Source organism: Slackia isoflavoniconvertens (genome assembly GCF_003725955.1).
Lineage (GTDB): Bacteria > Actinomycetota > Coriobacteriia > Coriobacteriales > Eggerthellaceae > Slackia > Slackia isoflavoniconvertens.
Genome location: NZ_QIBZ01000016.1, coordinates 1 through 57,222 on the forward strand (window position 1 = coordinate 1; position 57,222 = coordinate 57,222).

48 protein-coding genes are annotated in these 57,222 nt (G+C 58.0%); 32 read left to right on the forward strand and 16 right to left on the reverse strand.

Annotation, left to right across the window (positions count from 1 at the left end; all coding sequences use genetic code 11):
* Nucleotides 1-265 precede the first annotated feature (265 nt).
* Both DMP05_RS08105 and DMP05_RS08115 read right to left on the reverse strand, forming a co-directional pair.
* Nucleotides 266-1,453: a hypothetical protein gene (locus DMP05_RS08105; RefSeq protein WP_123219972.1), complete on the reverse strand. Its 1,188-nt coding sequence runs from the start codon at nucleotides 1,451-1,453 to the stop codon at nucleotides 266-268.
* A gap of 640 nt (nucleotides 1,454-2,093) precedes the next feature.
* Nucleotides 2,094-2,636: a GtrA family protein gene (locus DMP05_RS08115; protein WP_211326872.1), complete on the reverse strand. Its 543-nt coding sequence runs from the start codon at nucleotides 2,634-2,636 to the stop codon at nucleotides 2,094-2,096.
* A 364-nt stretch (nucleotides 2,637-3,000) separates the two neighbouring features.
* Here DMP05_RS08115 and DMP05_RS08120 point away from each other — a divergent pair, with 364 nt between their 5' ends.
* The 5 genes from DMP05_RS08120 to DMP05_RS08140 all read left to right on the forward strand — a co-directional run bounded on the left by DMP05_RS08120 (nucleotide 3,001) and on the right by DMP05_RS08140 (nucleotide 7,708).
* Complete coding sequence (locus DMP05_RS08120) at nucleotides 3,001-3,762, forward strand: MerR family transcriptional regulator (RefSeq protein ID WP_123219974.1); 762 nt, start codon at nucleotides 3,001-3,003, stop codon at nucleotides 3,760-3,762.
* Between the two features lie 91 nt (nucleotides 3,763-3,853).
* Nucleotides 3,854-4,873 carry a putative heme d1 biosynthesis radical SAM protein NirJ2 gene (gene nirJ2, locus DMP05_RS08125; protein WP_123219975.1) on the forward strand — a complete coding sequence of 340 codons (1,020 nt, stop codon included), beginning with the start codon at nucleotides 3,854-3,856 and terminating at the stop codon, nucleotides 4,871-4,873.
* A gap of 30 nt (nucleotides 4,874-4,903) precedes the next feature.
* A complete protein-coding gene (locus tag DMP05_RS08130) occupies nucleotides 4,904-5,896 on the forward strand; it encodes an ABC transporter substrate-binding protein (protein WP_244595103.1) in 993 nt (330 codons plus the stop codon).
* 8 nt (nucleotides 5,897-5,904) lie between these two features.
* The gene (locus DMP05_RS08135) at nucleotides 5,905-6,945 is read left to right on the forward strand and encodes a FecCD family ABC transporter permease (protein ID WP_244595104.1); all 1,041 of its coding nucleotides are present in this window, start codon (nucleotides 5,905-5,907) and stop codon (nucleotides 6,943-6,945) included.
* Nucleotides 6,932-7,708, forward strand: a complete 777-nt coding sequence (locus DMP05_RS08140) for an ABC transporter ATP-binding protein (RefSeq protein ID WP_123219976.1) — start codon at nucleotides 6,932-6,934, stop codon at nucleotides 7,706-7,708. The genes DMP05_RS08135 and DMP05_RS08140 overlap by 14 nt, the downstream gene beginning before the upstream one ends.
* 66 nt (nucleotides 7,709-7,774) lie before the next feature.
* On the opposite strand, the gene DMP05_RS10205 is transcribed toward DMP05_RS08140, so the two are convergent.
* The gene (locus DMP05_RS10205; protein WP_244595105.1) at nucleotides 7,775-7,993 is read right to left on the reverse strand and encodes a VOC family protein; all 219 of its coding nucleotides are present in this window, start codon (nucleotides 7,991-7,993) and stop codon (nucleotides 7,775-7,777) included.
* 7 nt (nucleotides 7,994-8,000) lie between these two features.
* On the opposite strand from DMP05_RS10205, the gene DMP05_RS10210 reads away from it, so the two are divergent.
* The 4 genes from DMP05_RS10210 to DMP05_RS08160 all read left to right on the forward strand — a co-directional run bounded on the left by DMP05_RS10210 (nucleotide 8,001) and on the right by DMP05_RS08160 (nucleotide 10,540).
* Nucleotides 8,001-8,189, forward strand: a complete 189-nt coding sequence (locus DMP05_RS10210) for a hypothetical protein (protein ID WP_244595106.1) — start codon at nucleotides 8,001-8,003, stop codon at nucleotides 8,187-8,189.
* Between the two features lie 85 nt (nucleotides 8,190-8,274).
* Nucleotides 8,275-8,715 (forward strand): hypothetical protein, encoded by a 441-nt coding sequence (locus DMP05_RS08150; RefSeq protein ID WP_123219977.1) that lies wholly within the window; start codon nucleotides 8,275-8,277, stop codon nucleotides 8,713-8,715.
* 159 nt (nucleotides 8,716-8,874) lie between these two features.
* Complete coding sequence (locus DMP05_RS08155; RefSeq protein ID WP_161957507.1) at nucleotides 8,875-9,645, forward strand: metallophosphoesterase; 771 nt, start codon at nucleotides 8,875-8,877, stop codon at nucleotides 9,643-9,645.
* 52 nt (nucleotides 9,646-9,697) lie between these two features.
* Nucleotides 9,698-10,540 (forward strand): DUF6994 family protein, encoded by an 843-nt coding sequence (locus DMP05_RS08160; RefSeq protein ID WP_123219979.1) that lies wholly within the window; start codon nucleotides 9,698-9,700, stop codon nucleotides 10,538-10,540.
* Between the two features lie 174 nt (nucleotides 10,541-10,714).
* On the opposite strand, the gene DMP05_RS09760 is transcribed toward DMP05_RS08160, so the two are convergent.
* A complete protein-coding gene (locus tag DMP05_RS09760) occupies nucleotides 10,715-11,458 on the reverse strand; it encodes a DUF3800 domain-containing protein (protein ID WP_148039714.1) in 744 nt (247 codons plus the stop codon).
* A 162-nt stretch (nucleotides 11,459-11,620) separates the two neighbouring features.
* Nucleotides 11,621-12,790 (reverse strand): serpin family protein, encoded by a 1,170-nt coding sequence (locus tag DMP05_RS08170; RefSeq protein WP_123219981.1) that lies wholly within the window; start codon nucleotides 12,788-12,790, stop codon nucleotides 11,621-11,623.
* Nucleotides 12,791-13,073: 283 nt separating this feature from the next.
* Here DMP05_RS08170 and DMP05_RS08175 point away from each other — a divergent pair, with 283 nt between their 5' ends.
* A complete protein-coding gene (locus DMP05_RS08175) occupies nucleotides 13,074-13,568 on the forward strand; it encodes a nucleotidyltransferase domain-containing protein (RefSeq protein WP_117635919.1) in 495 nt (164 codons plus the stop codon).
* A 71-nt stretch (nucleotides 13,569-13,639) separates the two neighbouring features.
* Here DMP05_RS08175 and DMP05_RS08180 read toward each other — a convergent pair whose 3' ends face one another.
* Nucleotides 13,640-14,722 (reverse strand): IS1595 family transposase, encoded by a 1,083-nt coding sequence (locus DMP05_RS08180; protein ID WP_158553197.1) that lies wholly within the window; start codon nucleotides 14,720-14,722, stop codon nucleotides 13,640-13,642.
* 247 nt (nucleotides 14,723-14,969) lie between these two features.
* Here DMP05_RS08180 and DMP05_RS08185 point away from each other — a divergent pair, with 247 nt between their 5' ends.
* The 5 genes from DMP05_RS08185 (at nucleotide 14,970) to DMP05_RS08205 (ending at nucleotide 22,939) form a co-directional block, all read left to right on the forward strand.
* Nucleotides 14,970-15,620 (forward strand): hypothetical protein, encoded by a 651-nt coding sequence (locus DMP05_RS08185; RefSeq protein WP_123219982.1) that lies wholly within the window; start codon nucleotides 14,970-14,972, stop codon nucleotides 15,618-15,620.
* A gap of 3 nt (nucleotides 15,621-15,623) precedes the next feature.
* Nucleotides 15,624-16,808: a hypothetical protein gene (locus tag DMP05_RS08190; RefSeq protein WP_123219983.1), complete on the forward strand. Its 1,185-nt coding sequence runs from the start codon at nucleotides 15,624-15,626 to the stop codon at nucleotides 16,806-16,808.
* Nucleotides 16,805-17,050 carry a DUF4268 domain-containing protein gene (locus DMP05_RS10280; protein WP_123219984.1) on the forward strand — a complete coding sequence of 82 codons (246 nt, stop codon included), beginning with the start codon at nucleotides 16,805-16,807 and terminating at the stop codon, nucleotides 17,048-17,050. Before DMP05_RS08190 ends, DMP05_RS10280 begins: the two co-directional genes overlap by 4 nt.
* A gap of 339 nt (nucleotides 17,051-17,389) precedes the next feature.
* Nucleotides 17,390-18,199, forward strand: coding sequence for a TetR/AcrR family transcriptional regulator (locus DMP05_RS08200; RefSeq protein ID WP_311719349.1), 810 nt, complete (start codon nucleotides 17,390-17,392; stop codon nucleotides 18,197-18,199).
* A 12-nt stretch (nucleotides 18,200-18,211) separates the two neighbouring features.
* Nucleotides 18,212-22,939 (forward strand): 2-hydroxyacyl-CoA dehydratase, encoded by a 4,728-nt coding sequence (locus DMP05_RS08205; RefSeq protein ID WP_123219985.1) that lies wholly within the window; start codon nucleotides 18,212-18,214, stop codon nucleotides 22,937-22,939.
* A 232-nt stretch (nucleotides 22,940-23,171) separates the two neighbouring features.
* On the opposite strand, the gene DMP05_RS08210 is transcribed toward DMP05_RS08205, so the two are convergent.
* Both DMP05_RS08210 and DMP05_RS08215 read right to left on the reverse strand, forming a co-directional pair.
* The gene (locus DMP05_RS08210; RefSeq protein WP_123219986.1) at nucleotides 23,172-23,870 is read right to left on the reverse strand and encodes a response regulator transcription factor; all 699 of its coding nucleotides are present in this window, start codon (nucleotides 23,868-23,870) and stop codon (nucleotides 23,172-23,174) included.
* Complete coding sequence (locus DMP05_RS08215) at nucleotides 23,851-25,686, reverse strand: ATP-binding protein (protein ID WP_161957508.1); 1,836 nt, start codon at nucleotides 25,684-25,686, stop codon at nucleotides 23,851-23,853. The genes DMP05_RS08210 and DMP05_RS08215 overlap by 20 nt, the downstream gene beginning before the upstream one ends.
* Nucleotides 25,687-26,034: 348 nt before the next feature.
* On the opposite strand from DMP05_RS08215, the gene DMP05_RS08220 reads away from it, so the two are divergent.
* The 11 genes from DMP05_RS08220 to DMP05_RS08270 all read left to right on the forward strand — a co-directional run bounded on the left by DMP05_RS08220 (nucleotide 26,035) and on the right by DMP05_RS08270 (nucleotide 47,520).
* A complete protein-coding gene (locus DMP05_RS08220; RefSeq protein ID WP_123219988.1) occupies nucleotides 26,035-28,392 on the forward strand; it encodes a molybdopterin-containing oxidoreductase family protein in 2,358 nt (785 codons plus the stop codon).
* Between the two features lie 2 nt (nucleotides 28,393-28,394).
* Complete coding sequence (locus DMP05_RS08225; RefSeq protein ID WP_123219989.1) at nucleotides 28,395-29,003, forward strand: 4Fe-4S dicluster domain-containing protein; 609 nt, start codon at nucleotides 28,395-28,397, stop codon at nucleotides 29,001-29,003.
* Between the two features lie 274 nt (nucleotides 29,004-29,277).
* Nucleotides 29,278-29,817 carry a hypothetical protein gene (locus DMP05_RS08230; protein WP_148039715.1) on the forward strand — a complete coding sequence of 180 codons (540 nt, stop codon included), beginning with the start codon at nucleotides 29,278-29,280 and terminating at the stop codon, nucleotides 29,815-29,817.
* A gap of 34 nt (nucleotides 29,818-29,851) precedes the next feature.
* A complete protein-coding gene (locus tag DMP05_RS08235; RefSeq protein WP_123219991.1) occupies nucleotides 29,852-30,346 on the forward strand; it encodes an RNA polymerase sigma factor in 495 nt (164 codons plus the stop codon).
* Entirely contained in the window at nucleotides 30,346-31,386 is a 1,041-nt protein-coding gene (locus DMP05_RS08240) for an anti-sigma-I factor RsgI family protein (RefSeq protein ID WP_123219992.1), read from the forward strand. Before DMP05_RS08235 ends, DMP05_RS08240 begins: the two co-directional genes overlap by 1 nt.
* Before the next feature lie 75 nt (nucleotides 31,387-31,461).
* Nucleotides 31,462-31,602 carry a hypothetical protein gene (locus DMP05_RS09840; protein WP_161957509.1) on the forward strand — a complete coding sequence of 47 codons (141 nt, stop codon included), beginning with the start codon at nucleotides 31,462-31,464 and terminating at the stop codon, nucleotides 31,600-31,602.
* A 237-nt stretch (nucleotides 31,603-31,839) separates the two neighbouring features.
* The gene (locus tag DMP05_RS08245; protein WP_114616118.1) at nucleotides 31,840-33,834 is read left to right on the forward strand and encodes a DNA gyrase/topoisomerase IV subunit B; all 1,995 of its coding nucleotides are present in this window, start codon (nucleotides 31,840-31,842) and stop codon (nucleotides 33,832-33,834) included.
* A gap of 69 nt (nucleotides 33,835-33,903) precedes the next feature.
* On the forward strand, nucleotides 33,904-36,156 hold the full coding sequence (locus DMP05_RS08250) for a DNA gyrase subunit A (protein ID WP_123219993.1): 2,253 nt from the start codon (nucleotides 33,904-33,906) through the stop codon (nucleotides 36,154-36,156).
* A 304-nt stretch (nucleotides 36,157-36,460) separates the two neighbouring features.
* Nucleotides 36,461-45,622: an InlB B-repeat-containing protein gene (locus DMP05_RS08260; protein ID WP_148039716.1), complete on the forward strand. Its 9,162-nt coding sequence runs from the start codon at nucleotides 36,461-36,463 to the stop codon at nucleotides 45,620-45,622.
* Between the two features lie 662 nt (nucleotides 45,623-46,284).
* On the forward strand, nucleotides 46,285-46,983 hold the full coding sequence (locus DMP05_RS08265) for a DUF554 domain-containing protein (RefSeq protein WP_123219996.1): 699 nt from the start codon (nucleotides 46,285-46,287) through the stop codon (nucleotides 46,981-46,983).
* Nucleotides 46,984-47,208: 225 nt separating this feature from the next.
* Nucleotides 47,209-47,520 (forward strand): YbjQ family protein, encoded by a 312-nt coding sequence (locus DMP05_RS08270; RefSeq protein WP_123219997.1) that lies wholly within the window; start codon nucleotides 47,209-47,211, stop codon nucleotides 47,518-47,520.
* A 246-nt stretch (nucleotides 47,521-47,766) separates the two neighbouring features.
* Here DMP05_RS08270 and DMP05_RS08275 read toward each other — a convergent pair whose 3' ends face one another.
* Genes DMP05_RS08275 through DMP05_RS08285 form a run of 3 tightly spaced genes read right to left on the reverse strand, consistent with a single transcriptional unit; the run spans nucleotide 47,767 to nucleotide 49,400 of the window.
* The gene (locus DMP05_RS08275; RefSeq protein ID WP_123219998.1) at nucleotides 47,767-48,861 is read right to left on the reverse strand and encodes a peptidoglycan recognition protein family protein; all 1,095 of its coding nucleotides are present in this window, start codon (nucleotides 48,859-48,861) and stop codon (nucleotides 47,767-47,769) included.
* Nucleotides 48,854-49,081, reverse strand: a complete 228-nt coding sequence (locus tag DMP05_RS08280; protein ID WP_123219999.1) for a phage holin — start codon at nucleotides 49,079-49,081, stop codon at nucleotides 48,854-48,856. The genes DMP05_RS08275 and DMP05_RS08280 overlap by 8 nt, the downstream gene beginning before the upstream one ends.
* Before the next feature lie 13 nt (nucleotides 49,082-49,094).
* Nucleotides 49,095-49,400: a hypothetical protein gene (locus DMP05_RS08285; RefSeq protein ID WP_148039717.1), complete on the reverse strand. Its 306-nt coding sequence runs from the start codon at nucleotides 49,398-49,400 to the stop codon at nucleotides 49,095-49,097.
* Between the two features lie 152 nt (nucleotides 49,401-49,552).
* On the opposite strand from DMP05_RS08285, the gene DMP05_RS08290 reads away from it, so the two are divergent.
* From DMP05_RS08290 to DMP05_RS08315, 6 genes are all read left to right on the forward strand, one after another.
* A complete protein-coding gene (locus DMP05_RS08290) occupies nucleotides 49,553-50,419 on the forward strand; it encodes a tyrosine-type recombinase/integrase (protein WP_161957510.1) in 867 nt (288 codons plus the stop codon).
* A gap of 75 nt (nucleotides 50,420-50,494) precedes the next feature.
* Nucleotides 50,495-50,689 (forward strand): hypothetical protein, encoded by a 195-nt coding sequence (locus tag DMP05_RS08295; RefSeq protein ID WP_123220002.1) that lies wholly within the window; start codon nucleotides 50,495-50,497, stop codon nucleotides 50,687-50,689.
* Nucleotides 50,690-50,824: 135 nt separating this feature from the next.
* Entirely contained in the window at nucleotides 50,825-50,974 is a 150-nt protein-coding gene (locus DMP05_RS09845; protein WP_161957511.1) for a hypothetical protein, read from the forward strand.
* Between the two features lie 33 nt (nucleotides 50,975-51,007).
* A complete protein-coding gene (locus tag DMP05_RS08305; RefSeq protein ID WP_148039718.1) occupies nucleotides 51,008-51,304 on the forward strand; it encodes a hypothetical protein in 297 nt (98 codons plus the stop codon).
* Nucleotides 51,305-51,358: 54 nt separating this feature from the next.
* Nucleotides 51,359-51,664 carry a hypothetical protein gene (locus DMP05_RS08310; protein WP_148039719.1) on the forward strand — a complete coding sequence of 102 codons (306 nt, stop codon included), beginning with the start codon at nucleotides 51,359-51,361 and terminating at the stop codon, nucleotides 51,662-51,664.
* A gap of 54 nt (nucleotides 51,665-51,718) precedes the next feature.
* On the forward strand, nucleotides 51,719-51,904 hold the full coding sequence (locus DMP05_RS08315; protein WP_148039720.1) for a hypothetical protein: 186 nt from the start codon (nucleotides 51,719-51,721) through the stop codon (nucleotides 51,902-51,904).
* Here the strand turns inward: DMP05_RS08315 and DMP05_RS08320 are convergent.
* The 5 genes from DMP05_RS08320 to DMP05_RS09850 all read right to left on the reverse strand — a co-directional run.
* Nucleotides 51,901-52,698, reverse strand: a complete 798-nt coding sequence (locus DMP05_RS08320) for a hypothetical protein (protein ID WP_123220007.1) — start codon at nucleotides 52,696-52,698, stop codon at nucleotides 51,901-51,903. The two genes, DMP05_RS08315 and DMP05_RS08320, sit on opposite strands and share 4 nt — an antisense overlap.
* Nucleotides 52,699-52,929, reverse strand: coding sequence for a hypothetical protein (locus DMP05_RS08325; protein ID WP_123220008.1), 231 nt, complete (start codon nucleotides 52,927-52,929; stop codon nucleotides 52,699-52,701).
* Nucleotides 52,930-52,938: 9 nt separating this feature from the next.
* Nucleotides 52,939-55,230, reverse strand: a complete 2,292-nt coding sequence (locus DMP05_RS08330; protein WP_123220009.1) for a hypothetical protein — start codon at nucleotides 55,228-55,230, stop codon at nucleotides 52,939-52,941.
* Nucleotides 55,218-56,051, reverse strand: coding sequence for a hypothetical protein (locus DMP05_RS08335; protein ID WP_123220010.1), 834 nt, complete (start codon nucleotides 56,049-56,051; stop codon nucleotides 55,218-55,220). Before DMP05_RS08335 ends, DMP05_RS08330 begins: the two co-directional genes overlap by 13 nt.
* Nucleotides 56,044-57,222 (reverse strand): hypothetical protein (locus DMP05_RS09850; protein ID WP_425303944.1); only part of this gene is annotated, 1,179 nt, incomplete at its 5' end. The genes DMP05_RS08335 and DMP05_RS09850, both read right to left, overlap by 8 nt.

A 57,222-nucleotide genomic window follows, 5' to 3' on the forward strand; every position in this document is an offset into this window, starting at 1 on the left:
ATACGGCGAGGGCCGCGCCCCCGGTCCCCGGGGCGCGGCCCTCTTGCTTAAACTGCTCAATTTTTCGTGCTCACGGTGCTCATTTCCCAGTGATCACTCGGACCACTTCTTAGTGAACATCAACATCTAAACCGCACTTGCCCTTCTCACCCAAACCGGACCGACCACTTCGACCGCCCTGGCCAGAATCAGCCTTGCGCGCCGGACCGTATCGGCCTGCACTGGTTCGCAGCAGCCAATAATCGCCCGCGCCAATGAAGCACTTCTAACCCGACACCGGCGAAACCCTTTCATTCAACTCCGATGAATCGCTCGCTCCCATGGTCGGCAAAAGGCCCATATCCGAAGACACGATTCCAAGCTCTCGCCAAAGCCTCTCTTGTTTGAGGCGGAAATCGCCTGGCAGGCGCACCCTTTTCCCGATGATTCGCGCAAAGCCTTGCGCCGCCTCGTCAAACAACGAAGCCCGACGCAGATGCTCGGCGGTCAAATTGACGCTCGTAACATCCATGGATTCAAGCGCTATGCGTCGCATCGAGTCGTTCGCAAGCAGGCGCTCCGCGGAGTGGAACTCCGCGCTGTCGTATTCAACATCGAGTCGCGCGGCAGGCCAATACAAATCACAGCGCAGCGACGAGCGCCCCGTCGCGGCCACATTTTTCGAAAGCGGCATTTCCGCATTCATTGTGGGGTGCGGCAAACCATAGCCGCCGAGCGAATAGGGAAGGCACAATAGCATGGCAAGCTCGCTTTCGCGCGGCGAAGCAGAGCCGGCAAGAATGCAGGGAAGTGCTCGACGAGCTTTCTTCACGCCTTTGAACTGGGGGGACTTCTCGACGAATGACGCAAGGGCACTGGGAGAAGTGAGCGGGGTCGCATCGTATCGAGCTAATCCGAAGGTTGAAGCGCGGCGGTACGTTCCGCAAAGTTCAAAGCCGAGCGCTATGAGCCGTTCAAGGGAGAGCACGCTTGCCATTTCGCAAAACGCCATTTCCGGCGTACTCACGTACAGGCCGTCTTCGATTCGCATAAACGACCGCGGATGAAACGGCCCTTTGCGAACCGAGGTTTCGATTCCGCCTCCCGCGCGTCGAAGGCGTGCGTGCGCTACGGTCGTGTGAATCAGCGACTCATCCGAAAAGAAGCGATCCCTTACGGCTGGCGCGAGCTCAGGCGCGACAGCCGATTCGAGGAATTTGACGGCAGCTTTTGTATCGCGCTCCAGCGTGCGACGATAATCCCGCGCACCCTGGAACGCGAAAGACACGCTTTGGCTGGCAGCAGTTACGCCCTGGCTGGCGGCCGGCATGTTCGGCGTGACATGAATGCGTTGGTCGGGAGACATGCCTCGGTTAACGGGCGCGTTCCAATCAACGCGCGCGCAACAGTTACCGCCGGCGACAACGCTGTCCCAGACGCGCAGAGCACTTTGCTTTCCGAGCACAACAGCCATGGCGGCCTCTTCCTCCGGCGATTTCGTAATGCACCAGATGCAGCTTCGGCGACAACGACGTTTCTGCGATGGCGACGTCTTCCGAAATAGTGGCGTCGTCTTCCATAATGGCGACGTCTTCCGTGATGGCGACATCTTCCGCGATGACGGCATCTTCCGTAATGCCGGCGTCTTCCGCATCTAGGGATTATGCGATGCACTCTATCATGAACGTGTCCGTTTCTTTCCCGTTTTGGCACAAATTTGCGGTTGTGAACGATGGATTTTTCGGAATGCAAAAAAGAGCTCTACAAAAGACCAGGTCAGAAGCATGGCGATTCTCAAAGCGTTCAGAAAAGCCCTTCAGCGTGACGAAAAATCGTTCACAACCGCAAATTTGTGCCAGAATCACCAAAATCGGGACACGTTTTCGGCGAGACCGAGACGCGATCTTCGAAAACCCGCTCGCCGCCCGCTCCTAATGCACGCTTAGAGCGACGCCGCGAAATCTGCGCGATCCAAGCGAAAATGGCGCACCCCCAAAATAATTGGAAGCCCCGACTAAAAGAGGAGTACCTAATCGTCCGCTTGAAAGCTCGCATGGATGGGCAGAGCAGCATCAGCGCCAAAAACACTGCAAACCTACGGCTTCGTTGCGCCTTCATCGGAAAATGACCCATTTGCACAGGCAGAAGCCCCAGATACCCTGCATCGCCATGGTGATGAATTTGCCGACCATCTCAGGACAACCGAACGACACAGCCGCCCAGCCTATGAACCAGGTGCCGAACAGGAAGTTCCAAACGTACAGGGCGACAAACAGCGCCACGCTGCGCCAGAAGTTGTTCGACGCTTTGAACGTGATGTTGCGGTTCATAAGGAAATTGAACGAGCCGGAACACGCGACGGCGATGCCGTTCGCGACGCCCGTCGGCAGCGCGAGCTGGGCCAGGGCAAACACGCCGAACTCGACGAATGTCTGCACAATAGACACGCCGTAATACATGAACGCCTGACGAATGCCCCGAGCGAGAGGCGACTGGTCTGCCAGCCTTTCGGCGGTTTTAGTCTTGTCCTCGAAAGCCGCATCCTCGGATATCTCGACCCGTTCCTCGGCGAAAGGACCTCGCCCCTCGACAGCGCCGAGCTGCCCCTCTGAAATATATGTTCTCACGTTTTCCATGAGCGCGATTCTAAAACCCACGCACGCCCCGCACCAGAACGTTACCCTTTCGTTGCGGTCGAGGCAAAAGCGTCGCGAACACGCAAGATCAGTAAGATCTACGACTTGCGCAAATGCGGACGCCACTTCATGCTGAATCCTGTGGCGAAAACCCCAACGTTAACCCACGCTCGACGTATTCAAGTAATGCAAACAACGCAGTCCACGGGCATGCGACCGTTGATTGTCTGAACCCCAGGGGGCCTGGCGCCCAAAACGCCGAAGATGACGTAACGTCATATCTCGGAGCTTGAAATGGGCAAAAACCGCGGCGGCATCACATTACTTTGGCCGCAAAGCCGCGCCGCACGCAAACCGATTGCCGCACACAAAAACAGGGGGAAACATGGGCGAACAAGGCACTCGAGGCCTCATGACGGTAGGCGAGTTGGCATCGCGCGTGGGCGTGACCGTGCGCACCATTCAATACTACGACCAGCGCGGATTGCTTCATCCCACATGCAAAGGCGAGCAAAACCTGCGCCTGTACTCGCCAGCCGACGAGGAACGCCTCAACCGAATAATCACCTTGAAGTACCTGGGCTTTTCGCTCTCGCAAATTCAGGAAGGCGAGGGAAGCGACTCGCTGGCAGAATTGACGGACGCACTCGCGCACCGCGAGGCCGAACTTGAGCGCGAAAGCGCGAAAATCCTACGAGACATGAACGTCGTGCAGGGGCTGCGCGCCCACCTTGCAAACCGCGACCAGGCGAACTGGAGCGAGCTCGCCGCCACCGTGGGCGTCGCGCAAGACCGCGAAGACATGCTCTGGTCGGCCATCACCGGCGAGGCGCTTGAGGAATGCCCCATTCCCGAGCTTTCACGCGAAGAAGTAATCTGCTGGCACCAACTCATGGGCGACACCATCGAGGCCATGCACGACGGCGTTTTAGTCACCGACGACCGCGCGAAGGCGTTGGCCATTCGCTTCTCCAGCTTAGGCGGCATGCCCCATGCTCTTGCCGGATTGAAGCGCCTCGCGTGCCAGCGCAGCTCGGGGCCCAAGCAATACGGCCGCGACTTTTACGCCGGCATTCAACGCCGTACGCTCAGCTTCCTGCAAGACGCGCTCGATTGCTCCCACGCCAACGCCAATACGCAGGCGTAACGACACGTTTACGTCAAACGCAGTATTGGCCACGACGTAGCGTCGCCGCCTATCGTCATTCCCCGTCACAATTTCAATCAAAGGGGGAACAATGATCGTATCGTGGATGACCACGAACCGATGCAACCTGAAGTGCGCCCATTGCTACCAAGACGCAGACGAATGCGATAGCAGGGAGCTTTCAACCGAAGAAGCGCGCACGATGATCTCGCAAATCGCACGCGCTGGCTTCAAAATCATGATTTTCAGCGGCGGCGAGCCGCTTATGCGCGACGACATTTTCGACCTGGTCGCGCACGCGGCGTCGTGCGGCCTGCGCCCGGTGTTCGGCAGCAACGGCACGCTCATCACGCCCGAAATCGCGCGCAAGCTCAAAGAGGCGGGCGCCTGCGCCATGGGCATTAGCATCGACAGCCTCGACGCCGAAAAGCACGACATCTTCCGCGGAGTGCCCGGCGCCCACGCGGCCACGCTTGCGGGCATCGAAGCATGCAAAAGCGTCGGCCTGCCGTTCCAGATCCACACCACCGTGGTCGACAGAAACCGCAACGAGATTTGCGACATCACGCGATTCGCGAAAGAACTCGGCGCGATGAACCATTCGGTCTTCTTCCTGGTGCCCGTCGGCCGCGGCAAAGACATCTCCGATGAAAGCATCGACGTCGAGCAAAACGAGCAGTTGCTCGCCGACATCCTGCGCGCCGGCCGCGACGCAGGCATCGAGGTGAAGCCCACGTGCGCGCCGCAGTTCATGCGCATTGCAGAACAAATCGGCGTGCAAACGCGTTACACGCGCGGCTGCCTGGCGGGCCTGACCTATTGCGTCGTGGGCAGCGAAGGCATTGTGCGCGCATGCGCATACATGACTGAAGACGCCGGCGACGTGCGCAAACAGCCCTTCGACGAAATCTGGCGCGAAAGCCCCGTATTCCAGAAACTGCGCACGCAGGCATACAAGGGCGCATGCGGAACCTGCGACTACAAAGGCGTATGCGGCGGCTGTCGCGCCCGCGCCGCGTACTACCACGACGGCGACATCTTGGGCCAAGACAACTACTGCGCCTGGAGCCGAAAGAACGCGCAGCAAGCCGCGGCCAGCGAACGCCAATAGCGCCACCGAACATAACAAAAGGAGCATACGATGAAGAAAATCGCGCAAGGCACGATTGCGATTTCCTGCGCGCTCGCCATGGGCGTGGGCGCGTTTTCCCTGGCAGGCTGCTCGTCGCAGACCGATTCGAACGCGTCTGACAACGCGCAAGCGACCGCTTCCGCCTCGCAGGAATCCTATACGTTCACCGACGATCTGGGCCGCGAGGTAACCGTCGCCTCGCACAACCGCGTGGTTGCCGGCATGGGCAGCTTCGCGAACATCTGGGAGCTGGCCGGCGGCACGCTGGTAGGCGCTTCCGACGACGCGTTTTCCGATTACGGCATCACCTCCGACGCGCAGAAAATCGGCGATTTCTCTTCGCTTAACGCCGAATCGATCATCGCGCTGAACCCCGACTTCGTGATTCTCACGGGATCGAACTCGGGTCGCGGCGGCGGCGTTGCGCAAACCGAGCTCGCCGACACGCTCACCGCGGCGAACATCCCCGTTGCCTACTTCAAGGTGTCCACGTTCGACGACTACCTGCGCATGCTGCGCACGTGCTGCGACATCACGGGCAACGAGCAGGCATTTGCGGAAAACGGCCAGGCGCCGGCAGATAAAATCGAAGAGATTCGCGCGAAGACCGAAGGCAAACAAGCCGGCAGCGCGGTAGTGCTCACCACGTACTCGGGCGGCACGCGCGTGCAGTCGTCCTCCACGCAAACGGGCGTCATGCTTTCCGAACTGGGTGCGGAAAATATCGCTGACTCCAACAAGGGCCTGCTTTCCGACTACAGTCTTGAAGCCCTGATCGAGGCCAACCCGACGACAATCTTCCTGCTTCCGATGGGCGACACCGACGAGGCGGCGCAGCAGGCACTCGAAGATCAAACGACAGCCAACCCCGCATGGGCGCAGCTTGATGCCGTGAAGAACAACCGCGTGATCACGCTCGACCCGAAGCTGTTCCAGTACAAGCCCAACAACAATTGGGACCAGGCGTATCAGTTCCTCTACGACGCGCTGTATAGCGAATAGGCCGACCGGTGCGCAATAACCAAACAACCAACGCGGCGGCCCCGAAGCACGAGGGCCGCCGTTTTCGGGCGATGTTCCTGCTGTCACTGGTGGCGTTGGCCGCCGTGATGTTCGCTAGCCTGTCGTTGGGCTCTTCCACCATCGGCGCGACCGACGTGGCGGCATTCGTGGCGGGCAACGCATCCGACATGGCAAACAACGTGCTGGCGAACGTGCGCGTGCCGCGCGTGCTGGGCGGCGTGCTGGCCGGTGCCGCGCTGGCCGAAGCGGGCGCGCTCATCCAGGCGACACTCAACAACCCCCTGGCCAGCCCAAACATCATCGGCGTGAATGCCGGGTCGGGCCTGTTCGTGCTGTTGTTCGCCTGCGTCGCTCCTCATGCGCTAGGCATATCGGCGGCAGCGGCGTTTTTAGGCGCACTCGCCTCGGCGCTGCTCGTGTTCTTCGTGTCGGCGTACGCAGGCGCCTCGCGCTTGACTATCGTGCTCGCAGGCATGGCGCTCACAGCGATTTTCACGGCAGGCATGAACACCGTTCTTATTTTCAACCCCGATGCGTACGTGAATTCGTCGGGCTTTTTGGTGGGAAGCCTCTCGGGCGTCATGGTGTCAGAACTTGCCATACCTGGAATCATGATCTGCGCAGGGCTGATTCTAGCCATGGGACAGGGAACGCGCCTGAACATTCTGTCACTCGGCGATGAGGGGGCACACGCGCTGGGTCTGAACGTGAATTGCACGCGGCTTGCGTTGCTTTCGCTCGCAGCGTTGCTGGCGGGCGCGGCGGTGTGCTTCTCGGGGCTCATCGGCTTCGTGGGTCTCATCGTTCCGCACGTGGTGCGCTATGTCGCAGGACACGACAACCGACGCGTGCTGGCGCTCTCGCCAATCATGGGCGCCACTCTGGTATGCGCGTGCGACACCATCGCGCGCACGCTGTTCGCGCCGTTCGAGATTCCCGTGGGCATTTGCATGGCGCTCGTTGGAGGCCCGTTCTTCATCTATTTGATTCTTCGTTCGCGGAAAGGGGAGGTCGATGGGCGAGCTTGATTTCGAGAACGTCGTATTTGGATACGGCGGAAATACCCTGTTCAACGACTTTTCCGCATCTTTCGCGAAAGAGCAGATCAGCTGCATCGTTGGACCGAACGGGTGCGGAAAATCAACGCTCGCGAAACTCGCCATGGGGCTTATAAAGCCCGCTTCGGGTCGCGTGCTTATTCAAGGGCGCGACGTCGCGTCGTTGAATCCGCGCGAGAGGGCGCGGCGATTGGGCGTGCTCGTGCAGCAGCAAGAAGTGCCCATGATGACGGTGCGCGAGCTAGCGGCGTGCGGAAGGTTTCCGCATCACGGGCCGCTATCTCGGCTTGACGAGACCGATGCGCAATGCATTGACGAGACGCTTTCTCTTGCAGGCGTCTACGATTTACGCGACCGACCGTTGCGAAGCCTATCGGGCGGGCAGCGGCAACGGGCGCGCATGGCGATGGTGCTGGCGCAGGACACACCCGTCGTGTTGCTCGACGAGCCCACATCGTTCATGGATGCGGCGGCGTGTTTCGACATGATGCGCCTCGTTCGCCGAGTGCGCGAGCGAGGCAAAACGGTTATCGCGGTAATCCATGATTTGAACTTGGCGCTTTCGGTGGCCGATGCCGTATTCGTGATGGAACGCGGGCGTTTGGCAGCGCAAGGCGCACCCGGCGAAGCGGCCGTGCAGAGTGCAATCGAGCAATCATTCGGCGTGCGCCTCGAGCACGTCGAAACGCCGAGCGGCGTTGCATGGGTACCGTTCGAGCGAGAAGATGCCTAACAGCGCTTCGCTCGGCGAAAATTCATGCAGCGCCGCGTGCCGCGCTATTCCGTCGTTAATTTCGCCTTAGCGGGCAGGCAGAATCTCAATCCACTGACCCTCGGGGTCGGCAATGAAATAAAGGCCCATGCGAGGGTTCTCGCGAATAATGCAGCCCATCTTTTCATGAAGCTCGTGGGCGGCGTCAAAGTCGTCCACGACGAAGGCGATATGGGTGTCTATGCCACCATTCTCGTAGGACTCAACGCGTCCACGATTCCAGGTGAGCTCGATTTCGAAAGGCACGCCGTCGTTGCCCATGAACGTATTGGTCCACGAGCCATCTTCGGGGCCCGCCGCGCAGCACCTTCATGCCAAGGGCTTCCTCGTAGAACTTGATGGTTGCTTCCTTATCGAGCACGTGGGTGCAGCGGTGAACGAACTTCGCTTTCATGCATTGTCTCCTTACAAGTCGAATGGTTGCCTTTCGCACTTCATGTAGCGCCAGCCGTTTGCAAAAGCGGGCGAACACCCGCATAATTAGGACGCTATTCCGCATCGAACCCGTATCACTTAAGGGAAAACGCATGGCCTTGCAAAAGAAGAACGTGAAATGCGCCCGAGAGGTTGCCATCCTTGCTCCCTATGCCGCGAAATGCTGCGTAAGGGACGACATCTCCAACATGCCTTCTTTTACCGCCTGCATCGAATATGCGCTCGAGCGCGTCGAATCGTACGAAGAACAATACGGCAAGATCGATTTTTACGCACTTATGGGCATGCCGCTCGCCGTATTCGACGTTCCCGCTTCTTTCGACGGGACCGCACGCTACGAAGCCTCCTTGTTTGGATCCGAAGCGTTCTTCTTGAAGCTCGAAGCTTTTCGCGCAGCGCTCGCAAAGCTCGATTTCCCGGGCGTGCGCATGGTGTATAACAATTTCGCATTGCGAGCCGTGCTGCGCGCACTGTATGCCATCGAACATCGTGAACGCGACTGCTTCAACGGCGTCTTCAACCGCCTGTCATAACTAAAAAGAAAGGCCTATGGGCAAAAGCCCCTATTCCCTTTTTCTTATTGACAGGGCGGGTGTACTCCCGTATTATATATGGCGGGAGTAATCCCGCGTTCTTATTGGGGAAAGAAATCGTCCCATCGCAAACGGCCACAACTCAGGAAGAGCCCGCCTATGATTTACGCAATGAGCGACATCCATGGCTGCATCGACGCCTTCGAAAAATCGCTTTCCTTCGTCGACCTATCAGATGGGCATTCAATGCTCATCCTATGCGGCGACTACTGCGACCGGGGTCCGGCGAGCCTCGAGGTCTATCAAAAGATCATGGGGCTCCAGCACGACTATCCCAACCAGGTGATAGCCTTGAGAGGCAACCATGAGGAAATGCTGCTGGAATACTGTGCCATGGTCGGCGACCCGGCGTTTACTCAAGGATGGATTCTTGCCGATTCCAACCTCGCCACTGCAAAAAGCTTTCTTGAGAAAGATGAGTTCAGTCAGGTAAAACGCCTGCTCGCGCGCAGAAGGTTCGAAGAAGCCTACCGATTCGTCGTCGATTGCATGAAGGCGAACCACGCCGATGTTCTCGCTTGGATACGAAAGCTTCCGTATTATCACGAAACACCACACAAGCAAGTCTTCGTGCATGCCGGCATCGACGAAGACGCAGGCGATTTATGGCGTATAGGCACATTCGAGGAAGCCTTCACAACCATGCAGCCGGAATTCGTGGGGCAGAAATTCGAGCTCGACGTCATAAGCGGACACATCGCCACCGAAACGGTTTCAGGTACCGCAGGCTACGAAGGCGTGTGGTACGACGGCGCATCGCATTTCTATATTGACGGCGCTGTCATGAAAACGGGGCAGATCCCCGTGCTTGCCTACGACGAAAGCACGGGGAAGTACTGGGAGCAGTGGCCGCACAAGAGGAGCCTTTAGCGACGTGGACAAACTGCGCGCGGATCACCGCGTTTAAACAGAAAGCGAAACCATGGACGCATTAACGGATGGAGGGTCGATGCATTCTCTCGAGTTCAATTACCTGCACGATTTGGCAACGACAAACTACAATCTCGGCAATCGTCCCGACCCCGATTCCGAATCAATAGTTCTCAAAGAAGATTTGTTAGAGGCTTTTTGGGGAGCCCAGACGAATGAAGCGCGAGTTTCCGCCGAGAAGAATTATGGGTGCGGCCCCTTCCGGGACATCGAGGTGTCATCGGGCGGCCAAACGATTCTGCTCTCCGTAGACTACCTTGGCCCAAGCGTGTATTGGCTTAAAGATTACTATTCAGAACACGGGGTTGACGCCCCGGAAGCGGACTCCCGCATTCGCGCGTTCCTTAAAGAAAGTCGAAAGCTTGGGGGCCATATCCTGTTCCCACGAGGAAGCAACGGCGGGCCGCACGAGACGTTAAATCAAGCCCGCAGCGGGGAGCGGGGCGTTTACGACAGAATCGATGCAACATTGCTGTGCCTGAAAGTATTCTTCGACTGCCCTGAGGCCTCATCGACCAATTCCCAACGCGATGCATCGGCGTTTATGGAGGAGGTGTCGAAACTCTTTCCCAGCGAAGAACAGTTCAAGAAAGCGAAGGCGAATTTGATGCGCATCTTCGATTCTCTTCAATACTATGCTGAAGACTTCGCATACTTCAGTGACTTCCGAGGCTTCTGCGAAAGGCAAAAACTTACCGGTTCATTCGTAACGAAAGAGGGGGAAGTTGAAATGCTCGCACCCCTGTGCCCCCTAAAGCCAGAAAACTACGAAGTATATGCCAAAAACGTCAACGGGGCGATAAAAAAGAGGAATAAGATGATGCATTCTGCCTAAGCGTATCTTCAGGTCGACGTTGCGCAGCAAATCGGGATTCTCGAAAAGGGGCGCGCATTAAGGTTTTCGCGAGACAGGTTGTTTTCCGCGAATCCCAGGATGTTTTCATAGAACGTGACCAAGAAGCTATCGTCGGGCATTGCACACGCCGGGACACGATTCCAAGCATGCCATTCAGTTGAACAGCTTCCGGTCAAGCTGTTTTTTGAACGACTGCATAAAGCTTCGACGATTTCCAAAGAAACGCTCGTGAGTCTTCGTCTGCTTACCGGCGTCGTAATCATCCGAGACGCGAACAACAGTGCAAATATAATCTGCCACTTGGAGAAGCCCGCGTGCGCTAGGATCGGCGTCTCGATAGTCAGCTACATTTTTAGCGAGAGCAAAGTCAAGGGCATCGCGCAACGCTATACTAACTGCCCCTTGTCCATTATCGTAGTAAACGGCAATTACATCGAACAACTGAAAATAAGGCAAGCGATCAAAAACGAACAGGGCAAGATCACGCCTAATCCGCGCCTCGAGTTCCTCTCTATTGCGGGCGTCAGAAACGCCATACCGCAAAACAAAGAAAGAAAATGGAAGCTCACGAACGAACCGAGCGAATTGAGCAAGCAATCGCTTCCTATCCCCAGGCGACACCGCCGCATAATCTTGGTTGCCATGCAGCAAATCTTTTCCATGGAAAGGTATATTGGGAAGTCCCGCAATAGAAAGCCGACATTCATAGCGGTCGATTGGATCAGCGATATTGGCAGAATGGTCGTGGAGAACGACAGCAACAATATAGCGCCCCTCCGAGAAATCCTGGCTACCTGATTCGTCGATATGGAGATTCAAACGGTTTACCATATAACGCTCCCCAAGCGAATCAATAGAAAAGGCGAGGTACGTACCTCGCCAATCTGACGCCTGCAAGGCTCACGCCTATTCGGCAAGTTAAGTATCGCATTTTGCAGTCCAGGAATTCAACCGCCTTATGAAAAAACTTGAAATGCTTCGGCCCGAAAGGAAGGCCGATAGCACAACCATCGACGTCGCAACATTTGGTCAAAGCTCGACTCGCGGCCAGCCTATTCATCAGGCGCCTCTATATACCCCAACAAACAATGGCGCGCCGGAATGCGAGAAAATGGCGAACGCAAACGGGCGGTCGAAGACAACCCTCACGGGTTCCGGCATAGGTTCGGGCGCGCAACCCGCCGGCACAACAAAGATGGTATATGCCGCGCCTTCCGCCCCGTTGGGGTCGAGCTTGAGCACGGCGTTCTGAACGACTCTGCTCACCATAGCATCCGCTTCGGTTATGTTCCCGAAATCGGCTCCTGGAGAAAATGTTTTCTCGATTCCCAGAGAGCGAAGCATGCCCCCAAGGTCGCGATCGTCGGAACGCAGCTCGAACTGCGGCACGAAGAGTTCAATGCCGCCCTTGGGGCGGGTGGTTCCCATGCGCATGTGACAACGCAAAATGGCATCCCAAGCCGCCCCACTCTGCACGAAATCGTCGAGCGTCGCGCCATTGTTGGACATAGCGAACACAGCGACAGCGCCAGATTGCATGGGCCAAGAAACCGCGATTGCCTCGCGCGTGCTAAGCAAGTGCCCATACGAACCAAATCCGCCCATCATTGCGACGTCGGACTGGGGCTCGGGCGCACGGAAAACCACTTCGATATCTTCATCGTCCAAGGGGTCGACCCAGCTGTCTTTGAAGTAGAGCGCGCTTATGATGGCGAAAACGGTATCAGCATCCATCTCGGGCGCAGAGGTGAATTTACCGCTCGTGTTCTTGCTCAACCACGATGACATGAGGGCTTTGGCTTCGGACGATTCAAAATCAACCTCTGCCGCCTTGCCGTGTAAATCCGCTATTGTGCGGCCGAAGTTTCGCCGCAGGGGAGAGGTGAACTTGTTCGCCCATAGCGATGTCGCAATGGCAAGGCGGTAATCGCTCGCAGTTTGTTCGGGGTCTTTCGCGAACAGAAGGGAACAGGCATCACGACGTGCCTCCGCACCGCCGAGGACCGATTCGAGCTCGTTAAGCGTTTCGCCTTTGGCGCCCCTCGCCAACGTTTCAACTGCAATATAGAGGCATGCGGGCGACACAACAAAGCTTCCCATGTCGGTGCAGCCATTTTTGAGCAGGCGCGCAGCGATGGACATAAGCCCCAGCTCACACGAATAGCTCGCGACGGAATCGAGGTTGATATCCAGCGCCTGCCTGTCTTCCTGGCCCATATCGCCTTTCATTGGAAGCTCCTTTCGATGCGCCAACGCGGCAGCCGAGCTTGCACCGTAGCCGTCGTTGCCAATACTGGATGCCCGAACCGCAGCAGCAATAATTCACGGCAACGTCGAAAACGCCCGAACCGCTCGTTGAGTGCTCACAGCCACACAAACCCTGATGCGCCATTGTACGCGCTGCCCAGGTGGCATGTGTCCCTTGGAATCGTTGTGTTAGACCGCTTTGGATACTGGGACTTTTCCTATAATCTTTCTTGCTTAGATAGCAGGCGAAAGCGAAGGAGCTCCTATGGTCACCAAGGATGATGCGTGTTGGATAATCGGCCTTTCCGCAGGTGCGGGCATTGGCGTATACCTTGATGGCGGCTGGGGCGTCGATGCGCTTGTCGGGCGTGAGACCAGGGCTCATAACGACATCGACCTGTTCGTTCAGCGCGGGGATTACCAAAGGTTCGTGGATCTAATTGCTGATGAGGGGTTTTCCGAGGTGGCTGCATCTTTCACCACCGAAGATCACACGGTGTGGCAAGACGAGGCGGGGCGCATCGTCGACCTGCATTGCTTCGATTTCGCCGAGAATGGCGATATTCTGTATCAGGGAGATCGTTTTCCCGGGGAGGTCTTTTCGGGGAGGGGGCGCATCGGCGAGGTGGAGGTGTCGTGCATCGACCCCGAAAGCCAGCTGTTGTTTCACTTGGGCTATCAGCATGACGAGCACGACGCCCACGATGTCATGCTCCTATGCCGTGAGTACGGTTTCGACGTTCCCGAAGAATATCGCTAGCTGTTGCTATTTGCATCGGGGCACGACTTCAGCGCTTGCCGCAGATGCGCTGCGCCAGACCGCCCTGGACATCACGCCACGCCGTATATGGCCCTCCGCGCACGCGAGTCCCATTTCGCCTGCTTGATCCAGTACTCGTAGAACGGATAGGGGGTCACCTTGTACTGGCGCCAGGTCTTCTCGTACGTGCCGCGGGCTGCCTGCCTCACTATGAGCTCGGCGAGCTCGTCCGCGCTCCTGCGGACCTTGAAGCACCATGTCCACTTGAACCAGGCGAGGTAGTTCTCGAGGCGTCTCGTGGAGACACCCCGGAACCTGCCGATGAAGTGCCTCATCTGGGAGTGGAGGCTGTTCACCCTGTTGATGGCGTGCTCCTCCCTCTTGCTGGCGATGTGCGCGCCGACGCCGAGGGCGGGCAGGACGCGGCGGTACACGTGCGCACGGTCCGTCGAGATTATCGCGCCGACCGCGAGCTTGTCGGCGAGCAGCTCCCTGGCTGCCGCCTCATCGAGGCCGCCCCTCCCCGCGATCTCGTAGAAGATGTCGCCGGCGTCGTTGATGCCGGTGAGCACGCATATCTTCTCGTGCCCGTCGGTTCCCTGCGACCTTGTGCGGGGCTTCCTGGGCATGCCGGACTCCGACCTGGAGCGGTTTCCCTTGAAGCTCTCCCTGAAGAAGCACTCGTCGAGCTCGGCCCCGCCGCCGGCCTCCACGCGGAAGGCGGGCATGCGCTTGGCCATGGCCTCGAGCAGCCTGTGGCGCATGAAGAACGCCGTCTTGAGGCACACGCCGCACTTTTCCGCCGACTCGCGCAGCGGGAGCATGTCCACGTGGCACTCCGCGAACCTCATCCAGGCCGACCTGTCGAGCTTGGTGGTGGAGAAGATGCGCATGGTGGCGTCGGTGAAGGTCCTGGCGCACCCTCGGCAGAGGAACCGCTGACGGCCGCGCCCGTCTCGCCCCCTCTTCACGTAATGCGGGGAGCCGCACCAGGGGCAGGCTCTGTCGGGATCGTCTTCCGCCCCCTCGCTTGCCGCGAGTTCGAAAAGCTCCGCGTCTATCAGCGCCTTGAGCGATCTCAGGACCCTGCTCTTCTCGGCAGCCGTCATCTGCGGGAGGAACTGCCTCGTCAGCTGGGTGAGCACGTCTTCCATTGCAACCTCCATCTCTCCTGATGATGGAATTGTCGCAACCGGGGCCCCGTCGCGTGTACTGCGTGCAGGACACTTATCCAAAGTGGTCTAACACAACGCTTGGAATGGACAACTATCGCCTTGGAACAAGAACGCCTTAATGCACCACGCAAGCATCCCACATATTGACGGGTGTAAAATATGCGGAGTCTTACTCACGCACAACCGTCCGCTCCCATCAAGCGACCACGCGACGCAAGGATTTCAAATGCCCCAAACCCCGAAAATCAAACTCAAAAACATCCAAGAGCTCGCCAAGATAGCAAAGGAAGTCATTTCCGTAGTCCAACCCTATATCGTGAAGTACGCTCCGAAGATTGCCGAAGAAGCCCAAAAAAGAGCCTCTAACGCTGCAGACAATGGCAAAAGAATGAAGCTTGAGTTCCTTAACGGCATGGAAGAGAAAAAGAAATCAAGGGAGCGAAGCAAAGCAGCCGAAGAAGCCCGCAAGAAAACGGTCATCAGTTCTTTGCCGCCAATCACCGCTAAAGAATTTTTCAAAAACTTCGAGAACAACGTTTCTGACGACGGCAAGCTCGACTCGGGTTATATGGGATTCACGGGCTGTTATGCAATTATCACAATGAAAACCTCGCGTGAGAAGGATTTATCCGCCTATGAGAACGTCTTCGTAGGCTGTGGGAAATCCGTCGGCGTTGCCGTCTACTCGCAACTGCGCGGCCTTGGCAATATCGACGTTTATGCCGACTTTAAGTTCGGGCAGCCCATGTGGGTCCTCTCTTATCCGTGCGACGAAGAGGAGCTCGGTCCGCAGTTCGCAAATTTACTTCAAGCCCTGCAATCGGCAGATTCGTATAACAAATGGGACCTGCAAGGCCTTTTCGATAAAGAGGTCTAAAAAATGACGGAAACAGGTAACGAGCCAACCGCTGTCGATGTCGAATTGGTTTCGGTCGAAGACCTTGAAAGCATGGAAGTCATTGCCAAAGTTGGCGACAAAACCAGCGAGATCAACTTCCTTGCCAAGGCCAACTCAGCCCTCCAGATAATCTCCGATGCCTTGGAGACAATCCCCGAAAAGGGCCTTTTCAAAGTCGAGGTCCCTGAAGGATTTACGCTTCAAGATCTTGCCCCCGTAAAAGGCGAAGAGGGAGCATTCAGGGGTATCGTGAGGAGTTCGGAAAAGAAGATCGCAGGACAGGCAAAACTCACGGAAGCAGGCAGAATCAACCCTACGCAAATAGCCGGAGTGGGCCTCGCTGCTGCGGCTATGGTGGTCGGCCAAGCTTATATGACCGAAATCAGCGACAGCTTGCATGACATCAACGAAAAGCTCGATAGAGTTGCATCTATGATTGCCGATGAGCAGAGGGCGAGGCTCATGAACGCGTTGGATATTGCCAAAACGTATTCGAAGCTTTATGACGATTATCGCCAGAAACCTGACGCAATGCGCGCTGCGCGCAACGAAATTGAGCGATGTTACAACGACGTCGGAACAGTCGTCGACTGGACAACCTTGCAATTGAGTCCACTCGACGAAAGGGCCAGGGAGGCAAAGGCGAGTAAAAAGGAACTCCAGTCGCTCATCGAAGAGCTTCATTCCTATGAAGATCAGTTCAACATGAGCCTCAAGGCGTTGTCCGCGCTCGCAATGACCCGCATGTACTACGATGGGTCGACTGACGAACGAAGCTCTCTAATTGAACAAAAACGCATAATGGAAAAGGCCCAAGGTTTCCTCAAGAGACGCGCCTCAGTAGCCGGGGTATTGGAGATTAGGATTGGCTCAATGAAGGGTGCGCCGGTCGCTCTTCCGAGAGGGGTTGGCAAAAACCCTTTGAGAAACCTGACGTCCATGACACCTCGCGCCGCCGCCAAGCAAAACCTACTCGATGCAAAAATCGAAATGCAGTCGAACCTACGCGCATCGCAATCGAGAAGCAAAAACGAGGCCCAAACCTGCGCCGACGGAATAAAGCAGATAGCCGCGGTTTCACGTGCCTCACGAACAATTCTTACCGACGGGAACAATTGCTGGATAGCGAAGAATGCCGATAGGATGCAAGGCAACGAAGCCCAATAACGGCGAAACGGCAAGCAAAAGTCTACCGCGCGCTTTACGAAAACAGAGACCAAATTGAAGCTTTGATTTCCCTCGACTCCGGCCGACTCGTTTGGGATGAATTAGATGCAGACAAAAAGACGCGCTCTTTCGCCGCGAGGATGGATGTCAACTTCGCAGATAACGACTGGCAAACCATATACGCATGGATGATCAAGCAGATGTGGCAGCTGCGCGACATCATGCGGAAATTCGGCGAATAAGAGTGCCGAACATGATCGGCGCCTCTTCTATCGGAGACGCCGATTGACCAAAGCTTTCATTCTGGTTAGCATCAGTTAGCTTTTTTAGCTTGCGTTAGTTTTTTCAGCTTCAGTTAGCTTTTTCAGTATCTGTTAGGTTTATTGGAAATTCAAGCATCAGCATTCCAGGCACTCTGCCGCTAGACCATCGTTCCAAAACCCCAATTGTCAAATCGATAACAAGCCCTCCATAGTTTGTTGCCGAGCATGTTTTCGAGCCGTATAATGCACTATTGAACAAGGTGTTGAATAATAATCAACCTGTTTAATAGACCAGATGATTGAACCCAAGGGGGACATTTGACGGCATCGAATACCGCCACCAAAGCGCATGAGGCGCACGCGGCACCAGCCGCTCCGGAGTGCGACCAAGTCGCAACCCCGGGCGCAGCCGCGACACCCGCACCCGCTGCGATGCCCGCCGCCTCCACGGCCGCGTCGCCCACGTCTGCCGCTTTAGCACCAGCTTCCGCACCCGCGCCCGCTGCCGCGCCCGCTACAACCGCCGCAGCCGAGCGCGACCCACGCATCGCCCGCTCTCGCGCCGCGCTGCGCGAAGCCTTCATCACGCTCGTCGAAGAACGCGGCATCGACGGCTTCTCGGTGGGCGACCTGTGCACGAGCGCCGGCCTGAACCGCGGCACGTTCTACAACCACTTCCGCGACAAAGAAAGCCTGCTCGCCTCCTTCGAAGACGAAGTCATCGAAGGTCTCGGCGGGGTGCTCGCGAAATTCCAGAACATCAAGCTGCGCGAACTCGCCGCATGCAGCCTTACGCACCGCCCGCTTCCCATGCTCGTGGAACTCTACGACTACCTGCGCGAAGAGGGCCCCTTCCTGCACGCGATGCTCGGCCCGGGCGGCGACGCCCGTTTCGGCATGCGCCTTCGCGAAGCCGTGTGCGGGCGCTTCGTGCGATCGCTTCTGCACGAGCGCTATCAGAACGACCCTTCAGCGTTCACGCGCTACTACATCTCGTTTTATTCCGGCGCCTACCTGGGCGTGATCAGCGAATGGATCGATTCAGGAATGACCGAGACCTCCGAAGAAATGGCACTTATCTCGATGCGCCTGCTGTTTATCAAGCCGGGCGAATCCATCAAAATGTAAAAGGGGACCAACATGGCTGAAATCAACGACAAGCAGGCAATCGCCGCCGAAGCGCAGACCGCCGCAGGCGCCGCGAGCCAGGCGCCGCTCCACATTGGCATCGACGTAGGCTCCACCACCGTAAAAGTGGCCGTGCTCGACGACAACAACGAGATTCTGTACTCGTGCTATCGCCGCCACCACGCCGACATTCGCGCGACCATCGTGGAAGTGGTGGGCGAGGCGGCCGAGCAATACCCGGCAACGCCCATGACCATCGCCATCACCGGCTCGGGCGGCCTTCTGCTCGCGCAGTGGCTCGGCATCGACTTCGTTCAAGAGGTCATCGCGAGCAAAACCGCCGTTGAGACCTTCATTCCGCAAACCGACGTCGTCATCGAGCTCGGCGGCGAAGACGCGAAGATCATCTACTTCGACAACGGCATCGAACAGCGCATGAACGGCACCTGCGCCGGCGGCACGGGCGCGTTCATCGACCAAATGGCGGCCCTGCTCGACACCGACGCTGGCGGCCTGAACGAGCTCGCAAAAAGCCACACCACCATTTACCCCATCGCGAGCCGCTGCGGCGTGTTCGCCAAAACCGACGTGCAGCCGCTTTTGAACGAAGGCGCCCGCAAAGAAGACATCGCGGCCTCCATTTTCCAGGCCGTCGTAACGCAGACCATTTCGGGCCTCGCGTGCGGCCGTCCCATTCGCGGCAACGTCGCCTTGCTTGGCGGCCCTTTGCAGTACCTCTCTGAACTGGACAAACGCTTCTGCGAAACGCTGAATCTCGACGACGAGCACGCCATTCGCCCGAAGAATGCCCACCTGTTCGTCGCGAGCGGCGCCGCTTTGTGCGGCAAGAAAACCGCCACGCCCGAGCTGCTTGCCGACGTGCTCGAACGCCTGCGCGGCCTGGGCGACATTCAGGGCAGCGAAGTCGTGCGCCTGCCTCCGCTGTTCGCCAACGAAGCCGAATTCGACGAATTCGAAGCGCGTCACGCGACCGAAAAGGTGAAGCGCGCCGACCTTTCCTCCTACGAAGGCGTGGCCTACCTGGGCATCGACGCCGGCTCCACCACGTTCAAATCGGCCCTCATCGGCGAAGACGGCAGCCTTTTGTGGACCTTCTACGCCAACAACAAGGGCGACGTTTTGGGCACCGCCAAGCGCGCGATCGCCGAAATGTACGCCGCGCTGCCCACCGCAGCCGACGGCCAGCCGAAAGTCACCATTGGGCATGCAACCGTGACCGGCTACGGCGAGGGCCTGCTGCTCGAGGCGCTGCGCGTCGACTCCGGCGAAATCGAGACCGTCGCGCACCTTCGCGGCGCGCAGGAAATGTTGCCGGGCGTCGAGTTCATTCTCGACATCGGCGGCCAAGACATGAAGTGCCTGCGCGTGAAAGACGGCGTTATCGACCACATCATGCTCAACGAGGCATGCTCTTCGGGCTGCGGCAGCTTCATCGAGAGCTTCGCTGCGGGCCTGAACCTCGACGTGACCGAGTTCGCGAAAACCGCGAACGCCGCCGAAAATCCTGTCGATCTGGGCAGCCGCTGCACCGTATTCATGAACTCCCGTGTGAAACAGGCTCAAAAAGAAGGTGCCACCGTGGGCGATATCGCCGCGGGCTTGGCCATTTCCGTTATCAAGAACGCCCTGTTCAAGGTCATTAAAATTCGCGACCCCAAAGAAGTCGGCACGAAAGTTATCGTACAGGGCGGCACGTTCCTCAACGACGCCGTGCTGCGCGCCTTCGAACAGCTCGCCGGCGTGCATGCCGTGCGCCCCGACATCGCGGGCAACATGGGCGCCTATGGCGCGGCCCTGCTGGCGCGCGACCGCTACCAGGCCGCCGTGCGCGCAGCCGAGCGCGCGGGCAAAACCGCCGACGTGCACACTGTCATGCTCGGCGCCGCCGCGCTTGAGGCCTTGGCCCCCACGCACAAAACCGTGCGCTGCAAGGCCTGCGCGAACCACTGCCTGCTTACCGTGAACGACTTCGGCAAAGATGAAGCCACCGGCAAGCACCGCCGCTTCATCACGGGCAACCGCTGCGAGAAGGGCGCAGGTGTGCTCAATGAGAAGAGCGACGTGCCCAACCTGTTCGAATACAAGAGCCATCGCCTGTTCGACTACGAGCCGCTCGCGCCCGACGCCGCCCCGCGCGGCACTGTGGGCATTCCGCGCGCGCTTTCGATGTATGAAAATTATCCGTTCTGGTTCACCTTCTTCACGAAGCTGGGCTGGCGCGTGGTACTTTCCGACCCCTCCACGAAGAAAACCTACGAGGCGGGCATCGAAAGCATGCCGTCGGAAAGCGTGTGCTACCCGGCGAAGCTCTCGCACGGCCACATCATGAACCTGCTCGAGAAGCACCCTGACTTCATTTGGTTCCCCTGCAGCAAGTGGGAGCGCCAGGAAGACGCAACTGCGGGCAACCACTTCAACTGCCCCATCGTGGCAAGCTACGCCGAGGCGCTGCGCCTGAATATCGACGAGCTTCGCGAAAGCGACGTGCAGTTCTTGAATCCGTGGCTGCCGTACGACAAGAAAGACCACCTGAAGAAACGCCTGATGGTGGAGCTTGTGCAGGCGCACCCCGAGCTCATGGGCGAAGGCGTTGCCGCGCCGACGCAGGCCGAAATCGACGCAGCGGTTGACGCCGCGTGGGCCGAGGACGAAGCCTTCAAGCGCGACATTCGCGAGAAGGGCGCGGAAACCCTGCTGTGGATGGAAAAGACCGGCACGCACGGCATTGTGCTGGCCGGCCGCCCGTACCACAACGACCCCGAAATCAATCACGCGATTCCCGAGCTGCTCACGAGCTTCGGCCTGGCCGTGCTTACGGAAGACTCCATCGCGCACTTGGGCACGCTCGAGCGTCCCATTCGCCTGGTGGACCAATGGATGTATCACACGCGCCTCTACGCCGCCGCGAAGGTTGCCGCCGAGCGCCGCGACCTCGATCTTATTCAGCTAAACAGCTTCGGCTGCGGCCTGGACGCGCTCACCACCGACCAGGTGCAAGAGATTCTGGAAAGCGCCGGCAAAATTTACACCGTGCTCAAAATCGACGAAGTCTCCAACCTGGGCGCCGCCCGTATTCGCGTGCGCAGCCTGCTCGCAGCGTTGAAAGACCAGGCCGATGAAGAGGCCGACGCCAAAGCCGCCGCGCAGGAATGCCCCGCGTGCAGCCTCGACGTGAAAGAACTTCTGGCCGAGGCCGAAACGCGCGTCGCAGCCGCCGAAGCCGCAGGCTCCAGCAAGCAGGCGGCTGGCTCCGTCGACGCCGCTGCCATTGAGGCCGTAGCCCAGGCCATCGAGCCCCCGGCGACCTTCACGGAAAAAGCCGCGCCCGAAGCTCGCGAGCGCTTCAAGCAGCGCGAGGCCACCTCGACCGAGTTCGAACGCGTGCAGTTCACCGAGGAGATGAAGGAAGCGGGCTACACAATCTTGGCCCCGCAGATGGCCCCGTACCACTTCGAGCTGCTCGTGCCCATTTTCAAGCGTTTCGGCTACAACGTCGATTTGCTGCCGAGCGTCGACCACGGCGCTGTGGACGCGGGCCTGAAGTACGTGAACAACGACATTTGCTACCCTTCTATCCTGGTCACGGGCCAAATTATGGAAGCCGTTACCTCGGGGCGCTACGACACCGACAAGCTGGCCGTGCTCATTACGCAGACCGGCGGTGGCTGCCGCGCCACCAACTACATCTCGCTCATCCGCAAAGCACTCAAAGCCGCCGGCCTTGGCCATATTCCGGTTATCGCGCTTTCGTTCAAAGACCTGGGCGAGGTGAACCCCGGATTCAAGATCACGCCGAAGATGCTGCTGCAGGCTGTGTACGCGTTGTGCTACGGCGACCTGCTCATGATGACGCTCTACCGCACGCGCCCCTACGAGATTGAGCCAGGCGCGGCCAACCATCTGTTCGACCACTGGATGGCCGAATGCAAGGCGCAGCTGGCGCGCGGCGTGAAGCGTTCGGAATTCAAGCGCACCGTGAAGCAGATCGTGGAAGACTTCGACACGCTGCCGCTGCAGGGCGAGGGCACCAAGCCACGCGTCGGCGTCGTGGGCGAGATTCTGGTGAAGTTCCACCCCACGGCGAACAACCAGATTGTCGACGTAATCGAGCGCGAGGGATGCGAGGCCGTTGTGCCTGGCCTCATCGAGTTTTTCCTGTTCGGCATCGCGGGCGGCATTTTCCAGAAAGACCCGCTGGGCCGTTCCGCCAAGGGCGCGCTTGGTGGCAAAATCGGGCTGTCGGCCATCGCGAAGTTCCGCAAACCGGTCAACGACGCGCTCGCCGCATCGACGCGCTTCAACCCGCCGGCGAACATCTATGAGCTGGCCGAATACGCGAGCGAGATTTTGAGCCTGTGCAACTCGATGGGCGAGGGCTGGCTGCTCACCGCCGAAATGGTGGAGCTCATCGTGTCGGGCGCGCCAAACGTAGTGTGCACGCAGCCGTTCGCATGCCTGCCGAACCACGTGGTGGGCAAGGCTGTGATCAAAGAGCTGCGCCGCCGCTACCCCGAGAGCAACATCGTGGCCGTCGACTACGACCCGGGCGCGTCTGAGGTCAACCAGCTCAACCGCATCAAGCTCATGATTTCGGTGGCGAAGGCGAACCTCGAGGAAAAGGAAGAGGCCGCCCGCGCCGAGCGCAACGCGAACCTCGCCAAACCCGCCGACGAAGAAGCAGTCGGCGAGCTCGAGGTCGAGGAAGAAAAGCTGGGCTAGGGGAGCGCAGGCAATTTCATACCCGACCTGCTAAATGCTTGTAGCGTTTAGCAGGTCGGGTGGCGCCGTTTCCCTCAATAGTCGCAACCAGCACGAATGGGCGATTGGAGTTCTGTTTCGGCCACCCATTCTTTTTGCCGGCTCCAACTCCGCCCCAAGACCCACGCAATCGTAAACCTGTTAAATGCTCGGAGCATTTAACAGGTTGCTAGTTTGCTAGCTAAGTATGTTGCTAGCAAGCGCCTTCGACCAGGCGATATCCGATTCCCCATACCGTTTCGATTATGCGAGGGTCACTCGGGTCGTCTTCAATTTTGTTGCGAAGTTTCTTTATGAACACCGTAATGCTTTGCGTTTCACCGACGAATTCGGCACCCCAAGCGTCTTCGATGAGCTGCTCTTTCGAAAGCACAGTATCGGGCATGCGGGCAAGCGCAAGCAAGATTTTAAATTCCTTCGGCGTGAGCTTAATCGAGATTCCCTCTTTTGTGACCTGGTGTTTTGCGGTATCTATAACAAATCGGCCAAGCATAAGCGTTTTCGGCTCCGGCTTAGCAGGTGCAACATCCATATGAGCGCGGCGCAGGTGCGCCTCGATATGCATGAGCAGCTCACGAGGGTCGAAGGGCTTGGTCATATAGTCGTCCCCACCAGCGGCGAACCCAATGCCCTTGTCAACGATATCGCCTTTTGCGGAAAGAAAAATCACCGGAACCGTTACGCCCCGGGTGCGCAATTCGCGACACGTAGCGAACCCATCCATCCGCGGCATCATGACGTCGAGAATCACGAGGTCGAACGATGCGTTCTCGAATGCCTCAAGAGCATCGGTGCCGTCTTCGACACAGACGCATTCATGACCCTCATCTTCAAGCAATCCGCTTATAAGCTTTTGGATGCTCACCTCATCATCAGCAAGCAGAATCTTCATCGAAATCTTCCTCCTCATCCGGCAAGGGAACATAGGGGATGCGCACACAGAACGTGCTGCCGACCTTTCGTTGCGATTCGACGGACGCCACGCCGCCATGCAACTCCGTAAGCTCCTTCACAACGGCAAGGCCCAAACCAGTGCCACGATAACGACGGTTAGGCGATTGACCAGCTTGTTTATACAACTCGAAAATATCGGAAATATCGCTTTCGTCAATACCCATTCCATCGTCTGCGACCGTGACGCAAATAGTGCCATGCGGAGCAGAAGAACAGGGAAGGGGAACTTCCCAATCGTGACGCGCAGAGTCCAATCCCACCTTGGAATCAAAACGCACGGTGACGTTGCTGCCATCGCCATACGCAAGCTCGACTTCGTCCCCTGCGAACGCCCCATCATCGTACGCGCGAGGGTCGAGCGGCGCCATGAACGTCGCGCGAACATCCACGCGACCACCGCGATGGGTGTACTTAATGGCGTTATCGGCGAGGTTTTCGATCACACGGCGCAGCTTTTCCCAGTCGGCCATAGATATCGGCACGTTCGCATCGGCCTTCGCGGAAAGCGCAATATCCTTATTGGCAGCAATTGGATCGAGCGTCTTTTTAATGAATCCAAGCAGGTCGACGAAGTCGACCGGTTCGACAAGCAGCTCGTTACGGTTAGCTTCGGCCTTCGAGATAGTGAGAATGTTATTTACCAAATTAAGAAGCAGCGTTCCATTTGCCTCGATATCGGCAATGGATTCGTGCGTTTTTTCATCGAGGTTCGGATTCTCGAGCAGCAAACGCGCGAAGGCGAGAATCGAAGTGAGCGGCGTGCGCAGTTCATGACTCACGATGGCGAAAAACTCGCTTTTATAGGCCGATTCCTCATGCAGTTTATCAAGTGCCTTTTTCAGTTCATGCTGCTGGTACATGAGCATATCGTTGAGCACACGCGTTTCTTCGGTTTGTTTCTTCACTTCGCTATTCAAGTCGGTGCACAAACGCTCAAGGTGGCGCGCCATGGAATCGAAATCGCGCGTGAACTCGGAAAGCTCGTCTTCGCCTCCGACGCGCGGCGTCGTGTCAAGCTTATAGTCGAAATTTCCCGTCTCAATATCATGCGCCGCCCGCGAGAGGCTCTCGATGGGGCGCAGCAGCAAACGATTCGCCGCAAGGAAAATGCCGAGACCTGCAACTGCAACCATAATGAGTACCATGAGAGCCTGCTGCGTTACAGATGTCGCAATACCTTCTTCGTAGATGCTCATAGGCTCGGTAATGGACATGGCGCCGCCGATGTCGCCTACCTTCATGCCCTCTTTCGGGTAGCCATACTGATCGATTTCTCCAGCCGGATCGCCGTGGCACTCGAGGCACGACTCGGTCACATACAGCGGTTCGGTATAGCGGAACACGCGCTGACCCGTTTCTTCGTCGGTTCGAACGCCGCTATATGAAGCAAGGCCAGGATTGGAACGAAACGCATCAAAGGCCTCCTGCTCAAAAGCGTCGGGCGCATTCGCTTTCTGTCTGGGGGTTTCCCCTGTGAAGCGAATAATGTAGTCGGTGTCGCTCGTGAATAATGTGCTCACCGATTTCGCGGCGACCACGCATACGAGCGTTTTCGTGCGGAAATTGCCATTCTCGTCTCGATTGATGACATCTTGGTTCATATCGATGAAATCCCACATGGCGCGCATCTCGGAAGCAAGTACCTCAGCTTTTTCCCGAGCTTCGTTTTCGGCCTGCGTGCGTTGGAGACTGTAATTCCACAACGCATCGGCGCCCATGAGCACAGCAATCAGAACGATTACGATTATCGCCATTTTACTGCGCAAGCCGCGATGGCGAGATGGGGGCTTTGCCTTTTTGGGTGCAAGCTCCCAAAACTTCGCCCTGGCTTGCTTTCCGCTCGTTCGCTCGTTCAGTCTGTCGGACATTAATCCCCCTTGCGCCAAACGCGAACCCCTATTCGCCAGCTGGCAAGCATAGTCTTCATGCCTAGTATCCCCGAATAATAGAGCGATTTTACGATTGGTCCAATGTTAATAATTTTTTAAGAATTAGAGCAATTTCTTAATGAAATATTACAGCCCGTTCAATTGAGTTAGCCAAAGTTAATGATGAAAATATGAAGCATCCTTTCAAATCTTTAAGGAAAAAGGGGGAAAGATATGAAAGAGCATGCGGAAACCACCATGCCCGCTCTGTCTCGCAGGGCGTTCGTGGGAACTGCGGCCGTCACCGCTGGCGCAGTTGCTGCAACAAGTCTTGTCGGATGCGGAAGCACAGGGGGCAAAAAGACCGACAAACAGGAAGAGGCCGCAGCCGATCCGTACGAGGGCGCGCAAATTTTCTATTCAACCTGTCCGCCGGAGTGCCAGCACCACAACCTGAAGGCATATGTCATCGACGGCAAAATCGCCAAAGTCGAATCTTCCGAACTCAATGATTGCGCGGCTTGCGCCCGAGGCATAGCTCGCGGATTCATGACGAAAGACCCCGACCGTCTTACTAAGCCCTTGCTGCGAACTGGCGACAAGGGATCCGGCGAATTCAAAGAAATCGAATGGTCCGAAGCCTTCGATTTGATTCAGGAGAAATTCCAGGATGCAATCGACACCGACGGCGTTCATTCTATTTGCTATGTGACCGGATCGGGCAACTTCGGCGCAATGCACGGCCCCATCGCGTCGGCGTTCTTCGCTCACCTGGGCGGAGCCTCGACGACCGTTGGCTCACTGTGCTGCGCTGGAACCAGTGCCGCTGAAGTGCCTATTTACGGACAGCGCTTCCTTGACACGCGCAACCAAATCGAGAAGAGCAATTACGTTATCGCGTGGGGCAACAATCCCGCTATCTCCAAACAGGGCTATTTCCAGCGCTTCGAGAAGATGATGGAAAACGGCGGCAAGTTCGTCGTAATTGACCCCATTTGCACTGAATCTGCCGCCAAAGCGTCCGAGTGGATTCAACCTTGGCCCGGCACCGATGCCGCGCTCGCCCTTGCGATGATCAAAATCGTCATCGACGAAGACCTGTTTGACAAGGAATTCACCCTTGCCCACACCTGCGCGCCATGCCTCGTCGACAAGACGACCGGCGAACCCGTTTTGCAGGATAAAGACGATCCGACTTCTTTCGTTGTTTTCGATACCAAGAGCAACGAAATCGTGCGCCACGACAAAGAGGGCATCGAAGCAGCGCTGAAGCTCGACGGAACTTCTGCCGCCGAGCAATATAACACCGAATTTGAGCTCATTTACGCCGAGGCGGAGAAATGGGATTCCGCTGCAGCCGAAGCAGAATGCGGCGTTCCGGCAGCCGACATTGAACGCATCGCCCGCGAATATGCACAGGCCGATAAAGCAATGATCATTCAAAACATGGGCGGCTTCATGCGCACGGAAAACGGCACGAATGCCGTCGGCACTCAGCTGTACCTTGCAGCCCTGTGCGGCCATGTTGGCCACGAAGGCGACGGCATCAGCGACGCAGGTGGCGTTAACGAGGTCAAGACCGGATCCCCCATCGAGGTTCCGAAGGTCGAAGATCCCGCGCCGAGCATTCCGCGCTTCAAGTTTGGCGAGGCCATCCTGAACGAAAACCCGCTCAAGGTGAACGTTCTGTACTCCATGACGGGCAACCCGATGACGCAGTGGCCGAACACCAATATGGTGAAGAAAGCTCTGGAAAAGATTCCGTTCGTCATTACCGCCGATCAATACCTCACTTCTACCGCCCTCTACTCCGACCTCGTTCTTCCTGTAACGGGAGTGTTCGAGACCGAGGGCGTCTTGGCCAACCATCGCAGCCATTGGATTCAGCTGTGCGAAAAAGCCGTTGACGGACCTGGCGAATCGAAGAGCGACTTCGAAATCTTCTCCGAACTTGCTACGCGCTTCGGATTCGGCGATGCTTTCAGCAAGCCCATGGACGAAATGATTTCAAACGTTCTCGAACCCACTGGCGTTACGCTCGACGAGCTTAAAGAAAAGCATGCCGTATGCGTGGTCGACGACAATTACATCCCGTTCAAGGACGGCGAATTCAAGACCAAGTCCAAGAAAGCTGAATTCTGGGTTGCGGCCTGGAAGAAGGATGGATTCAATCCCATTGCAACCTACGCTCGCGCCGAAGAAGACGCGCGCAACGGGGACGAACTCGCCCAGAAGTACCCACTCTTTAGCGTACAGCGCAAAACCTATCGCAGTGTGCACTCCACCTTCAACAATCTTGAATGGATGAACGAGGTCTGCGATCAGGCGCCGGTTATCCTCATTAACACCGCAGACGCCGAAGCACGTGGCATCAAAGACGGAGATAAGGTTGTCGTATTCAACGATCGCGGCGAACACCATGGCATCGCAGAGGTTGGCGAGCGCATCAAGCAGGGCGTTGTCGGCCTTCAGAATGGCTGGTGGGAGCAGCAGGGCGGCTCAAGCAGCTATGTAACGAATGACAAATGGAAGACCCTTGGCGGTACCCATTGCTGCAACCAGACCCTTATCGAAGTTAAGAAGGAGGCGTAGTCATGGCTCTCGGTTTCTGGATGAACAACAAGAACTGCTACGGCTGCAAAACGTGCTCCATTGCGTGCAAGAGCGAGAAACAGCTGAACGAAGGCGTCTTGCTCCGCAAGGTATCGTGCATTCGCCAAGATAACCCCGTCAACGTTTCCTTCCTCTCGATGTCGTGCAACCACTGCGAGGACCCCGCATGCGTAAAAGCGTGCCCCGTTGAGGCTTACACCAAGCTCGACAACGGAATCGTCAAACAGGATCACGACAAGTGCATCGGCTGCAAAATGTGCATCGAGGCTTGCCCTTACAACGCTCCGTGCTACGACGAAGAGGAGAGCAAGACTTACAAGTGCGACATGTGCTATGACCGCCAACAGCGCGGTGAGCTGCCCGCATGCGTCGCTGCTTGCCCCGGCGCAAACATCGCTGTTGGGGAGATGGAAGACCTGCAAAAGAACCACCAGGCCGATATCGTTTCCGACGAGAACTCGGGGACGAAGCCGAACTTCGTTATCACGGTTGACCCGAAGCTCAACAAGGAGCCGGACGACTCTGCCATGGAGCAGCGCGACGTCGAAGTTGACGTGAACACGGCAGCGGCCGACGCGGCAAAGAAATAATCTTCTCCCAGGCGCAATCCCTCCCACGCGCCATGCAGGGGCCCAGTCAACCTGGGCCCCTGTTGTATTGATGCGCTCCATACGGCTTGATGAAAAACGCGCCCCGAGATATGACAGCGAACGAAAACTCGCCGTGCTTTTGCACGCAGAAGCCCAGTTCGAGCTTGAAACAAGACGCTTTTCGACAACGATCACATTTTTTTCAAAGACCTTGCAAGGATTCCTTCGCCTCAATCGTTTCTTTATTGAAAGCCCGAAACGACAGGAGGACGCCATGGCATACACCGCTTCCCAAAACCCCAAAACCGGCACGACTTATATGGCCGCAGCGCTTTTCGCAACGCTGATTCTTCTTGCAGGAATCGCAGCGCTCGCCATGCAACCAGCGGAGGCGTTCGCGAAACCCCTCTGCGACGAAAACGGCCCCTGTTACGCAAGCGTCAATACAAACGCCGCCGATAGCGCCAACTCGTTGTGCAACAGCATGGCGTGCATGCGCTCCGCAATCGAAGGAAAGCTCTGCGCGAAACGTTGCCTGAGCGGCAATGGCCCAGCCTTCATCGACGAAAACGACGACGGTATCTGCGATAATTACGAAAATGGCCTTTGCCCAGGTAAGGGCTTAGACCACGGAAGCGGCAACGGTTGGGGCAGCGCTTCCAGCACCCAAAACGGCAACACTTACGGATACAGCAACGGCAATGGCTACGGCGCCCGCGTCAACGGTTGCGGCTACGCTTACAGCCACGGCCACGGCGCTTGCAGCGGCTTCGTCGGCGGTTGCCAGCGCGCCCAAAATTGCCCCAACCGCTAAACAGCATTGACTCGAGGAACGCACGCACGAAAGCATGAGGCCTTCTGAAGACATATCACGCGCCATGAGCGAGCACGGCGATGCCGTGTGGCGCACGTGCGTCGCATACGTGCCCGCGTGCGATGCCGAAGACGCCCTGCAGAACACGTTCCTCAAATACGCTATGCATGACCAGGACTTTTCGAGCGCCGGACACGAAAAGGCCTGGCTTTTGCGCGTCGCGATCAACGAATGCAAAGACGCCCTGAAGGCGGCCCGCGCGAAAAACGTCTCGCTCGAAAGCCGCCTCGAGGCATACAACGATCGCCTGCTCGGCATTCAAGACGATTCGACCCAAACCGAAATCGGCGTTAAACGCATACTTGAAGCCATGGACGCGCTCGGCGATCCGCCGAAAACGCAAGTTTACCTGTCGCTCGTCGAGGGCTACACGGCTTCCGAAATATCCGAAATGACCAACATGCCCGAAAATACCGTCTATTCGTGGATATCGCGCGGACGCAAGCGGCTGCGGGAGGTGCTCAGCTAATGGCAAATAATGAAGAACACCAGGTCAAAGAAGCGTTTGAGACCATCCACCTTCCGGAAGATATCGCAGCGCGCGCACTTGAAAGCATCGAAGCGAAACGCGAGCAGCGGGAAAGCGAACGCGTCGAAGGGGTCATGGCCACGCAGTCAAACGTTTGCACGAATAGCCTCGTGCGGCAGGAAGACGAGCACGCTGAGGAGCCTTTGGCCACGCAGGAAATCTTCTACGCAAACAAAATCGCAGGTCAAGAAGCCAAAACTGCCGAAGAGCCCTTTGCCTCGCAAGCAAGCGATCACACAATCGAAGCATCTAAAGGGCGGGGGAGCGCCACTTCCCAGAAACGCCGCAAAGCCCTGCGCTTCGCCAAAGGCGGGCGCATCGCCGCGATTGCAGCGTGCTTGGCGCTTGTCGCGTGTCTCATAGGCGGCGTTGCCGATTTCCTACGACCCGTGGCATATGTGGGGATCGACGTGAACCCGTCGGTCGAGCTGACGCTGAACCGTTTCGACATCGTGGTGGGAACGCACGCGCTCAATGATGACGGCCAGCAGGCGCTCGATGAGGCGCCCTGCATGTGGCGTGCCTTCGCCGATGCCGCACGCGACCTTGATGGCGCCATGCGCGCCATAGCCGGCGAGGGCGCCGTCGCGGAGGTGTCCATCGACTGCGACAATGAGAATCGCTACGCCGCGCTCGCCGCGCAAAGCAACAATTGCTTCGGCTGCAAAGGCGAGGCGCACTGCAACCGAACGAACGCCGAGGAGCGCCAGGCCGCTCACGATTTGAGCATGGGCGTCGCGAAATATCGCGCTTACCAAGCTCTTCAAGAAGCTGGTATCGACGTCTCAACCGAGGAGTGCGCCTCCATGAGCATGCGCGAGCTGCGCGATTTGCTCGTGAGGAACGAAGGCGACACGAGCGAAGAGGAAGGCGAACATCCCCGCATGGGCAATGGGCAGGGCGCAGGCGCCCACAATGACGGAGCCAAAGGTCACGGCCACGGAAACGGGAATGGCAACGGAAAGCATGCCCAGGAATAACGCCCGTTTCGTTTCAAAAAAATCTTCGTCATCCTCGACGCAATTGAAGCCGCCGGCGATATCGATTCGAAAGCGGTGCCCGAATCGATTCGCTCCGAGTTCGGCGCAGGCGTACGCAAGCTCGCGGTGAATCCTTTTGATCTCGTCTATACCTACGATGCCGAACGCGATATTGTTTTCATTGAAGCGCCAATTCACCAACGCACCGCCTGGTAGCCGAGACCCTCGCACTTATCGAACATACGTCCGATGTTTTTGCTGTGTCATCGTCTCGGCACGCGCGCGGCATGTGGTAAAGTCAGCGTTTGAACAATCTGGCCAGCAATGCCTGGCCTAGCAGCAACCCGCCACCAACGCCGCGTTTGCGAAGCAGCGAGGCCCAGGAGGGAAGCGCGTCGGCGCCCGAAAGGGTAGCGAGCCGCGCGAAGGAACACTACCATCGAAAGAGCGAGAATGGCAAACACCACGGCCAATTACGGCAACGACAGCATTCGCCAGCTGAAAGACGAGGAGCGCGTACGCTTGCGCCCCGCCGTCATTTTCGGCTCCGATGGCCTGGACGGCTGCGCTCATGCCGCCTTCGAGATTCTGTCCAACTCGGTTGACGAAGCCCGCCAAGGCTATGGCGACCTCATCACGCTTACCGCCTTCGCCGACGGCTCCATTCAGGTCGAAGACAACGGCCGCGGCTGCCCGCTCGACTGGAACCCCACCGAAAAACGCTTCAACTGGGAGCTCGTTTTCTGCGAGCTGTACGCAGGCGGCAAATACAACAACAACCAAGGCGGCGACTACGACTTCTCGCTCGGCACCAACGGCCTGGGCTCGTGCGCCACGCAGTACGCCTCTGAATACATGGATGTCAACGTCTGGCGCGACGGCAACAAATACTCCCTGCATTTCAAGAAGGGTAAAGTCGTCGGCGCCAAGAAGAAGGCACTCCAAGTTGAGCCTTCCGACGAAAACCGCACCGGCACCACCATCAAATGGCGCCCCGACCTCGAGGTTTTCACGTCCATTGACATTCCTGCCGACTGGTATCGCGAAACCATGCGTCGCCAGGCAGTCGTCAACGCCAACGTCACCTTCCGCTTACGCCTCGAGGGCCCCGAAGGTTTCACCGAGGAAGACTTCTGCTACCCCAAGGGCATCGAAGACTATGTGCTGGAAAAGGTCGGCGCCGATTATTTGACCGAGCCGTTCTTCATCCAGGCCGACCGTCGTGGCCGCGACCGCGACGACTTGCCCGATTACAACGTTAAAATCACCGCGTGTTTGTGCTTCTCGCGCACCTTCCAAATGCAGGAGTACTACCACAACTCGTCGTGGCTCGAAAATGGCGGCTCGCCCGAAAAAGCTGCGCGCAGTGCTCTGACCAGCGCTCTTGACGCATACATCAAGTCGCAGGACAAATACACCAAAAACGAGACCGCCATCAAATGGCAAGACGTGCAAGACTGCCTCGTGCTCGTGACCAACTGCTTCTCGACGCAAACGTCCTACGAGAATCAAACGAAGAAGGCCATCAACAACCGCTTCATCCAGCAGGCCATGACGGCGTTTTTCAAGGAACGTCTCACCACGTATCTCATCGAGAATAAGGAAGCCGCCGGCAAAATCGTCGAGCAGGTGCTCATCAACAAGCGATCGCGTGAAAACGCCGAGAAAACGCGCCAGAGCATCAAAACCAATCTGCAACAGAAAACTGACATGGCCAACCGCGTGCAGAAGTTCATCGACTGTCGATCGAAAGACAAAGGCCGCCGCGAAGTCTACATCGTCGAGGGCGACTCGGCAGCGGGCGCCATTCGCACGTCGCGCGATGCCGAGTTCCAAGGCGTCATGCCTGTTCGAGGCAAGATTCTCAACTGCTTGAAGGAAGATTACCCGCGCATTTTCAAGTCTGACATCATCATGGACTTGCTGCGCGTTCTGGGTTGCGGCGTCGAAGTCAAAGACAAGCGCATGAAGAACCTGGGCACCTTCGATTTGGACAACCTCAACTGGAGCAAGGTCATCATCTGTACCGACGCCGACGTTGACGGCTACCACATCCGCACGCTCATCCTCACCATGCTCTACCGCCTTGTGCCCACGCTCATCGACGAGGGCTACGTCTACATCGCCGAATCGCCGCTGTACGAAATCAACTGCAAGGAAAAGACGTACTTCGCTTACACCGACCTCGAGAAAAACAACATCTTGAAGGAAATCGGCGACCAGAAATGCTCGATCAACCGCTCAAAAGGTCTTGGTGAGAACGACCCCGACATGATGTGGCTCACCACCATGAACCCAGAAACGCGTCGCCTGATCAAGGTCGAACCCGAAGACGTCGCCACCATGGAGAACATGTTCAACTTGCTTCTCGGCAACGACGACGAGGGCCGCAAGCGCCACATCGCCGAGCACGGCAAGGAATATCTCGACCAGCTCGACCTGCAGTAACGCCATATAACCGCTCGAACCGCCCAGCGGTTCGATAGATGAGCCCGATACACGCACCAAGGGGAAACCGTGGCAACAAAGAAGAAGACCAAAACCGAACCGAAGAAAAAGCACGTTGACAATCCCAACGTGATCGGCCTGCATTCCGAGGTCATGGAGCAGCCCATCACGCAAACGCTCGAGCAGAATTACATGCCCTATGCCATGAGCACGAACGTGTCGCGCGCATTCCCGGAAATCGACGGCTTCAAGCCGTCGCACCGCAAGCTGCTCTACACCATGTACAAAATGGGCCTGCTGAACGGCGCACGCCAAAAGAGCGCGAACATCGTCGGCCAAACCATGAAGCTCAACCCGCACGGCGATTCCGCTATCTACGAGACCATGGTGCGTCTCGCCACGGGCAACGAAGCGCTGCTCGCGCCGTTCGTCGAATCGAAGGGCAACTTCGGCAAATACTATTCCGGCGACCTGAGCTATGCGGCCTCACGTTACACCGAAGCCAAGCTCTCGCCGATTTGCGCCGAGATTTTCAAAGACATCGACAAAGACCCAGTCGACTTCGTGGACAGCTACGACGGCGCCATGAAGGAGCCGCGCCTTCTGCCCACCACGTTCCCCAACATTCTCGTGTCGGCGAACAAGGGCATCGGCGTTGCCATGGCTTCCGATATTTGCGGCTTCAACCTGAACGAAGTATGCACGGCAACCATGCACTTCCTAAGCGACCCCGAGTGCGACCTGCTCGAATATATGCCCGCGCCCGATTTCTCCACCGGCGGCGAAATTATCTACCGCCGCGAGGAAATGGAGCGCATCTTCGACACAGGCCTCGGCAGCTTCCAAATTCGCTCGCGCTGGCGCTACCTGCCCGATGAGCGCATCATCGAGGTGTACGAGATTCCATACACCACCAAAACCGACGTCATCATCGATCGCATCGTGAAGCTCTCCAAAGAGGGCAAGGTGCGCGAAATCGCCGACATCCGCGACGAAACCGACCTTTCCGGCTTACGCATCGCCATCGATTTGAAGAGGGGCGTCGACCCCGAACAGCTCATGGCGAAGCTGTTCCGCTCCACCACGCTGCAAGACTCGTTCTCGTGCAACTTCAACGTACTCGTCGACGGCTACCCGCGCGTCATGGGCGTGCGCGAGATTTTGAGCGAGTGGGTGGCATGGCGCGTCGAATCGACCCGCCGCCGCATGAACTTCGATTTGGACAAGAAAACCGACCGCCTGCACTTGTTGCACGGCCTTGAGGCGATTCTGCTCGACATCGACAAGGCCATCGCGATCATTCGCGGCACGAAACTCGAGGCCGACGTTGTGCCCAACCTCATGAAGGGCTTCAATATCGACCAGGTCCAGGCCGAATTCGTGGCGGAAATCAAACTGCGCAACATCAACGAGGAATACATTATCAACCGCACGAAGGATATCGAGAAGCTCGAGGCCGACATCGCCGAGCTGAACGCTATTCTCGCGAGCGAAAAGAAAATCAAGAAAGTCATCCACGACGAGCTCGCCGCGGTGAATAAGAAGCACGTCATGCCGCGCAAAACCGGCCTGGTCGCGCCTTCGGAAATCGTTGAGGTGAACCTCGAACCCGAGGTCGAGGAATACCCCGTGACCATGATGCTCTCGCGCGACGGCTACCTGAAGAAGATGACCGACCGCGTGCTGCGCAAGGCCACGACACTGAAATACAAAGACGGCGACGAGCCCTTCATCGAGTTCGATTCCTCAAACACGCACGATTTGCTCGTGTTCACAAACCAGTGCCAGGTATACAAGTGCAAGGTTGCCGCATTCGAAGACACCAAATCGGCACAGCTCGGCTCGTATTTGCCCACCGATTTGGAGATGGACGCCGATGAGACCGTGACCTGGGTCATCGACCCCGAAGATTACAAGGCCGACGTGCTATTCGTGTTCGAGAATGGCCGTGTGGCGCGCGTAGCGCTGTCGGGATATGCCACCAAAACGAACCGCAAGCGCCTGAAGAACGCGATTTACGGCGGCTCAAAACTCATGTACGCCACGGTGCTGAAGGAAGAACGCGACCTGGCGCTCGTTTCTAGCGACTTCCGCCTGGTGAACTTCAACACATCGCTTTTGAAGACGAAGACCACCAATTCGACGCAAGGCGTGCAGGCGCTCACCATTAAGGGAAGTCGCACGGTGACCATGGTCGGCACGGCAGAAGAATTCATCGGCGGCAAAGCTCAGGTCGAGAAGTTCCGCGCAGAGAAGCTGCCTTCAGCTGGCGCTCCCATGAAGGAAACCGACATGAAGAGCTTGTTCGACTTGGAAGAGTAGGGGAGCACGCCGGGAGAGTGCGCAATCGAGCAAGACCCGACTGCAAACCTGAAGTCGAAAGTCCTGGGCATTCCCACGGCGTCAAAATATCGTTTCATAGAGAACCTGGAATAATCTGGGCACGGTTATGGCGCTGGTGCGGGCGGAAACCCGGATGCACTCGAGGGCGTGAACAGTAAAGATGGGAGCAACGGCAAAAGCGCCAGCGAGCCGAAGACCAAACCAAGGGGCTATCCTGTATACTTCCATCCATACTATTGCACACGTCTGATACAGCATTTTCCTGCGGTTGGAAGTGGTTTCCGTGAAGAAGAGAACTCGCATTTCCGATATTGCTTTGCGTGTGATTTTGAGTATTGCGCTTGTAGTGTCGTTTGTTCCTATTGCTCCTTCGTCGTCGTACGCCGTAGAACCAGATAGCACTATTGCTGTGAGTGCTGATGATTCCGCATCTAACCAAGAAAACACCACAGGGGGAAACGACCCTTATGTGTCGCAATCCTCTTCTTTGGCAGATCAGGCGGCACAAGGTGGGGTTGCGAGCGAAGGGAATAACGCAATTGGAGACAATTCGACAACAGCTTCTGGGCCTGCTGGCAATGAAGGCTTGAGCGCCGTTGGTGCTTCTGGAGGCGATTCTGCTGCAGCTTCTAGCGATGAAGCCAATGGGCTATCACACGGTTCGTCTTCGATCGATTACGTGCGTGAATACGCCAAGCTTATGGCAGACGGCAACCTTTATGAATGCGACGAATCGGGAGCTCTCAAGCAGCCACTAGAAGGTACGACCCCTGTTGAGCCGTATTATGTTGCTAACCTCATCGTAGATTCTGAGGTTACTACTATTCGTTATCGCCAATTTGCCAGTTGCCATAACCTGAAATCGGTGCGCTTCGAGGGCAAAACGCTTGACTCGATTGGCGACACCGCCTTCTATGACTGCCGTAATCTTGCTTCGGTTGACCTTTCGGGAATGAGCATCAGGTATCTTGGCGAACTGGCGTTCGGTACCTGTGTTAGCCTAACCGGCCTTACCCTTAACGAACCCGTTACTATTCAGACAATGGGTTACGGTTGCTTTTCGTGTTGCAGTCTTACCACCACCAGCTTAGACAAAATACAGGGTCTTACCTCACTTCCCGATGACGTTTTTAAGCAGTGCTATGACCTTGTTGAAACGGGTCTGGACAAAAACACGGACATTCAGTCGATAGGAACTAACGCCTTTGCTTATTGCTATGGCCTTACCGATACAGGGTTAGGCGCCAATACGTCGGTAACCACCATTAATGAATACGCTTTTGTTGGGTGCGATCATTTGACCGATACGGGCCTAGGGACGAATGAACGAATCACCGCTATCGGAAATTATGCGTTCAAGGACTGCAAAAGCCTGCGCCTTACGGGTCTTGAAACGAACACGACCGTTTCAAGCATAGGTAAAAGCTGCTTCGAAAATACCGATATGAGCGGTGGCCTCGTTCTACCAAAAGGGTCGAAAATAACCCAGCTCCCACAGGGAGCATTCGCCAAAACCAAACTCAGCTTCGTGTACTTCCAGTGCGACCATGCGGTGCTTGTCGATTCCCAGACGTTTCCGAACGGCTTTATAAAAGTTCTCGTTCCTGCACGTTCGCTCGATTTGTATCAAAATAGCGAAGTGAAACGTGATTGGGAAGCATGTAATTACGACTTGCCCTACGATGCTTCGAGGTATCTGTCTATCAGCGTCGTAAGCGATCCAGACAGGCTTGTATACCAAAAAGGGGACACAGTTTCACTTGGCGGCATGCAAGTCAAGTTCAACTACGATGATGAGCAGCGCACTTTCGACTACGCCGACCTCGCGAGCAATTATGCGTTCAGCCAATTCTTCTCTTTCGGCCCCGATAACGGATCGATTTTCCAATCGTCCGACAACGGCGCTCCCATACGTGCGACCTACAACGATGGCGACCATCTTCTTAACGCTTATTCATCAGGCCTTTTGCAAGAAGAGGGGAACACGGCGTTTTCCGTATACGTAGAGAGCCCGACCGCTCAGCTGGGAGAAACGGCAACGGGCGGCGGCCAGTTTTCTTTGGGCGATACGTGCACGGTGAGCGCCGAAACGACGCTCGACGGCAGGCTCTTCGCTTATTGGGCCGACGAAAAGGGCAACGTTCTTTCCGAGAAGGAAACGTACGAGTTTCCCGTTGAGCGTTCTATCGTACTCACTGCCGTGTTCGCCGACGAGATCGCGGTTTCCCCGAAGGCGCGGCTCAATCTCGCGAATGGGAGTGAAGTCGAAGACGTGACGTTCTCCATCATTGCCGACAACTGCAATTACGGAGAAACGTTCGTCACATACCCCGGCAAAGTGGTGACGATTACGTGCAGCTACGATTCCTCGAAATGGTCAATCGATTATTGGGCCTATTCAGATGGCGCTTACCGAATCGTCGGGAGCGAGGGCTCCGCGACCGTTTCATATACTGTGGAGGGAAAGGGCGATCCTGTTGCTATCCTCAGGGAAAAGGAGCAGCCTGACCCCGACCCTGGCAAACCTATCGACCCGGTAGTTGCAGTGAATGTCGATTACTCGCAGACAATCGACTTAGGTGGGCGCGCGCTTATGGAGGGCGTTGAGGTCCCGAACATTTCGGGTTCAAGGTTCCTCTTCGCCGGTCAATTCGTCGCACTCGACGCCGAACGGCTCGGCATGCTCGATGACGACATCGAGTTCACGGGCTGGTATGACAAGGAAACGGGCGCATGCTTGAGCGAGCGGCGTGTGTGCCTGTTCAAGCCGGAGATGAATATGAGCGTCGAGGCGCGTTTCACGCTAAAAGATGTCGCGGTTCACATCAACTCGGCGCAATCGACCGATGCTTCGGAAGATTATGCTCATGTAACGCCTACCAAGGGCAATTGCTATCGTGATGCTGGGGAGGTGGTTTCGCTTGCCGCAACTACCGAAAACGCGCAGTTCCGAGGCTGGTACGAAGGGGAAAGCGGCAACGAAAGCTTAATCAGCGACAGCTTGACCTGCGACTATGTGGTTCCTTCTAGCGGTCAAGCGCAGATTGAGATAACTCCTTGGTATTGCGCACAACAGGCAAGCGTTGTGCTTGATGTTGACGGCACCACTGAAAACGGTAGCCCCCAAGGCTCGTTCCTTAAAACAGGGCTCTACGGAATTGGTTCAAGCGTTACGGTGGTTGCCATTCCTGAGCCATACTATGTGCTCGACTACGTTACCGATGCGGCGGGTAACCGAGTGAATGTTTCAGAAAACGGATCCTATACCTTCACGCTTACGGGAGATACCCAGCTTACCGCTCATTTCCGCCCTACGTCGGACGGGGATGAGGCGTTTGAAGCGCTACAGGCCGCCCTGATCACGGCACTTGGCGTGGCGATTATTGCCTCAACGGCTGGTGGCTTCGGCGAATTCGTCGACCCAATCGCGGTTCCGGCCATCATCGAAATCGGCAAAGCGGAAACTATCGAAGAACTCGTAGAGGTAGGGGGTAAGGCCCTCAAAGAAATTGAGGAGATTTTCGAGAAGCACAAGCACGACCGCGACCCCGATAAGCCCAAGGGCGATCATACCGCTGAAATCATCGCCACCGCTCAGCCTGAGGCTGGCGGCATCGTAAAAGGCGGGGGCGTTCACTTCGAGGGCACCATTGCCGAGTTTGACGCCATTGCCAACCCTGGTTACCACTTTGTGTGCTGGAAGGAAGACGGTATTGAGCGCTCCACGCTGCCGCATATGCAGATGGCCATCACCGATGCCACGCCCGATGTGGTGAAGCTGACTGCCGAGTTCGAGAAGGACGTGGCCATCACCACCGCCATTGATGTTGAGGGTAGTGCAGCGGATGATGTGACTGGCTGCAATTCTGCGCCCGACAGGCAGATAGTGCGACACGGCGAACAGGCCACGGTGGTTGCTACCCCGGGGGAAGGGTATGAATTCGTTGGCTGGTTTGAAGGTGCTGTCGAAATTTCGAAAACCCCTACCTATTCCTTTGTTGCTGAAACGGATAGGCATCTGGTGGCCAAATTCAATCGTACCTGCACGGTTAGCGCAGAGGTTGAACCCGCAAGTGCCTTGGCAGGCAAGTGTACCATCGTCGGTGATGGGAAATGCGTCGTGGGCAAGCCGACCGTGCTTTCCGCGAGCCTAGATGAAAGCGTACGCGATGCCTACACCTTCAAGGGTTGGTATCGCGGCGAATCAGACGTGCTTATGGGCACCGATGAATCGCATCTCGAGTTTGTTCCCGACGGCGACACTATTATTCGCGCGGTGTATGTAGCGAAGAAATATGAGGTCGGCGTCAAAATCGATGGCTTGCTCCCTGGCATAAACCCTCACGGTGAAGTTGAGATCGTAGGGTATCCCGGTATGGAGTCGGTCGAACTGCCCTACGGCCGTCACGTTACCATAAAGGCAATTCCTAACGACAAGTACCGGTTCGCCTATTGGGAAGATACTTCCGGGAAGCGCTATCCCGAATTTGAACTGCGCGTATGCGTGACGAAGGATGAAACGTACACGGCTGTGTTCAAAAAAGGCCCTGACGTTATTATCACGGCTGATACGTATTGGGGCGGCAAGGTAACCTGCAATGGCGAAGAAGTGAAGCCCAATACCGACAAGTATGCTTTGGACGAAACGCTTCATCTTGCCGCCGAACCGAATCCCGGTTTCCTTTTTTGGGGTTGGTACAGAAATGGGCTGCTGGTAAGCACGGAAAGGGGATGCACGCTTTCCGCTGAAGAGTCGCCCATTTCGGGAAAGTGTGCTATTGTTGCCGCCTTTAAGCCCCTTGATGTGGTGTGTTTACCTGTGGCAAGCCCGGCAGAGGGCGGCACGGTTACGGCAAGCCGCTTGTTCGCCGATCGCGGCTCCGATGTGCAGCTGAAGGCAACCGCCGCGCCTGGCTATGTATTTGAAGGCTGGTATGTGGACGACGAATTGGTGTCGGGAAATGCCGAGTTCACCTGCAAAGAAGGGCGCAGCCATGTTCATGTTGCGCGCTTCAAACAGCAGGATTTTGCCGTTGAGGCGAGTGCTGTTGTTGCCGATGCGACAGGTACCCTGGTCGAAGACGCGGCCGCTGGCAGGGTTGAAGGTGCGGGAACAATTGGTGCGGGACGATCCGCACAGCTTGTTGCTTACGCCAACGAAGGATATGTGTTCAAGCGATGGGCAGACGAAACGGGCGCAACGGTAAGCACCGATGCGGAATATCAGTTCGTTCCCTGGGCGAACACGACAATTCGAGCCGTCTTCGAGCCGAAACAGTTTACGGTTGCTGTTAACGCAGCAGAGGGCTTTGGTGCGGTTGAAGGCGCAGGCACTTATGCAGCAGGTCAACAGGCAACGGTTACAGCAACCCCGAACGAAGGCGCTTCCTTTGTTGGATGGTATTCCGAAGGCCTGTGCGTAAGCACGGATACCGTTTATACATTTACGGTTCGCGACGACGCTGCCCTGACTGCTGTATTTGGCTCAGGCCCGTACGTAGTCAGCGCCATTGCGTCTCCTGCGGATGCGGGCTACACGAGCGGGTTTGGCACTTTCAACAATGGCGACCGCACCACGCTTTCGGCAGTTGCCAAGCCTGGCTATACGTTCAATTGCTGGGAGGATTCGCAAGGCAATACGGTGAGCGAACTGCCTGAATATACCGTTGATGTTTCGGACAGTACTGCTTACGTTGCCTTCTTTACTCCCGATTCCTATTTGGTAAGTTTGCACGCAAACCCCGATGCTTCAGGCGCGCTGCAGGGCGCGGGTACCTACAAATTCGGCAATACTGTTGAGTTGAACGCTCAGCCTACAAGCGGCAAGCGCTTTGTAGGTTGGTATTTGGCAGGGTCCGAAGGCGACGAAGCTGCAGCTGGCAGCGATTCGGGCACTGGTGACAACGGTGCTGGCGGCAATGATGCCAGTGGCAATGCGCCCACTACGCTTTTCAGCAAGGACGCGCATTGCTGGTTTACCATCGATCAAGATCTGATTGGCGAGATCACCAACGGCGAACTCAGTCTTGAGGCGCGCTTTGCCGATCCTTACGAGGTGTCAGTTTCTGCGAAGGCCGTTGTTTCCGGTAAGGCGGACGCGCGCGGCTGTAGGGTGATTGGCGCGGGCGCGTATTCTTCGGGTGATAACGTTACGCTGCAAGCCGTTGCTGGCGAAGGTTACCGTTTTGTGGGGTGGAGCCTCGATGAAGCGGGAGATGTAATTGAAAGCAACGACGCCATCTTTGAATTCGAAGCTGGTGCCGACGTGTCGTACTATGCACAGTTTGTGGCAGATGATCCGGTTGAAGTTGCGGTAACGCAAAGCTCAATGTTTAGAGGTCTTGCCTTTATGGTTGGTTCGTTCGGGGCAGCTACTTCGATTGAGGTTGATAAGGGAGATCCCTTTGTGGCCATGGCTGTTCCGTATCCTGGCATGCACTTTTCGCATTGGGTGAACGATGCAGGAGCTATCGTGAGCTACAACGCCATACATGTGGGTGTTGCGCGTGAGAACATGAGACTTACTGCCGTTTTCTACGAGACGGGCTTCGATGCTCAAGTTGCCACGTATCCTGCAGGTGCGGGATTCAGCATGGTGGTTCCTGGAACGGGTACCTCGTATAAGTCGACATCAGTGCTTGTTACTATTCCTTCCCCTGGCTGGAAGTTCAAGTGCTGGGCAGACGAAGCGGGTGTGCCAGTGGGCTTCAGCCCTGTTATGGCACGACCTGCCTATGCCAACAGGACCTTTACGGCTTACTACGTAAAGGAACGAGTTGAGGTTGTTGCCGTTGATCCGCGCGAAGGCGGCTATGTTGATGGTTCGGATACGTATAGCGAAGGCGGTTATGCCCTGGTTCGCTCGGTTGATACGGGCAGCACCGTTACGCTTTCTGCCGTGCCCTACGATGGGTTCGAATTCGTTGGTTGGTACGACTATGCTGACAGGGATGCCGAAAACGCAAGGCCTTTGAGTACCGATGCCAACTGGACGTTCTACCCTGAAGCCGACATGAAGGTGGTTCCGCGCTTTAAGGAAGTTCAGAAATACGCAGTTGCAGCCACTGCCGAAAACGGCGCAGTTAATCCTGAATCTGCAAGCGTTATGCCAGGTGGGAGTCTCACCTTTACGGCGTCGCCCAATGAAAACTGCTATCTTGACCACGTGAGCACCACGCTAGCCTCGATGCGTGAAGGTGCTGGCGCGGGTGCTTTGCAGGGAAACTTTGATATTTCCGACTACAAAGGCGGCACCTACCAGTTTGAGCTGAAGAACGTCACGTCTTCGCAGACGTTATCATTTGCGTTTGTGGAAGCTGAGGCGCCCGTGATCGATGCGCAGCCGCAAGACACTTCCGTGCGCGAAGGGGAAAGCGCCACCTTGTCGGTTGCGGCCGATGCAGCGCAAAGCGTGCGTGGTCACGAGGCGGTATCGAGCGGCGCGTCAGCTAGCCATGAACTTACCTATCAGTGGTACCGCGTTGGTGAAAACGGGCAGAGCACACTCGTTGAAGGCGCCAATTCGGCAACGCTGAAAGTGCAAGACGGCGATGCAGGGGAGTATTACTGTCAGGTTACGCAGTTATATCTGGGTACCGTAACGACAGTCGAATCAAACCATGCAACTGTGTCTCGCGTTGAGCTCGAAGCACTGGTATTCAATGCTACCGCACTGCCCGCAGCTACCGCCCACGCTGAATATAAAGCTTCTATCAATCCCGCAACGGGAGGGACGAGCCCTTACACGTATGCGCTTGCCCAGGGTTCCAAACTTCCCGATGGCGTTACTTTTACAGCCACCGAAGAGGGCTTGATGGTTTCAGGAACGCCGGATTCGACGGGAGTTTTTGCCTTCGACATTGATTGCACCGACCGTTCGGGGCAATCTGCAACAGCTCACTTTACGCTTGTGGCAACGCCGAAGATTGTTGATCTGACATTTTCAGGTAGTCTGTTCATCTATAACGGACAACCGCAAGGCCCATCGCTTTCGGGCATCCCCGAGAATCTCGATGATGCCATTGCTTATACGTATACGGGAATAGGGGAAACCCATTACTCAAGCAGCCAGCCGCCAACCGATACGGGTAGCTACCGTGCAACGGCGACGTTGAACAGTGGCGGATACAGAGGTGTTGCAACCATCAAGAACACCATTGCGAAGAAGCCTGTGCATCTTGAGTTAACCGTCGAAGACGCAACCTACGACGGCAGTCCGCACGGGGCAGCCGTTAGCGCTCAGGATGTTGAGCCCGAAGATTACGAGGTAACGTACCGCAGCACGAATGGCACGGAGTATGGCCCGACCGGCAAGGCTCCCACTGATGCTGGCAGCTATACGGCGGAAGTGAAGCTCGTGAACCCGAATATGACGGGTTCTCGGACGGCTACCTATACCATTTCTCCTGCCGACCAGGTAATCGAAGGAAAGACCAACTATGCGGCTACGTACGGCAACGCAGGCATTGTGTTTGAAAACACGGCCAAGACGCCTGTCAGCTACGAGGTTGTTCCCAATGAGGATGGCTCACCGAGCCCCATTTCGATTCAGGGTAGCTATGCGAGCATTGTTTCTGCAGGTAAGGCGCGCGTGGTGGCGCATGCGACGGCGAGCCATAATTACACAGCGGCGAAAGATGTCGAGCTTACCGTTGACGTTTCTCCTGCTCCGTTGCTCGTTATCGTTAACGATGCCGAACGCTTTGAAGGGGAGAAAAACCCGGCGTTTACGTCGAGTCTGATAAGCCCTGCTTCGACGACGGGTGTTGCCGTAAGCTATTCGTGCTTGGCAGATGCCACATCGCCTGCGGGAAAATACGAAATTGGGGCCAGTGTATCCAATTCGAATTTTGTGGTAACTGTTGAACCGGGCACGCTTACGGTGAAAGCGAAGGATCCTGTCGACCCTGTCGACCCTGTCGATCCCGATAACCCTGATGGGCCGAATAACCCTGATGGGCCGAATAACCCTGATGGGCCGAATAACCCTGATGGGCCGAATAACCCTGGCAAGCCAAATAATCCTGATGACCCCAATACACCAAGCTACCCTTCCGGCCCTGGTAACCCAAGCAACCCGTCGGAGCCTGGTGACGCAGATGGACCATCGAGCCCCGAAGAACCAAGCGGCTCCAACTGTTCGGGCGAGCCCGGTGGCACGGGAGCATCAAATGGTGAACAGAATGCAGGTTCCGATTCGTTGAAGAATCAGGGAGCTTACAGCGTGTTAGGCGGACCACCTGTTCAGGAAAGTCTGGACGGGTTGAGCGAAGATGGCGCTTTAGCTTTGTCCGACTTGAGCGAGGAAGCCGGAACCAAAGCCGTAGAGCAGCAGAACGTACTGCCTACGGACAAAAAGGTCCAGTTCCTGATTGCTGTGTTACTGGCCCTTGGTTGTGGAGCCGCGATTGTCGTTGTGGCTGCAATTCGCCGCCGTCGAAGCTAGGAGTGGGCTTGAGGCGCACAAGGGGAAGGTTGGATTGTTAGACGAACTCCCCTTGTGCGCAGTAGCCTGTTAGCACTTAAACAAGGAAAGAAGGCTGTCAGGCTTTTGGCAATTTCTTTAAAATAAGCGTAGTAGGTTGAAAGCTCCTCTGCCGCAAGAACGAAGACGGTGCATGCGGCGTCGAGAAAGCGCACCTTGCACGGGGCGCGCTCAACGCAAATTATAAAAATGCGCCAACTTTTCCCGAAACAGGCCAGCCCCGTTATTTTCAATCTCAATTGTCCATAAATATGCAATTGCAGACATTAGATTTCGCTATCAAAAGCCGCTCGGCACGCAGTCGGTCTCTCCTCCGCACTAATTTCAATTCTCGCCCCTAGAAACCACGATTATCGTCTTCCTTCCGCGAAATCGGCCAACCCGACACGCCGCTGGCACGCACAAACGTATATTTCCCTAAATCTTGACGAGGACAAGCCTTCAAGAGACATAGCGGAGATATAATTTCCCCTTGTCAGTTCTGGCGCAGCCAGATACGGAAGCGCGCTTGGCGCGCATGCGCACGTGAGGGATAGGCGGTTCGCGAGCGATGTAGGCACACAGTCCAAACGCGCCGTGGCAATTTTGCCAGCGGCTCGACCGTCGCAACAAAGGAGCCTTCCGTGTGGGCAGTCATCGTTAACACCATCGCCATTATCGCAGGCACCACCGTCGGATTGCTCTTGCGCCGCGGACTCCCCGACTCAATTACCGACACCGTCATGAAAGCGCTCGGCCTGTGCACAATCGTCATCGGCATTCAAGGAGCCATCGTCGAACAAAACATTTTGCTCCTCATCGTTGCAACGGTTATCGGCGTGGCGATTGGCGAAGCGGGCGATATCGACGGACACGTGAATCGCTGGACCGAAAAACTCACATCGCGATTTACTGGCGCGGGCGAAGGCGCCAAAGTCGCCAATGCATTCATCACATCGTGCCTGATCATGAACGTGGGAGCCATGACTATCGTCGGCTCGCTCGACGCGGGCCTCGTCGGCGACTTCGACATGCTCTACACGAAAAGCCTGCTCGATTTCGTAGCGGGCATTATGATGGGCGCCGCGCTCGGAGTGGGCGTATACGGTTCGGCCGCATTCACGCTCGTGTTCCAAGGAGCCATCGTTCTAACCGCTGGATTCGTGGCCCCTTTCGCGAGCGACGTACTTATTTCCGAGCTTTCAACCTGCGGATCAATCATGATTCTCGCGCTCGGCTTAAATATGGTTGACCTCACGAAGTTCAAAGTGCTCAACTATCTGCCTGCACTTATCGTAGTGCCGTTTGCACTTTGGGCGTTTCAAGCAGCAGGGCTCGCCTAATCGCACGACGGTTCAAGCAGTTCATCGCGCGTAGCCATTCACCGTAGCAACAGCCAATTAAAAAACGAATCGTCGACGGAGCTCCGCCCCCCCCCAACCGTTGGAGCGGCTTCGCACGCTTGACCCTTCAGCCCCGCTTCCATTTTTTCCTTCTTCCCAGTAAATCCCTGGACAATTGTCGAGTACTATGGAAGCACCGTTCATCCCGTAACGACAGGAGCAGCCATGATTGTTACCACCGCAGACGTCATCCCTGGTCAAGCAGTACAAGTTCTGGGTCTTGTTCGAGGCAATATTGTTACCTCGAAAAACATCGGCCGTGACCTTATGGCCGGCATGAAAAGTATCGTCGGAGGCGAGATTGTATCGTACACGCAAATGACCGACGAGGCTCGCCAAGTCGCAGAGGACCGCATGGTCACCGCCGCGCAAAACCTTGGAGCCGACGCCGTTGTCGCCATGCGTTTCGCGAGCGACAGCATCGCCGAGGGTACGATTGAGATTCTTGCGTATGGCACCGCAGTGAAGTTCGCGTAGACAAAGCTTAGGGGCTTGTAAGTTCTATAAGGCTGTTTACCAGGCATTATGCCGTTCTGCAAGTTTTGTAAGCTCTGCAAAATCGGCTAAAAAACAACGACTTGGGATATGCCTGGGATATGCGCGACGCGTTTTCTGGGCGGTCTCAGGCGCGCCACACCCCACTGGAATAAACGCAAAAAAAGGGGCGCCCGAAGGCGCCCCAAATGTCACAGCTCTGTCACAGCGTGTCACAGCTAGCCGCAGCTAGCCGACCATGGCAGGCCAATCATCGCTGATTTCGGCTTGCAATCGGTCCATGCCGCTGCCGAGGCAGCCGGCGTACGGGTCGCCGCCATAAGTCGTGCCGTCATCGCAGACGGTATCCCAATAGCCGACGTGGTCGACGTCCTGCGCACGGTAATAGATCTGGTACCAATTGCTGCCGTCGCTTGTGTAGTAGGCCTGGAGGCCGTCGATGACGGAGCCGTCGCCAGCCGCGCCGTAGACGTAGTCGCTCTTGTCGCTCTCGTAAACCCAGTCCAGCCATCCGTTGGCCTGCGTGTGCACGCGGTAGCGGACGGAGCCCGCGTCGACAGACATGGTGATATAGCGCATCGGCTCATACGGGATGCCCGCGAAGCCGTCGCTTCCGGTGCCGCTGTTGGTGACGTCATCAAGCCAGCCGTAGCCGCCCACATACGCCGCATAGGTCACATTCGGAGACCCTGCAGGCGTGGCGGGCTTTGTGGCCGGCTGCTGCGGCGTGGGGTCTCCCGCCGTGACGTTGCCAGAGTATTGGCCCGTGGCCATGTACTCGCGCACGCCTGCCTTGAAGTCGGCCCAAGATTTGCCGTAGCTAGCGAAGTATCCCGTCGGGTCGGTGTGGTCGGTGCCGCCCCAGATGTACCGGCAATCATTGTGCGATAGCAGGCGGTCGATGCCCCAGCCGCGCTGGTTGAGGTAATCGCCGGCCCATTCGATCGCCTCCGTCCATTGCTTGTTGAAGTCGGCCGAATTGGTCGCATGGGCCAGTTCGATGCCCACTGTGCTGTAGTTGCCGTTGCCGACGTGCCAGCAGAGCGCCCAGTCGGGAACCGTGTGGTACACCACGGAGCCGTCGAGCTCCATGACGTAGTGGACGGCGTAGGTGTCGTCTCGGCTCCAAAGCAGCGTGTGGTTATATGCGGACGCGCCAGGATTGGCGGTCTCGTGGATAACCAAGTACTGCGCCGCGTTGGCGCCGTGGCCGTCGCTTACGATGTCCTCCTGCTGGTCATACGCCAGCGCGGGCACGCAAAGCGTCAGCGCGAGCGCGACGGCGGCCGCGAATGCGGTCGCTCGCTTAGCCGCGTCAGTCATTGGCGGCTCCCTTCAATGCGCTCGCGCCGATGAGCACGCCGATGAGCGCGCCAAAGGCGTTGAGCGTGAGGACAACCGCCGAAGTGTCGGCGAAGCCCCAAGCGGGTCCGACCGCCTGCACGAAAACCGCGAGCGCCGGGCACGCGATGAGGCCGACCCATTTCAGCACGTCGTAGACGCGATTAGGAATCAGCCAATCTGGCACATTCTTCTCTTCCATGTCTCTCCCTTCTTTACAATCCGAAATTGCTCGCCACCAGGCCGAGCACCACGCCCAAGATTGCCGTCAGCACGTAGTCGCTCGCCTTGCGCCACCTGTCGGCAGGCTCCGCTTCGAGCGCGGCCAGGCGCTCGTCCATGCGGTCGATGCGCTCCTGGTTCTGGCGCTCGATTTCTCGCAAGGCGGCTAGCGTCTCAGACAGCGTGTCGAGGCTCTTGCCGTGCGTATCGAGGCGGTTGTCGTGTTGCTCGATGGCCCTCTCATGGGCGCTGTGCTCTGGGCAATGCTCCATCTGCCCTCCCTTCTGTCCGCTGCCCATGTCTTTTCGCCCTCCCGATGCGATTGTGCGGGAGGGGTCACGCGCGGGGCAGGTGTAATGTCATGCCGCTTCGCGCCGAGAAAATCCCAGACGTTTTCGGCGCTGGAATGCCGTTATGCGTCTGGGATTTTTCCGATGCGAAAGGGTTTGAAATGCTGTTTTCCGAAGCCGCGACCATGTACATGTCCGACAAGTCCAAGCGCCTGCGCGGCACCACGCTTGAGGGCTACGAGAGCGCCCTGCGCTGCCACCTGCTTCCGATGTGGGGAGCGCGTGAGGTGGAAGAAATCACCTTCGAAGAGCTTCAAGCCTGGGTCGACGGCTTCGAGAAACCAGGCGCGGCGGAGAAGGCATACAAAACATTCCGCCAGGTGTACCGCTGGGTGCTGCGCCGCCGACAGCTGCGCATCTGGGACGTGACGCAGGGCATCGAGCTGCCGAAGAAGCCGCCCGTGCGCAGGCCCACGCTCACGGCGGATGAGGAGCGCGAGACGCTTCGCGGCATCGTGGGCCAGCCGTTCGAGGCCGCCGTGCTGCTTGGCGCGGCCCTGGGCCTGCGGAGGTGCGAGGCGTGCGCGGTGAGAATCGAGGACATAGACTGGCGTTCGGGCTGGGTGCACGTCAGGCGCGGCCTGCACGTGGTCAAGGGCGAGGAAGTCGAGACGGGTTGCAAGACGAAGCTGTCCGACCGCCGCCTCAAGCTCCCCCGCTTCGCCTTGGAGCGGCTTCGCAAGATTCGCGGAAGCCGCAGGTCTGGCCGGCTTTGCGCACTCGACCCGAACGCCGTCTCGCGTCGCTTCCGATCCTTCTGCCGCCGCCACGGATTGCCGCACGTGCCGATGACGTGTCTTCGCCACAGCTGGGCCACCATCTCGCTAGAGCACGGCGCGAGCATCGAGGACATAGCCGTGAGCTTGGGGCATACGACGGTCAACACCGCCATGGGGCACTATCTGCAAAGCTTCCGCACCGTGGTGGCGCGGGCCAGCGACGCATATACGGCGGCCATGGCTGTTTAGTAATCCGTATCCCGCGAATGGCCCGTAGGCCGCGCGATTTGGCTAGCCAGCTCCGTCACACCGAAGAGCCTCGGATTGCCAGGCACATGGGAAAGCTACCGATGGTCGCTCACCACGAAAGTCGGCTTTGTGGCCGATGTTGATGGCGGCAGGTACGATGTCGCAGGTTCGTGGTTGAAAATTGACGTGTACAGAAACGAGGATTCGCAAAAATGGCACGTGTGGGCCGACGGGATAGGTATTGTCGCGCTGTGGATTAGGACGGCATAGTAATCCGTATCCCGAGCGCCGCGTTTGTTCACGGGGACAAAAATACTCAATGCCGACAGTAATTCCAGCGTTCTTTTCTCGGACGCCGAGTTCGTGAGGCTTTTCGGCCGGAGCTTCAACCGGAATGTCGACGTAGTGCTAGCCATGAGCGGCGATGGCGAGGACATCCCCGTGCACGTCGAAGGTTGCACGTACCTCGGTAACTCGAAGTCGGTTTACGTGACTTTCGACCGCATATGGGAGGTGTCGATAAGAATCAATTACCTTGTCGTGCTTGCTGAATAGTAATCCGTATCCCAATTGCTTTGGAGCGGCAGCGTGCGCAACAGCACCATCACCGTACCAGGCCTTAAGCATCATGCGGCCATAGCGGTGTGCTTCAGCGTCGAAGACCTGTCGTGCGTCGTATCGACGGCAGACGGAAAGAAGAGGGTCGGCGCCGCCCATTCAAACGGCTACAGCCTCGTAGGCGTCGGCGGCTCTTTCGCTGTGTCGGAAAACGCCGTCACGGTTGATGGCGTGACATTCGGAATCTTCGATTGCGATGCGCTCGGCTCGCCGCTCAAATTCAGTGCGGGCGATGCGGCCTACGTGACGGCAATATACGGGCTGTAGTAATCCGTATCCCCGACGGTGCTTTTCGACGGCAAGCCAAGCGAAAGCGAGAGCGTGACGCTCTCCCGAAGCGTGGCGGGCTTTGCGAGAATCACGATCATGTACGAGGACACCGACGGCACTTTCGGTTCTGTCACCGTGCCAATCGAGGACGGCTCATCGTCGATATACGCCACCTTGAGCACAACCGTGGTTGGCCCGATCGGCTGGTTCATCAAGTCGCGCACCGTTGAGATTCAAGGCGCCACGATCAAGACAAGAAAATTCGGCGACGACGACATGGCTGGCGAGGTCGCGAAGGGAAGCTCAAGAATCACAGACATGATTGCGATTCGCAAGGTTCTCGGCCATAAGAAGTAATCCGTATCCCAGCTCACCCACATCGAGGTCGTGTCGGGCACGAGCGACGGCGCCGTGACCGCGCCGACGGTCGAGGGCTACCGCTTCGTGTGCTGGGTGGCCTGCGTATCCGTCGGCTGGGTCGGCATCTGCTATATCGAGCAGCCCACGCTCATGACCTCGAAGGTCTGGTACATCACGCAGAGATGGAACAGCGGCGGCGGCGAGGTGCATTGCTTCGCGCTTTACGCGCGCGCCTAGGCGAAGTACCTGCACACGGCCTTGAATTGTCGTCCCGAGTGCCCATTCGCGAGGTAATTCTTCACCGCCACGCGCCCGTCTGGCATCGCGGCCACCCAGGCCGACATCGGATAGTCCGACTCGTCGAAAGCGACGCAGGCGAAGTCCAATTCGACCGGCGGCGCGAAGCCCTTCGGAATCGTCAGGATAGGCTCGCCTGCGGTTGCCGAGCTGGTCTTGATGGAATTCACGACCAGCTCGACGGTGCTGCCGATGCGCGACAGCGAGCAGCCGTAATTGTGCCAGTCGGAAGCCATGGAGATGCTGCCGAGGCTTTGGGATACGGATTCCCCGAGCGTGGCCAAAGGCGTGACTGGCTCGAAAAGCTTGACAGGCGTGCCCGCGTTGATGCCGTCGAGCGGCACGCGCCAGAGCTTCAAGTCGTTCGCCGTGGTCGCGGGGTCTGCCGCCGCGCCCGTGGTGGGCGTGCCCTTGATTACCACGGGCGTGATGGATTCGATGCCCGCGCTGGTCTTCGCGTAGCGGGCCACCACGAGGTCGTTGCGCTTCTGGCCCTGTGTGCCGCTCTGAATCGTCAAGCTGGTGGCCGCCTGGTTCCAAAATCTTTTGCCGCCGACCATGCCAACGCCGGTGCCGAGCGTCGCGGAATTCGCGCTCGCCATCGTCAGCTTGAAGTCGTCGCCGTAACGGAGCACGCAGTCGGCCTTGCCGACCGTCGCGGTATTGAGCGCGGCCAAATCGTCCGAGCTGATGTGCTTCGTGCCGGTCATGCCGTCCACGATTTCGAATGACATTTACTCCCCCTTCTTAGCCATGAATTCTTGGAAAGCAGCGTCTTGCTGCGCGGCCAGGCGCTTGTACTCGTCTGTGCACGATTTGCAGAGCAGCCTGCTCGCCTTGCTGCCGTACTGGTCGAACCGCTCGACCTCGCGCCAGTCTCCCGCCGCCGCCGCGCCCTGCTGGAGGTACGCGCTCTCGCCGCAGCGGTCGCACGTGTACTTCGTGATGTTGTCTGTCTTCGCCATGTCTTCTCCTTACTTAGTCCTGAGCCACGTGTACGGGCCGATGCTCGGCACCATGCTCCATTCGCCGCCGTAGTCCGACGGGTCGTATCCGTTCGTCTCGATGTACGTCCCGACCGGGTGCGCGGCCAAAAAACCCGCCGCCGCGGAATCGCCCGCGACCACTATCGACAGGTCGCCCGAGCCGTCCCACGTGGCGCTGCCGTTGACCGCGCCCGAGATGGTCACCGCGCGGGCTTTCGCGAGCTTCGCAGCGGATGCCGCCGATTCGGCAGTGGCCGCGCTGCCAGAGACGTTGCACGAGAGCACGTTCCCGACAGGGTTGTATCTGAATGCGTCGTTGTAGACGCGGGCCGTCTCGATTCCCGAATCGCTGAACCATACGTGTCGCGCCACGTTCGCGGTTCCAACGCCGTTGTCCGGCACCCTGCTTGCGGTTGTTGCCCTGTCGGCCGTCTTGGCCGCATCGGCGGTCCCCTGGAGACCCCCTACGAACTTCGGCGCTGTAACGTTGCCCGTGAGCGTCCCGCCAGAAATGGGAAGATATGGATGCGTGTGCGAGGAAGGCGCTGCCCCGATATTCGTGGGCGTTATGTTCGCCGTGGCCGCAGAGCTGCCGTCGTAAGTAGCTACAGTTTCCCCGTTCGCCTGTACGGTGAGCGCCGCAGGGTTCTTCATCGAGGATGGAGCGCCAGCCAGGTCGGCGTACTTGCCGCTCGTGGCCACTCTCGCCAGCCCAGACACCTGCGACGCAGAGTGGGTGTGCGACATGGCCGCGTACACGGCATCTGCCTTGCCCCTGATGTAGGCCCACACCGTGCGGAATGTCACGCGCCCGTATTCTGCCTTGCCGTTAGTATCGCGGCGCACGAGCTGCGTTGAGTCCGTGGGGATGGCTGACCATTGCGGGAGCTTCTCAAGCGACGCGCTCACGCCCTCCGCCGTGTCATCGACCTTATTGTCGAGTTTCTTCTTGTCCAAAGCCGACATGAGGCCCGCCTTCGATGTCGTGGCCTCGGTGTAGGTCGTGTCCTTCGCGCTGATGGTCGCGCCGTCGATGGTCACGTTAGCGCCAGCCGTGAGCGCGTCCTGCTTGCCGGCGATGGCCTTCGCGTTCTTCGCCGCCGCATCGGTCGCGGCCTTCGCGGCTGTTTCGGCCTTGCCAGCAGCCGCGCTCGCGTTGGAGGCGGCGGTCTTCGCGTCGTCGGCCTTCGTCTCGACCGCCGCCAGCGCGGCCTTGTCCACGTCGGCAGAGAACGTGTAATTGCTGAGCGTCAGGCCGCTTCCCGCGTAGTACGCGTGGCCGCCGTTCGAGCTTTCAGCGTTGCCGCTGCTGCTCGTCTTGTTGGTGGTCTCGCTGCCGACCTCGTAGCTGTACGTGGCCACGCCGCGCGATACCTTCACGATCTTCTTCGCCACGGTGGCACTCACGGTGCGCCCGTGGGCGTTGTCGCGGGCGGAAATCACGTCGCCCACGTCCACGTCTATGTCGTCGTGCGCCTCGACTTCCACGCTGCCTTGGGTTTGGTACTCTTGCAGCTTCTTGCGGCCTTCTTCTTCGAGCTTTTCTTCGTCGGCGTTGCTGTAGTCGTACAGCGCCGAAATCTCGTCGACCCCGAAAAGGGTCTGCGTATGCGAGATATTGCCGGCAGAGTCGGCATAGAAGTGGATTACGGCGCGGTTCTCAAGCTCGCCCGTTCCCGCGCAAACCAAATGGTTCACGCAGCGGTAGACAGACGTGAGCGTGAAGTCGAGCAGGTCGGAATCTACCTTGTTGGCGTAGTCGACGATGGGCGGCAGCGAGATTTCCACCTTGCCGCCCTTGCGGCGCATCGCGACCTTGCGGCCATTGGCCTTCGCCATGGCTTTCAGGCCGCTATAGCCGTCCACGAATCGATCGAAGGTGTAGCTCACCGACGTATCGTCTGCGGCGGCTGAGAAAAGCCCAGAAAGCCCCATGCGCTCGATGAGCGACGCGAGCGCATCGCCCGCCTTGCCGCTCACCGACAGGTGGCCGCTTCCCGAATCGGGGAGCAGGCGCTTTCCAGCCAGGATGCCGTGCCAGGTGCGTCCCTTGCACAGCACCGCGCCAGACGCTTCTCGGCCAGCCTCGTAAGTAACCTCGTCGACCACCCCGCCGTACTCCGTGCCGTCGATGAAGACGAATTGGCCCTCTTCGGGCGCGTACGCCGCGTCGCATTCCAGCGAGAACGCGTTCTCGTCGCTGCCGAACGCCAGGTCGAGAGTGAAGTCGGCCAGCTCTCGCACGTTGCCGAGCGCCGAATCGAACACTACCGCGACCATGGCGGCTCACCTTCTTCCTCGTACCACGTCAAGTCGAATCCGAACGAGCGGTCCCAATCGACCTCGTGGGTGCCGGGCGATGCCGGCTGGAAGATGTACTCGCCGCTGTTCAGGCCGTCGCCGCGGCGCGCCTTCGAGAAGGCGTCGACTGTCGAGCCGTCGGCGTTGACCAGGGTCACAGCGCGCGGGCTCGCGAGCGGGTCTACCACGAGGTACCCGCCATCGGGCACGGTCAAGTCGGCCTTGTACCAGTTCCCGTCGATGCGGATGGCGGGATTGACCGCGGGGCCGTAGATCGTGAATTTCAGCGGAGCGGAGCCCCATTCGGAGCCGTCGAAGTATTTCCGCGTTGACGGCACGCCCAGGTCGTACGGAAGGTCGTACGGCAAATCGAGGAATTCGCCGTCGCCGGAGGACGCAGTGAGCGGCTCGAATGAGACCGTGTGGCCCTTGCGCCACACCCCGTCGAGCAGCACGACCGTGAGGGACATGGTCACGTGGCTGCGCGAGATCGACGATGGCTCCGCCTTCGTGACGTAGGCGCGCTGCGACCAGCCGTCGACTTCGAGCCTGCCGGGAGTCCCCTCGGACATGTCCCTGTCGGCGAGCCTGCGCAGCTCGTCCGCGGAAGCCAGCCTCATGAACGCCACGGAGAGCGAGCATTCGCGCGCGGCGCGCGTCACTCCCGACAGCGACATGTAGCCGATCGAGTAATCCCATTCCCGGCCGCGTATCCCCGAGGCGGTGCCTGCGAGCGCCGAGCGGCAGTCGAGGCACGCCTCGACGCCGCCCGTGCCGGATACGTAGGAGAGCCTATGCATACGCAGCCGCCTTCCTGACCTTGCGGCCGAATTCCTTCTCGCCCATCACTGGAGTGCAGTCCGAGATGATCGCTGGGAGGTTGCGCGCGAGCCACGCCACGACCTCGGAGCCTCCGCCGCCGGCGTCGATGCCCTCGCCGATTCCGCGGAGCACGGAGGGGCGCAGCGGCACGACGGCCTCAGGCCCCGCCTCGCCTACGCCGATGACCGAGGCGGAATTGAACACGCCGCCCTTCGCGTACCAGTCGACGGCGACCGACGGCACCGAGCCGGATTCGGCGTCGAATCTGCCGTAGAGCCTGAAATGCGGCAGCGCGCCGACCTGCATCCTTGGCAGGGCGAGGCGCATCGACGAGACGGTCGACTCCATGCGCGCGCAGGCCGCCGCGATCGCCGCGGACGCCGCGGCCGAAGACGACTTCGCCGAATTCGCGAAGTCGGAGAAGGCGGACTTGCCGGCCGTCGCCATGGATTGCGACGCCATCTTGGTCTGGTCGATTCCGCTTCGCGCCTGCTCGGTCGCTGATGCGACCGAAGACCCCATCGAGGTCACGGAGCCCGAGGCGGACGAGCACGCGCCGGCGAAGCCCTGCATCGCGGGCGTTCCCGCCATGAGGCCCGGCACCGCCGCGGCCGCCGCGGCCGCGAGCGCGGCCAGTCCCGCCGCCGCTCCGGGCGCGGAGCCGGCGACGGCCGGCAGCGCCGAGCCCATGGCGGCGAATCCGCTCGCCGAGAGCATGACCGAAGCGGCGATGAGAAGCATTCCGGTGGCGAGCGCGGACACGCCGGCCGAGAGCGCGCCGATCCCCGCGGCGACGAGCAGCACGCCCGCGGCGAGCAGGAGCGTCGCCGTCGCCGCTGCGGCCACGCCGACCGCGAGCGCCGCCAAGCCGGCGGCGGCCACGAGCGAGCCCGCGCCGAGCACGAACATCCCCGCGCCGAGCGCGGCGACGCCGATAGCGGCGGACGCGCCGTATGCCGACACGAGCGGCAGCATCGGCGCGAGGGCGGCGATGCCGCCGGTGGCGAGCGCGATTCCCGCGCCGACCATCAGCGCCGCGGCGCCGAACGCGAGCATGCCGACGGCTCCCGCCGTGAGCGCGGGCCCCAAGGCCGCCGCCCCGAGCGCGAGCGCCGCCACCGCCGCCACCATGCCGAGCATGGCGAGCGC

Bases quoted from the DNA above. Each gene is read 5' to 3' on its own strand.
- DMP05_RS08105 (WP_123219972.1), bottom strand. From the start codon at position 1,453: ATGGCTGTTGTGCTCGGAAAGCAAAGTGCTCTGCGCGTCTGGGACAGC.
- DMP05_RS08120 (WP_123219974.1), top strand. From the start codon at position 3,001: ATGGGCGAACAAGGCACTCGAGGCCTCATGACGGTAGGCGAGTTGGCA.
- nirJ2 (WP_123219975.1), top strand. From the start codon at position 3,854: ATGATCGTATCGTGGATGACCACGAACCGATGCAACCTGAAGTGCGCC.
- DMP05_RS08130 (WP_244595103.1), top strand. From the start codon at position 4,904: ATGAAGAAAATCGCGCAAGGCACGATTGCGATTTCCTGCGCGCTCGCC.
- DMP05_RS08140 (WP_123219976.1), top strand. From the start codon at position 6,932: ATGGGCGAGCTTGATTTCGAGAACGTCGTATTTGGATACGGCGGAAAT.
- DMP05_RS08150 (WP_123219977.1), top strand. From the start codon at position 8,275: ATGGCCTTGCAAAAGAAGAACGTGAAATGCGCCCGAGAGGTTGCCATC.
- DMP05_RS08155 (WP_161957507.1), top strand. From the start codon at position 8,875: ATGATTTACGCAATGAGCGACATCCATGGCTGCATCGACGCCTTCGAA.
- DMP05_RS08160 (WP_123219979.1), top strand. From the start codon at position 9,698: ATGGACGCATTAACGGATGGAGGGTCGATGCATTCTCTCGAGTTCAAT.
- DMP05_RS08170 (WP_123219981.1), bottom strand. From the start codon at position 12,790: ATGAAAGGCGATATGGGCCAGGAAGACAGGCAGGCGCTGGATATCAAC.
- DMP05_RS08175 (WP_117635919.1), top strand. From the start codon at position 13,074: ATGGTCACCAAGGATGATGCGTGTTGGATAATCGGCCTTTCCGCAGGT.
- DMP05_RS08180 (WP_158553197.1), bottom strand. From the start codon at position 14,722: ATGGAAGACGTGCTCACCCAGCTGACGAGGCAGTTCCTCCCGCAGATG.
- DMP05_RS08185 (WP_123219982.1), top strand. From the start codon at position 14,970: ATGCCCCAAACCCCGAAAATCAAACTCAAAAACATCCAAGAGCTCGCC.
- DMP05_RS08190 (WP_123219983.1), top strand. From the start codon at position 15,624: ATGACGGAAACAGGTAACGAGCCAACCGCTGTCGATGTCGAATTGGTT.
- DMP05_RS08205 (WP_123219985.1), top strand. From the start codon at position 18,212: ATGGCTGAAATCAACGACAAGCAGGCAATCGCCGCCGAAGCGCAGACC.
- DMP05_RS08210 (WP_123219986.1), bottom strand. From the start codon at position 23,870: ATGAAGATTCTGCTTGCTGATGATGAGGTGAGCATCCAAAAGCTTATA.
- DMP05_RS08215 (WP_161957508.1), bottom strand. From the start codon at position 25,686: ATGGCGATAATCGTAATCGTTCTGATTGCTGTGCTCATGGGCGCCGAT.
- DMP05_RS08220 (WP_123219988.1), top strand. From the start codon at position 26,035: ATGAAAGAGCATGCGGAAACCACCATGCCCGCTCTGTCTCGCAGGGCG.
- DMP05_RS08225 (WP_123219989.1), top strand. From the start codon at position 28,395: ATGGCTCTCGGTTTCTGGATGAACAACAAGAACTGCTACGGCTGCAAA.
- DMP05_RS08230 (WP_148039715.1), top strand. From the start codon at position 29,278: ATGGCATACACCGCTTCCCAAAACCCCAAAACCGGCACGACTTATATG.
- DMP05_RS08235 (WP_123219991.1), top strand. From the start codon at position 29,852: ATGAGGCCTTCTGAAGACATATCACGCGCCATGAGCGAGCACGGCGAT.
- DMP05_RS08240 (WP_123219992.1), top strand. From the start codon at position 30,346: ATGGCAAATAATGAAGAACACCAGGTCAAAGAAGCGTTTGAGACCATC.
- DMP05_RS08245 (WP_114616118.1), top strand. From the start codon at position 31,840: ATGGCAAACACCACGGCCAATTACGGCAACGACAGCATTCGCCAGCTG.
- DMP05_RS08270 (WP_123219997.1), top strand. From the start codon at position 47,209: ATGATTGTTACCACCGCAGACGTCATCCCTGGTCAAGCAGTACAAGTT.
- DMP05_RS08275 (WP_123219998.1), bottom strand. From the start codon at position 48,861: ATGACTGACGCGGCTAAGCGAGCGACCGCATTCGCGGCCGCCGTCGCG.
- DMP05_RS08280 (WP_123219999.1), bottom strand. From the start codon at position 49,081: ATGGAAGAGAAGAATGTGCCAGATTGGCTGATTCCTAATCGCGTCTAC.
- DMP05_RS08285 (WP_148039717.1), bottom strand. From the start codon at position 49,400: ATGGGCAGCGGACAGAAGGGAGGGCAGATGGAGCATTGCCCAGAGCAC.
- DMP05_RS08290 (WP_161957510.1), top strand. From the start codon at position 49,553: ATGCTGTTTTCCGAAGCCGCGACCATGTACATGTCCGACAAGTCCAAG.
- DMP05_RS08320 (WP_123220007.1), bottom strand. From the start codon at position 52,698: ATGTCATTCGAAATCGTGGACGGCATGACCGGCACGAAGCACATCAGC.
- DMP05_RS08325 (WP_123220008.1), bottom strand. From the start codon at position 52,929: ATGGCGAAGACAGACAACATCACGAAGTACACGTGCGACCGCTGCGGC.
- DMP05_RS08330 (WP_123220009.1), bottom strand. From the start codon at position 55,230: ATGGTCGCGGTAGTGTTCGATTCGGCGCTCGGCAACGTGCGAGAGCTG.
- DMP05_RS08335 (WP_123220010.1), bottom strand. From the start codon at position 56,051: ATGCATAGGCTCTCCTACGTATCCGGCACGGGCGGCGTCGAGGCGTGC.